The sequence below is a fragment of the Cytobacillus sp. FSL K6-0265 genome (genome assembly GCF_038003465.1).
Classification (GTDB): domain Bacteria; phylum Bacillota; class Bacilli; order Bacillales; family Cytobacillaceae; genus Cytobacillus; species Cytobacillus stercorigallinarum.
The window spans coordinates 2,591,291-2,648,961 of sequence record NZ_JBBOPE010000001.1; the positions used below are offsets into that span (position 1 = coordinate 2,591,291).

Here is a 57,671-nt window from a genome sequence, read left to right on the forward strand (position 1 = left end):
GCTAAGCCAATCCGTCCTTCGCTTAAAATAGTTAATGCAGCTACATATCCGAGGCCCACTTCTCCTATCACATTTTCTTCTGGCACTTCACATTGATCAAATAATAGTTGAGCAGTATATGAACCTTTTAAACCCATTTTTTTATCCTTTTTCCCCACTGTAAATCCAGGAAAATCTTTTTCTATTAAGAAAGCAGTAATTCCCTTTGCTCCTTTATCTCTATCAGTAACGGCAAACACCGTAAACACATCTGCTACAGGCGCATTCGTAATGAAATGTTTTGACCCATTAAGAATCCACTTATCGCCCCTTTTCTCTGCTTTTGTCGCAAGATTAGTAGCATCAGAACCTGCGCCAGGCTCTGAAAGGGCAAAACAAGCAATTTTTTCTCCTGATGCTAAAGCAGGTAAGTATTTTTCTTTCAAATAGGGCGAGCCAAGCCTTACTAATCCTGTACTACCAATACCTGTATGTGCACTGATTAAACTAACAAAACCATTATGCGTGCGACCTAATTGTTCTAATACAGCGGTTTTCCCAACCATGCCGAGGCCTATACCACCATACTCTTCTGGTATACTCATCCCAAATAATCCAAGTTCCTTCACTTGCTGAACTAAAGAATCTGGTATACGATCTTCATCTTCAATTTGTTGTGCTAAAGGCTCTACTTCCTTCTCGACAAATTGGTGTACCATTTGCACAATCTGATCGATTTCTTGGTTTTGAACTGTGAACATAAGATCACTCCTTTGATTGCTTTATATAAATATGGATGCAAAAACCATGCCATCACTTTTATTTCACGAAAGATTATGAACGAATAGCTTTAACATAAGTTATACAGTGATTTTTTCGGCATCATTTGTATCATCCACAAAGTAAACGCTTACTTTTTTGATTCAAAAAAGAATAGAGTTGATTCACTAATGAATCAACTCTATTCCATACTTTTTAAGCTTTCTTGAAATTGTCGGTTGGCTAGTATGCAAAGCGGATGCAAGCTCGTATGTCGTTGTACATTTTTTTAATGCTTTTATAATAGCTTTTTTTTCTGCTGCTTCTACTACATCCTTTAATGTCTCTGTTTTTTCATTCTCAAATGAAAAATCTATTTCTCGCCGATATTCTGGCGGGAGATCATTCATTGTAATAATAGACTCTTGTGAGACAATAACCAATCTCTCAATTAAGTTGGCTAATTCACGAATATTGCCTGGCCATTGATAATGATATAAAAATTTTTTCACCTCCGTATGTAAATCTTTTTTGAAATGATATTTTTCATTAGCCTGTTTTAAGAAATAATGGATTAGAGGATATATATCCTCCCGCCGGTCCTTTAAAGAGGGGATTTCAATAGTAATCACATTTAAGCGATAATATAGGTCTTCACGAAAATGACCGTTATTCACCATCTCTTTTAAATCTCTATTGGTCGCAGCAATGAGTCTTACATTTACATTCTTTGTCTTTGTTCCGCCTACCCGTTGGATTTCCTTTTCCTGAATGACTCTTAACAATTTGACTTGTGAAGCCAACGGTAATTCCCCAATCTCATCTAAAAACAAAACCCCTTCATCGGCTAGTTCAAACATCCCTGGTTTCCCATGTTTATCTGCCCCTGTGAAAGCACCTTTTTCATAACCAAATAATTCAGATTCTAATAATTCCTCTGGAATCGCACCACAGTTTAATTTAATAAATTTCCCCCTCATTCTTCTATTACTTGTTTCGTAAATGTATTTAGCAAGAACATCTTTTCCTACGCCTGTATCGCCAAGAAGAAGAACTGTGGCATCCACATTAACAATCCGTTCAGCGGTTTCAAATACATGCTTCATTTTTTCACTCTCTATGATAATCGCTTGCTGATGTAAGGTAATGTTTTGTTTTAACCTTTCAATTTCTTGACGGTAAGAGAGGTTTAATTTATTTGCTTCTTTTAAAGCATTTTGTAGTTCAATCAATTGTGATAAATCTCTAATATTTGTAACAACACTTTCTACTTCACCCGTATCGTCAAAGACCGGACTACCAGTAAGGAGCAACGATTCATTGCCAGCTCGATTAAACTGTACATGTGAAATCGTTTCTTTCTTTTCTATCACCCTTTTCGTTAAAGAACTCTCGAGAATCCCCCTTTCAATTAATGCATCTACCTTCTTATTCATATAATATTCTTTTGGGATACCCGTAATTCTCTCCATTGCGGAATTGGTTAAAATGGTATTCCCCTTTCGATCGGTTAAATAAATACCGTCGTAAGAGTTTTCTATAATTGCTTCCAGTAGCGTATTTGCCTTCATCAAGTCACTTACTTTATTCATTAATTGAGTCAATTCGGAAGACGAAATCCCTATATATAAGTAGTGATCCTGGCCTGATTGACTTCTGATAAACAAAAGAAAATCTTCATCCGTTAAAAAGGCGACCCTTATCTTTTCATTACCATACGCATGCCATCTCGAAAATAGATCGTTAATATACGAAGAAGGCTTCCCTTTAATCAAGATACGTAATGATTCGCTCATAGAAATAATTTCACCAGTTAGCGTTGTCTCTACTGTCAGTATAAGACTACGATTCTGTACAATCATCTACTATCTTCACCTCTTTACATGGTAAGAAAAATAGAGGAAATAATGTAACTATATTTCCCCCGTAATTGTTACTTCATTAACTATTCGTATTAATCGTTTTTTTTGTGTGTTGTTCAAAAAAAGAGAGAATTTCTTCAAACACCAGCTGCTCATTTTCTTTTTTAGTAAAGCCATGTCCCTCATCTTGTAATAAAATATATTTCACTTCGCGTCCTTTCTTCTTTAATGCTTGCACAATTTGATCAGATTCTTCTTTCACAACACGGGGATCATTGGCTCCTTGAATAACGAGCATCGGTTTAGTCATAAAATCCAAATAAGTAATAGGAGAATATTCAATGAGTTTCTCCTTATCTTTTATGGGGTTTCCTACCCATTGATCCATAATCGGTTTCCAATCTTCGGGAACGGATTCGATAAATGAAAATAAATTAGAAGGTCCGAAGATATCGACAACCGCTTTAAAATAATCTGGATGTCTGCCATGTAAAAGCAGCGCCATATATCCGCCGTAGCTTCCCCCCATTAACAGAATGTCACCTTTCTTTGCATAACCTTTTTCGATTAGCCATTCTATACCAGCTATATTATCTAACCTAGGACCCTCTCCCCAATCACCCTCAACCATTTTCATAAAGGACAAGCCATAACCCGTTGACCCTCTAAAATTAGGGGCAAAGATGCTGTATCCATGATTGATAAGGAACTGAAAATAGGAACGAAAAGATTTTCTCTCTGCTGCTTGCGGTCCACCATGTGGCCAAAATATAACTTGGCCATTATTTACCTTCTTATTTGCTTCAAACCATAATGCTTCAATTTCTAAACCATCAAATGAAGGATAATAAATCGTTGTTGGATCGACAAGCTCGGATTCTTCCACACCTGGTACACGATATTCAGTTAACTGCTTCCACTCTTCACCCTTTTTTAATTGATAAATATTATGCGGTTTAATGGCGCTTCTACCTAAAAGATATAAATTACCTGAATCATGAACAACTAATTTTTCAATGATATCACAAGGAATTTCTATCTTTTGTAAGTTATGATTATCTAAAGAATAAACATAAAGAAAGTCTTCCACTCCTTTTTCAGAAGTTAAATAGATGATGTGATTACGCTTATCATAATGAATGGATGAGAAACTTTCTTGGTCAAGCCCGACAACTTTACTGTATTGTTTTGTTATCAAATTAAATGTCGCCAAATAAGTGAAATTCTCATTAAAATTGGTGATCAAATAAATGGTATCTTCCGAGGTAAATAAAGCACCCGTTACTGTATGCGCCTCTGCATCTTTGGCAGTTAAACAAAGCTTTTCACTTTCAGTATGTACATAAGCGAGGGAATGCGTATTGGCAAATACAGTAGATGAAATATATCTCTCTTCATTTGGACTCCAACCATCTAGAAACGTCATACCTTCTGTCCCCTCTAGGAAAAGTTCTTCTTTGTCCGTGTCTATATGATATCTGTACACATTTAAATAAGAAGGGTTATGTTTAGAAGAACTATAATACAAGTATTGACCATCTTTTGATAATAGGGGATTAAAATTCCTCTTTTTTTCATTATTAATCAGTTGTTTCAATTTGCCACCATCCGGATGGACAGCATAATATTGCGCACATTCATCTCCATCTTGATCAAAACCCGCAAGTATAAATTGACCACTATCATCATAGAGGAGCCCCATGCACACTTGATCTTTGAATGTTAATTGAACGGGAAATTGCTTTGGCAAATTCATTGCCCATAAATTGTAGTAGCCATTTAAATTTGTACTAAACACAACTTGTGACTCATCTGGATTGATAACAAAATCATTGATACTTAACGTTTTTAGAAACTGCTTCATCTCGGGTTTCGGAAATTGAATCATAGAACCCCTCCTAATTAAAAGATTATTCTTATAATTCAGTATACCATATTCTTTTTTACCAATTAAAACCAAACAAAAGCGAACATAGTATGACATTTTTATTTCAATTCTAATAGAGTGCAATAACTACGCTGTTACTGCTCAAAATACAAATAGGACAAGAAGAGATAGATTTTCTCTTTTTTACAATTTTTTTCTTTCTTATGATTGAAAAATGTTTAATTGGTCATTCTGTTAATGCAATGAATTTTTGCATAAATCCTTCATAAAAAATGTAAGCCATAAAGAAAGAGGATACTAACAATGATTAGACTATTTGGAGGGCGAATTTTTAAAACAGGCATTTCTGTCTTTATTACTGCATTTCTATGTCAACTATTCACGTGGCCACCAACTTTTGCGGTTATTACCGCTCTTGTTACTATTGAGCCAACTGCAAAAGAATCCATTCGTAAGGCACCAGCCAGGTTTCAAGCCTCTTCTATAGCGGCTTCTTTTGCCGTTTTATTTACCTTTATTTTCTCAGATAGTTCGTTGGCCTACGCACTTACAGCCGTTTTCACTTTGATGATATGTACGAAGTTAAAGCTAGAAGATGGTCTGCTTGTTGCCGCTTTAACCGGAATGGCTATGATATCCATTGTGCAAGAAGCTTATATGGCCACATTATTAATGAGACTTGGGGGTACTACACTAGGTTTATTAATTTCTACTTGTGTAAATATCTTTATTTTACCACCTAATTATTTACTCAAAATAAGTAAAACATCTTCTCAGTTAATGCATCGTATGGATAGTATTCTTATATATGTGACGAACAATTTCAAACAAGAAAATAGGAGCAGAAACGAAATCAAACAAATCATTGAAAAGATTGAGGAAGAGGTTGCCCATTGTGAACAGCTGATTCAGTACCAAAAAGATGAATGGCGCTTTCACAAATTTTCAAGAAAGGATGTATCTTACTTAAGACATAAACAAAAGCATATAAATATATTAAAGCAAGCGTTTAACCATTTATGCCAGCTTGCAACTCTTTCTTTTAAAGAGCTCACACCATCACCATACTTAATGCGATTATTGGAAGATACTCAATTTCATCTAAAACAGCCATTGAAACAACATAATGAAAATGACTATATCAATTTAAGAACACAATCTAAATTGAATGACAACCACCTCAAAATTGAGGAAAATATGCTCGCCATACAACAGCTCATGGTGCAGTATCAAATAAATGAAGAAAAGTTAGAAAAAATGGATGAGAGTACAATGAAAGTAGAAAATACAAGGACTTAAAGATGTAGTTTGCAGCCTTCTTCAATCTGAACTGTTGTTAAACAGAAGGCTGCTCTAACTTGTTATTTTCCGCTTAGACAGTGCCTTTTACTGTGCTCTCATTCTTTTGGCTTCTTCTAAGAGCTGGGAGCCCGCGCGTTGTTCCACTCTTTGTAAGCTATCGAAAAAAATGTTTCTCCAATTATCCTCATTTACATTTCAACAAAAAACCACAGATCATTTAATCTGTGGCGCTACTTTTTGAAGTTATATTTATATTGTTTCAGCATTCATTGCATAGTGTATATCCTGACACCTTATAGCCTTTTCTTCTAAGAAATCGAATACTCATGTTTTTTTCTATTTGTGATGAAGCAATAACGTGTACTCTCTTTCCATCGATTTCATGATAAAAGCGATGGAGATAGGCAATGGGAATATGCAAACGATGATGTGCCTGATCTACTTTTTCATTATAATCCCTCACATCGACGATACGAACATCACTCTCATGATTGTCTTGTAACACTTGTGCCTTCACACCAAAAACGGGCAAATATCTACTATATATAAAAGTCAAAAGTAAAATGATTAAGAGTATACTAATAAACGTAAGCATTTTTCCTCCTAGGATGTTGTATTCACCCTCATATTCTATACCCCTGTTGGTATGAAGTCAACAAGAAGAACTCACCATTTATCCTTTTCTAATCTTCATTCACTGAAAAATTTATAATTCATCAAATCCATTATCGACTTGATTCACTTTTGTATATTGTCTTGATTTTTGCTCAAAGAAATCTGATTTGCCTTGATCTACTTCTTCATAGGCAACAATCCAACGGAGCGGGTTTTTACGGAATCCTTCAAATGGTCGTTCAAACCCTAATTGATTACTGCGGACATTTGCATAAAATTTGATGTATGCTTCAAGGTCAGTAATAAGAATACCATCCATTTTATCACCGATTACCTCCCGTGCCCACTCAATTTCGAGTTCTGCAGCTTTTTTAAAGGTATCTTTTACAAATTGATGCAATTCTGGTGTGTCTAATTCAGGCTGCTCGTTTAAGATTTCCTTAAAGATTTTCACAAATAAATCAACGTGAATTTGTTCATCACGATTAATATAGTTAATCATCGTTGATGTAGATACCATCTTTTGATTTCTCGCTAAATAATAGAAGAAAGCGAAACCAGAATAGAAGAATAAGCCTTCTAATACTACATCATAAACGATTGATTTTAACATATTTTCCGCTGTCGGTTCTTTAACAAAATCTTTATAACCATTTGTAATAAAATCATTGCGTTCTCTTAATGTTGGTTCTGTACGCCAATAATCGAATACTTCATCTTGTTTACTTTTTGAAACGATAGAAGAAAGAATATAAGAATAGGAGTGATTATGAATCACTTCTTGTTGTGCAAGAATAATCATTAACGCTGACAGACTTGAATCAGTTAAATAATCTGCTGTTTTCCCAGCATAGTCCGTTTGAATACTATCTAGTAACGCTAGTAAACCGATAATCTTTAAAAAGGCTTCTTGTGCGTCCTCAGATAACTCAGGGAATTGCTTAATATCTTGAGACATATTAATTTCAAATGGTGTCCAGAAATTAGACAACATCTTTTTATATTTAGGGTAAGCCCAGGAAAATCTCACATCATCCCAGTTTAATACGTTCGAACATTCTCCATTAATAATACCTGTTGAACGATTCGGTGCTTCATGATTCATAATGGGACGTTTATTTAAGGTATTCATTTATTCCATTCTCCTCTCTGTGAAATCAGCTAGAGCATGATTCACAATCTTCAATATCTGTGGAAGTCGAACGTAAATAATAAGTTGTTTTCAACCTGTTTTTCCATGCGGATACATGAAGATTTAATAATTCTTTTGCTTTTATCGTATTTTTAATATAAAGATTGAATGACACTGCTTGGTCAATATGCTTTTGCCGTTTCGCATTTTGAGCAATGCTCCATTTTTGATCGATATGGTAAGCTGATTTATAATACCACGTTGTTTGAGCGTTTAAGTCTGGTGCAGTTACGGGAATACGATAGTCTTTTTTCTCTTCAGAGTATTGCTTGTTGAAGATTGGATCAATACTCGGTGTGCTGCCTGCAATTAATGCAGTGGATGCATTAGGGGCAACCGCTTGTAAATAGCCGTTTCTCATCCCATTTTCTTTCACTTTTTCCATTAGGCCTTGCCAATCAAGTTCACTTTCGCCATTCAGGTAATCTCTTTTTTCAAAATAGGCACCTGTATGCCAATCTGAACCATTGAATGCTGGGTATGCTCCTTTTTCCTCAGCTAGATTCATCGAACTTTCAATCGTTAAGTAAGCAATTTTCTCGTAAAGTCGGTCTGCAAATTCTAATGATTCAGGGCTTTCCCATACGATCTTGTTAGTAGCTAATAAATGATGCCAGCCGAAAGTACCTAAACCAATCGCTCGATACTTTTTATTCGTTAACTGCCCTTGAATAACAGGGATTTTATTAATATCAATGACATTGTCAAGCATCCTTACTTGAATAGGAATCAATCGTTCTATCACTTCTTCATTCACTGCTTTTGCAAGGTTAATAGAAGAGAGGTTACATACAACGAAATCACCAGGTGTTTTCTCGATAACAATCTTTCCATCCTTTGTATACTCTTCTACTCTTGTTGTTACACTTTGATTTTGGACGATTTCAGTACAAAGGTTGGTGCAATAAATCATGCCGGCATGTGCGTTTGCATTCATACGGTTCACTTCATCACGATAGAACATAAATGGTGTCCCAGTTTCTAATTGACTGCGCATGATAGACTTCATAATATCAATAGCAGGAATTTCTTTCTTTGATAAGTCTTCATTATTGACGCACTCTAGATATTTCATTCTAAAGGTACCTGCGCCAACTTCTTCATCATAATAATCTTCCAATGAGAAGCCCATTTTTTGTCGAACCTCATGTGGATCAAATAAATACCAGTTACCACGCGCTTCTACTTTTTCCATGAATAAATCAGGTAGACAAACACCGGTAAATAAATCATGTGTACGTAATCTTTCATCACCATTATTTAACTTTGCATCAAGGAAAGAGAAGATATCCTTGTGCCAAACGTCTAAATAAACGCTAATTGCTCCTTGTCTTTGTCCAAGTTGATCCACGCTAACAGCCGTATTATTCAGCTGTTTCATCCATGGAAGCACACCAGACGAAGCGCCTTTGAATCCTTTTATCATACTGCCTCTACTACGAATCTTACCTAAATAAACGCCAATTCCACCACCGTTTTTTGATAGTGCAGCAATGTCTGTATTACTGTCATAAATCGAATCTAAACTATCATCAACTGTTTCGATAAAGCAGCTAGATAGTTGTCCCCAATTCTTACCTGCATTTGATAAAGTTGGTGTAGCTACAGTCATAAATAAGTTACTCATTGCCCAGTAAGCTTCTTTTACTAATTGCAAACGATTTTTTTCTTCTTGATGCATAAGAATCATTGCAATTACCATCCAGCGTTCTTGAGGCAACTCAAAAATTCTTTTTTGGCGATCTTTTGCTACGTAACGGTCAGTTAGCATTTTAATCCCGAGATAAGTAAAGAGCTGATCTCTTTCAGGGACAATTTCTTTGCCTAATTCATCAATCTCTTCTTTTGTATAACTAGATAATAAAATAGGACTATAAATATCAATATCACTCAACTGTTGAATTAAAGAATGAAAATCACCATAAGCTTGGCCACTGTACCCTCGGTTCTCAGCTGCTTGTTGATAAATCTTCTTTAAATATAAATGGGCAGCCACATAGGTCCAATCAGGTTCATTTACATTTATGTAAGAAAGACATTCTAGAATTAACTGATTATAGAAACTGTCTACCTCTAGGTGTTCTAATTGTTCAGCCCGTTTTTCTAACGCACTAATTGGTAAATTACTGAATTGTTGATATAATTGCTCAAAATTGACTGTCGGTTCAATCATTGTTTTCAAAGTTTTTCCTCCTTCAACCTATTTCTATCAAATTTAGGCATAAAAAAAACCGCTCCAGTTACACCTTGAGCGGATCAAACGACAGTATAAATACAAGTGTACAATTACACTCTTTTTATGATCTGTCGTTTCATCTTCTCAAGCCCCGAAGAAATGAAACTTTTGATTAAGAAGGCAGGTATCCTGGCTTGTGTATCAACCTACTAAGAGCCTTCCCATTCTCTCTAAAAGAACAGTGGTTTCCTCTTTTCGTCACACTTACAGTTGCGGGTACAGCTCCGGATTATCCGGATTCCCATTTTAAGTCCATTTGGACTCCTTCAACCAATTACTATATGTAGTTGTCATATCTATAATAAATAACTATATATTGTATCTGAGATTGTATGAGTAATCATATCACATCATTTCATAGAATACAATTTATTTCTTTTATATAAATTTCAAAATAAACTTTTCGTTCTTTCATCGGTAAATTTGAGACCATTATAAATAATAGCACTTCTTATTTATGTAAAAAAGGCTTGAAATCCATTAAAAATTGTTCAACCCTACTTTTTTACCTGCAAACTAGTAAGCTTAAACCAGAAAAGAAATCGTTTTTGGTAAAATAAATTAAACGGTCACAGAAGTGTCAAAATGTAATAATTGCGCTAAAATGGTTGCTCAATAATCAATTAAAAGAATACTCCATATTAACAAGAAAATGTTTTAACCTCTTGGTACAAATCTTTTAAAACTCTATAAAGAAAAACAAGCTAACTATTTTATTAGCTTGTTTTTCTCTTTAAATCTTTTGATAGAATGTCTTTATGCTAGTTATTTTACACGTTGCAATCGAAGTGCGTTTAATACAACAGAGACAGAACTAAATGCCATCGCCGCACCCGCCAACCATGGTGCTAAGAAACCTGCAGCTGCAATAGGAATACCGATTGTATTATAGCCAAAGGCCCAAAAAAGATTCTGTTTAATATTACGAATGGTTTTTTTACTCATCATGATCGCATCAGCAATACTATTTAGGTCACCACGCATGAGTGTGATGTCTCCTGCTTCCATGGCAATATCTGTACCTGTACCGATAGCCATGCCGATATCGGCAGTTGCTAATGCAGGGGCATCGTTAATGCCATCCCCTACCATCGCTACTTTTTTGCCTTGACTTTGCAGTTTTCTAACTTCTTCTGCTTTCGTTTCTGGTAAGACTTCTGCAATGACTTTTGAAATACCTACTTCTTTAGCAATGGCTTGTGCTGTTAACTGGTTATCACCAGTCATCATAATGACTTCTAACCCCATATCATGTAGCCTTTGAATCGCTTCGCTTGATGATTCTTTTATTGTGTCAGCTACAGCAATAAGCCCTTTTGCTCTACCGTTAATAGCTACAAGCATAGCTGTTTTTCCTTCGCCTTCTAATTCTTTCATTTGTTTCGAGAACCAAGAGAAGTCTACCCCATTCTCTTCCATTAATCTAACTGTACCAATTAGTACATCTTTTCCTATTACTTTTGCAGAGATGCCATAGCCTGGTAGCGCTTCGAAATATTCACTTTTTACTTTTTCAACATTTCTCTTCTCTAATCCTTCCACAATGGCTTCAGCAAGAGGGTGTTCGGATGACTTCTCACTCGCAGAAACGATAGAAAGAAAATGGGCTTCATTTGTTCCAGGTTCAACTATGATATCTGTTAATACAGGCTGACCATTTGTAACAGTACCTGTTTTATCGACAACAACAGTTGTAATTTCATGTGTCATCTCCAGGTGCTCTCCACCTTTAAATAGTACACCCATCTCTGCGGAACGACCAGACCCTGCCATAATTGAAGTAGGCGTCGCTAACCCTAATGCACAAGGACAAGCGATGACGAGCACAGCAATCATTTTTTCTAACGCACTAGCTACATCACCCGGTTGCAAGAAAAGAAACCATATAAAGAAGGTAACAAGGGCAATAGCCACCACTATAGGAACAAAGATACCTGAAATCTTATCGGCTAACCGCTGAATAGGTGCTTTTGATCCTTGTGCTTGCTCTACAACTCTAATAATTTGCGCAAGCGCTGAATCTTTTCCAACCTTTGTTGCCTTTACTGTTAAAAGTCCATTTTTGTTAACCGTTGCTCCTATTACTTCATCGCCAGCTTTCTTATCAACTGGCACACTTTCTCCTGTTAACATTGATTCATCAACTGCAGATTGCCCTTCAATGATTACTGCATCTACAGGAATCCTCTCACCAGGCTTAATGATAACCGTATCACCTGCTATTACTTGCTCAACAGGGACAACGGTTTCCTTACCTTCTTTTACTACAACCGCTTTTTTAGCCTTTAAATTCATTAATTTTTTTATTGCTTCTGATGATCTTCCTTTTGCGCGTGCTTCAAATAATTTCCCTAATAAAATAAGGGTAATAATAATCGCACTCGTTTCAAAATAAAGCTCAACATGATGACCATGCGTTGTACCTAGCGATTGTATGGTTAGAAACAAACTATAAAAGTAAGCTGCAGAAGTACCCAATGCAACAAGTACATCCATATTCGCACTGCCAGATTTCAATGATTTATAAGCACCCGTATAGAATTGCCAACCGATAATAAATTGTACAGGGGTCGCTAATATCAACTGTACCCAAGGATTCATTAAAAAATCTGGTAGAAAAATGAATGAGGTGAATTCAAAATGCCCAACCATCGTCCAAAGTAGTGGGATAGATAGGATGGCAGCAGCAATAAATTTCCTTTGCTGCTTTTTAATATTCTCCTCCCTTACATCATTTGCGCTCGCAGTTGTTTTTAACGAAGCGCTATAACCAATCTTATCTACCCTTGCAATAATTTCTTCAACTGAAACCTGCTCAGGGTTGTATTCTACCGTACCTGTTTCTAAGGCTAAGTTCACATTTGCCTGCGCAATTCCGGGCTGTTTATTTAACACTTTTTCTATTCGCGCAGAACAAGCAGCACATGTCATTCCTGTAATATCAAACTCAGCTTTCTCTAAAACAACTTCATAACCAAGATCTTTAATCTTCTGCTGAAATGCATGTTCTTCTATCTTTTCTGGGTTATAGGAAATGGTGGCTATTTCAGAAGTGAGATTCACATTCGCTTCATTTACACCATCCATTTTACTTAACCCTTTTTCTATTCGCGCAGAACAAGCAGCACACGTCATTCCTGTAATTGGTAAATTAATTATTTTTTGTGAATCGTCTTGCTTGGACATATGCCCTACCTCACCTTTCATTGAATACTATACCCTACTACCCTATATAAACACTTAAAATAAATCGTGCAAAGCTGCACGATTAAGATTTAACTTCATATCCTTGATCATCAATCGTTTCTTTAATTTGATCAAGCTTTACAGATGAAGCATCATAAGCAACTTTGACTTCTTTTTTATCTAAATCTACTTTGACCGTGTCTACTCCTTTTAATTCACCTACACTACTTTCTACTGCTTTCACACAGTGACCACAAGACATTCCTTCTACATGTAAAATTACGTTTTCCATTATATAAAATCCTCCTATTTTTTCATTAATTTTTGAATCGTAATAAGAAATTCATCTAATACTTCTTCGTCGCCTTCATTTATCCGATCAATTACACAGCCTTTTAAATGGCCTTCAAGTAAAATCTTAGCGACACTATTTAAGGCAGATTGTGTTGCCGATATTTGTGTAATCACATCATCACAATACGTATCTTTTTCAATTAGACCCTTAATACCTCTAATTTGTCCTTCGATACGATTCAATCGAGTGACTAAATTCTTTTTTACTTTATCTGAATGATGACTTCTTCTATCTCCATGCTCTAGGCAAATGGTTTCTTCATTCACATGATCTTTTTCATATTCCATTGAATCGCCTCCCTTATTTTCATTATATTATACCCCGGTACCCTATGTAAAGTGAAAAAATTTGCCGAATAATTTTATATTACTCAACTATAAATAAAAAGGTAGGTAGCAATATCTACCTACACTCTAACATATTGACGTATCATTACACTTCATTAAGATCTGAGACATCTACTTCTGTTCTTTCTTCTAACGGAATTCCTCTTAAATGAACTGTAACTGTCTTATCATCTTCATGTAACTTATCTATCCATACAGAAGTTCCATTGTATTGAACTTCTACATCACTTGATGATGAAAGTATTTGTTTTATTCTCTTTGTTTCCATATGATTCACCTCTCATAATTGATAAATATATTCTTTAACATTTTAGGCTTTTTATACATTTCCGTTAGGAACTCATTCGATAACGAAAAAACTTCTCGACAATATCTTACTAAGAGTGAATGATATGCAAGTTGAAGAAGTGCTAATAAATATGTAAGCGGTACCAATCGTACATTAAAGGAATTTTTCATTAAACCAACGAAACGAAAAGTGGAAAGACAAGAAGGACTTGATACGCATCAAGTCCTGGAGCAGTGCTCATATTGTCGAATATACGATCGGACAGACATCCATTATAGGCCTGCTAGCTAATTTTGGGGAAAATGAATGATTAATTATATGTGATAAAGGCATTTCTCCGCTTGTATTTTATAACTAGATGAACGACAAACAATAACGGACCCATTGCATATAAAAAGAAAAGAGAGGCGTATTCATCTCTTTTCTTTTAAAATGTTTTAAAAGCTCTTCCTCTACATATTTATTTTTTCTTTAAGAGGAACCGCTGGACCAAATAGTTCAAGGTGAATATGTGAATTTTCCACACCTAACATAAATAATTGTTCTTTAATATTTTCCATAAAATTGATAGGGCCACATAAGTAGTACTCTGCTTCTTCACTTATATATGGCTTTAAATCCTCACTAGCTAATCTGCCCTCATCATCACTATATTTAACTAGGTATCGACCATTCTCAATTTCTGCTATCGCCGTTTTCACTTCATCTCCAAAAGCATGTACGTTTTTATTCTTACAAATATGAAGGAAACTTACTTCTCGCTTTGTCCCTTCTAATGCATGAAGCATACCTAATAATGGAGTAGTTCCAACACCACCACTGATTAAAACCACTGGTGTCTCCGCTTGGGATTGCAGTACAAATTCACCTGCTGGTGCACTCATTTCCAAACTATCTCCTATTTGCACATGGTCATGTAACCAGTTAGAGACCTTACCATGTTCTTCTCTTTTGACAGAAATACGATACGTCTCTTCTGATGGTTTTCCTGATAAGCTATATTGACGGTTAAGATCGTACTTTTCGCCAGCTATATTTATACGAATCGATACATACTGGCCAGGTTGGTAAGTTGGTAACGTCATACCATCAATGGGCTCAACATAAAAAGAAGTGATAAGATCACTTTCAGGTACTTTATTTACTACTTTAAAAGATTTAAATCCAGCCCAACCTGATGCATTGTATAAGTCTTCTTCAGTTGAAATAAAGATAGAGGCAATCACATCATAAGCCTCTGCCCATGCCTGAATAATATCATCTGTTGCTGCATCACCTAAAACTTCTTTTATAGCTGCTAATAGATGTTCCCCAACGATGGGATAGTGCTCTTTCTTAACCCCTAAACTTCGATGCTTATGAGCAATTGTAGCAACTGCTGGCGCCAATTTTTCTAAATGTTCAATATGGATAGCTGCTTGAAATAATACATTAGCGAGGGCTTTAGGCTGCCTTCCCTTTTCTTGATTAGCATGATTAAAAATATTAAGAAGTTCAGGATGTTCGGCAAATAAACGTTTATAAAAATGCATTGTGATAGCGGTTCCATGAATTTCTAATACGGGTATCGTTGATTTGATGATTTTAATTGTCTCTTGTTTTAACATTAATATCTCCACCCTTTTCATTTTAAAGATATATTTTAAATACATCTTTAAAATATACCTTTTCTGAATTTAAAGCAATATTTTAAATACATCTTTTAAAAAGTTGTCACAATTGGTTCCACACCCAGCTATATGTATAATAGAACTATTAATAGAAGAAAAAGGTGTGATTCCTAATGCGTCTTACCAACTACACGGATTATTCATTACGAGTTCTCATATATTTAGCAACAATAAAAAAAGACCAGCTGACAAATATTAAGGAAATTGCAGACACATATCAAATTTCTAAGAATCATCTGATGAAAGTCATCTATCAATTAGGGAAAAATCAATATGTTGAGACAATTAGAGGGAGAAATGGTGGCATTCGTTTAGCCATGTCACCTAAAGAGATTAATATTGGTGAAGTAGTCAGAAAAACCGAAGAAGATTTTCATTTAGTTGAATGCTTTGATGAAAATAACAATCATTGTGTCATTTCCCCTGTTTGTGGCTTAAGGCATGTACTAAATAAAGCATTAAAAGCTTATTTAGAAGTACTAGATCAATATACATTAGCTGATTTAACGAAAAATCAATCGGCCTTAGCAGACTTTTTGTTTAAAAATTAAATGTAGACGTCAATTTCTATGCATTCTTCCGTAGTGAAAGACTAAAAAGCGGCCATAGCCTTCTATATGGGGTAGCGTTAGGAAAATGCGATTTACAATGTTAAGCTGTATTAGCAAAAAAATCGATTCCTAATGTTTAGGAACCGATTTTTTTAATTGGTGTTTTAAAGTTACGCAAGAGTTTAAGTAAATTTATTCACATCTTGGAGACTAAGAAAATTAAACAAATCAAAAAATAATAGATAAACCGCCAATCTCTTAGCGGTTTATTTTTATAACTCAATTTGTTATAAATTTTTTCTCATGGATATTCAATTGTAAATCTGCTACATTATTTATAAATTGTTGATCATGTGAGACAAAAAGAATGGTGCCTTCATAACCGGCAATAAATGTTTCCAATGCTTTAATGGCATAGATATCTAAGAAATTGGTTGGTTCATCTAATAATAAAATATTATATTCTCCTAAGAATAGCAAACAAAGTTGGAGCCGAATAGCTTCGCCACCACTTAATGACTTTAGATTTTTTTGTAAATCTGTACCAATAAACTGCATTAAGTGTAAAACACTACGTAAAAATGTCTCATCGTACCCTGAGCGATTTTTCACGAATTGCAGGATTGTTTCATCATTAGTGAATTGATAACTCATTTGTTTAAAATATCCTATTTTTGCCTTTGAAGAAATTATCAGGTTATTATCTTTATTCGCAATACGGTCTAGCAATGTACTTTTTCCACTACCATTGCTGCCTGTAATCGCAATTTTTTTACCAAGTGGAAGTTGGAAACTGACGTCTTCTAATAGTACTTTTCTCTCAATTTGAAGATTAAATCGGTCGGCCAAAATTGGGAACTTGTTATGCATCTCTGTAGCTTTAGATTGACGGAAAATAATAGCTCTATTTTCTCTTACAGCCTCTACTTCCTGAAGTTTTTCCATTCGATTCTCAATTGCTTTGGCAGCACGTTGCATCGCCTTTGCACTCGTACCTTTTGACTTCGTCATAAACGACTTGTTCGGTAAGGCATTCGCTTCCTTTTTAGACATCCGCCCTGCTTGAGCAACCTTTTGAGCTTTTTTCATTTTATCTTGTGCTGCTTTTTCGAGCCGACTCTTTTCTTTCACGAACTGTTCATAGGCTTGCTGCTGTTGTTCACGTTCCAACTGTTTTTGAGCAATGTACTCACTATAGTTTCCAGAATATACACAAACCTTACCTTCATGAATTTCCCAAATAGTCGTGACTAATTCGTCTAATATAGCACGGTCATGACTAATTAATACAAGTGCCCCATAATAATAACGAAGTTCCTCTAAGATAAAAGAAATGCCCTCTTGGTCCAAATGAGTTGTCGGCTCATCGATTAGTAATGCTTCGCAATAATTGGTCAACAACTGAGCAATTTTCATCCTTGTCTGCTCTCCGCCACTTAACCGAACTGAATCTTTTGGTATATCTAATTTTCCAAATAATACTGGATCAGCGCTAAGAGATGTTGGTCCTTCAAGCTGTTCAAAATAACCATATTCAACATGACGACACACTTTCCCTTTTGTTGGATAAACCTTACCTGCTAATAGTCTTAATAATGTGCTTTTTCCTGCACCGTTTTTTCCAACAATCCCAATACGGTCAAATTGGTGAATGGCTAATCGATCAATCTTTAAGATTTCCTTATCTAAATAAGTTATTTCAACATTTTCTAATTCAAAACAAATTTTTTCCATATTTGCTACCTCCCGAAATTTTATCATTCGTATCGATAGCATGGATCGATACGAGCCTTTAAACTAAGCTCGTATCAATAAAATAATAAGAACTGCATGTCTTTTTCCTCCTATCTCTTCTTCATAACCACAAATGGTCCTCCTGTTGTGTCATTTAGCCACCAAATGATACTAAATGGAACAGCAGTACTACTCAGTATGAAAAGAACTGCCCTGTATAAATCGCAAAAAATTTATGCTTCCAATTTTTATTTTCCATAGTAATCGATACCTCCAAAAAAATTTTAACGTATCGATTCTGATTCGATACGAGCCATTGAAAACAAAGCTCGTATCAATAGAGAAGTAACATGCACATTTAAAATTCTCCCCATTTAAATAAAATAAAAAATCACAGACAATCCGTCTGTGATTTAGAGTAAAAGGAAGTATCCTAGCCAAACTAATGGATTATGGAATTACATGTCAACTTCCCCATATAAAGGTGTGTCACCCAAAAAGAAAGAAAGGCAGAATAATCCGTTTCTTCATATTACATATGATATATATTTAAAATGAAGATTATTAAAAAAGGACAGACTTATCCCGTTTACTCTGTATATACAAACAGAGTCTTCGACCGTATTCAATTACTGGTTCAAAGTTAGGGACCATAGTCTAGGTATCATTTTTTAAAAATCTCCTTATATCTTTTATAGTATATATATTGTAAAGTGACTTTTAGAAAAAGTCAAAGAAAAAACACTTATTCAATTGGCACAGTTTATGCACTTTTCCACTTAATCTTCTGTGCATCAACGAAAGGTTATTCAAGTTCAATCACATTACATTCTATCCCGAGCTAATCCCATTACTCAGAAGGGAGTATATCTGCCCTCGTTGATCTTTATAAATTATATAGTTTTCGTTAACCTGAACATTTTTTAAAAATTCAGTCTCCTAATCCACTTAAGATTTCTTCTTACCTTACAATAAATAAACCTATATTGAAAAGTTTTTTAAATAAAATAAAAAAGAGTGGTTATCAAACAACCACTCGTCGTATCCTGTTCATTCAATTATCCGTTGACTTAACGATAGTCAAAAATAACAGAAGAATATTATTTGTTATAAAGGCTATTATTATTTACTACTTGTAATTCTTTTGTTGTTGCTACCATTTCACTTTCACAAATTGGGCACTTTGGTGTACTTTTAAAGTTGTCTCTCACCCAAGCATTGCATGTTTCTGAGGAACATTCCCAAATTTTAATCTCTTCAGTCTTCACTTCTTCCATGTTCTTTCTTCCAAATCCCATTGCCATTATCAGGCACCTCCTAAAGGTAGAACATATCATCCGAAAAAAATAAAAATCACTCGCTATGCCAAACCAGTATGGTCCTTTATAACAAGTGTGTGTAATATTTTTTACTTAACAAATATTAGTATAGCACATTTTTTTATCCTTGTCAAAACAAGGAAACTTTCACTTTAACATGTTGTCCTATAAAAAACAACCTTTATGTATGAATTATAGTGGAAAAAGTGTATAATAGAGACGCTGATTGCTTTAAAAGAAAGGATGAAGACATTTGCATATTTCGAGTTATACGGTTGAACAGATCAATGATCCGACCGGTATACTATCTGGAGAAAGATACGAATTCTTTTTAGATATTGATGTTGATGAAGATGATGAATTATACTCAGAACAAGGTATTCGCTTGCGCGTGTTATTTTATAAAGGTGAAGACGAAATGAAAATACTTAATTATCACTTCCAAGAGAATAATAATGAAGAGATTCTGGAATTTGGATTGGAAGAAGAAGAAGAAATATTAGTCACTAAATTCTGTAGTCAACATATCAATGCAAATGATGAATAAATATAAAATGCCTAGGGTTAGCTCCTAGGCATTTTATGATTATTCCTCTACTTGTTTACCTTCTTCAATGATATGATACATTAAATGGGCCAGGTGATGTATTGGACCATATGCTTCTTCATCCTCTTGCTCTTCTTCGTTAAATTCGAGATCATTCAAATGCAAGGCAACAAATTGGTAAAAATCCGGCAATGCAAAACTGTAACAAGCGGTTGGTTCTTCTTCTTCTCCTTCATAATGAAGAACCATATACGACTCTTGTCCATCCTTATTCAGACCATCAAAGTAAACAAAAAAGCCAATATTCGTATCTAACTCAAACAGGTGTCTTGTTCCACCTTCTGTCATTTGATTAAAATCTTCCTCTGATAGTTTGTTTACATTCATTTCATCCACTTGATCTTCTTTATGGAATTGTACTTTAAATGATTGCATACATCTCCCTCACTTTCTCTATATGATAATAGCATAAACACTTGTATTATCCTATTATTACCTCCATAACAAAAAAGAAACTTCCTCTTTTTATTTTCTCCAGTTATAATAGCTTAAAAAGGAGTGCGGCGATAATGAATATACAAGAGATCTATCAGCTGCAAAAAATTTGTGAACAACATGATGATATCGTTCTTAAATTAAACTTGGATATGATAGAGAATACGCAAACCGAAACACCTTTGTACAAGCACTCTATTGATGGTCAGCTTATCGGTTTTGTTGCGCTTTATCCCTTCGGATCAAAGCTTGAAATTTGTGGTATGGTCCATCCTAGCTATCGTCGGAAAGGGATATTTTCTTCATTATTTACTGAAGCTTTGCCCATCATTGACCAATATGAAGAAGTGCTGATTAATATACCTGGTCAATCAATTACGGGTAAGACCGTTATGTCTACATGGAACAAATCATATGCTTTTACTGAATACCAAATGGTCTACAAGGTTAGTCAACCGACAAAACAACAGCAACGAAATATTCATCTCAGAACCGCAGAATTAGCAGATTCTCCTTTCTGCAACCAACTCGACCAATTATGCTTTAACCTTTCAGAAGAGAATGCAAAAGCAATCAACGATGATTTTAACTTACATAAACAAGATGATCAATTACTAGTCATTTGCAATGGTAATAAAAGAGTCGGTAAAATACGTCTAAATATAAGGAATCAACAATTATGGATATATGGGTTCGCCATTCATCCTAATGAACAAGGTAAAGGGTTGGGGAGCGAAGTATTGCGTCTAGTCGTTCAACAATACCAAGCGCAATATTCCATTCACCTAGAGGTTGAAGTTAAGAATAACCGTGCGCTCATGCTTTATAAAAAGTGTGGATTTACGGTTTGCGGCAGTCAGGATTATTATCACTTCAAGTAATATCCTAAAAAGCCAAACCCATTTGTTATCATCCAAACCAAATCGTACATATAGTCCTCTTCAAATACATCGGTGGACTACTTTTAACTATGTAAAAAGAAAAAGATCACTCCTCATTGGAAGTGATCTTTTTTCTTTTATTGAACATTTGTATTATAGCTTTGTCACATTTACAGCTTGAGGTCCGCGTTGCCCCTCTTCTATATCAAAAGACACTTCTTGTCCTTCATCTAATGTTTTAAAGCCTTCCGTTTGAATTGCAGAGAAATGAACGAATACGTCATCTCCACCTTCTTGTTCAATGAAGCCAAATCCTTTTTCTGCGTTAAACCATTTTACTTTACCTGTTGCCATTTTTTCTTTTCCTCCTAAACATTTGAAACTCACAGGAAACATCTCCTGCATTTCCTAATATACCACAATTTGCTTTATTTTAATCAATCGCGGCCTTTATTATTTTTTACACGACGTCTTTCGCGACCTTTATAGTCACGGCCGCCGCCTTTACGATCTCTTCCACCAGATCTCGGACGATCACCAAAGCGACTACGATTACGTCCATCTCTGTTTTTAGGTTTTTTCGAACGAAGTGGTTCAACCGCTGTAATTTTTACAGGTGTGACATCTGGATCTTTTGTTAATAATTTTAATGCTGCTGCCAATACTGTCACTGAATCTGTATCTTCTAACAACGATTCAGCAATACGCTTATACTCATCGTACTCATTCTTATCAATTGTATTCATTAAACGATTAATCGTCACACGTTGGTTACCTGCAACAACATCTTTAAACGTTGGTACTGGTTCTTTCTTCATTTTTGTCTTCGTTACACTTTCAATAATTTTCAAGTGATCGATTTCTCGTGGAGAAACAAATGTAATAGCTAAACCTTTATTTCCAGCTCTTCCTGTACGTCCGATTCGGTGCACATAGCTTTCAGGATCTTGAGGAATATCAAAGTTGTATACATGTGAAACGCCTGAAATATCGAGCCCACGTGCGGCAACATCTGTTGCTACCATAATATCAATTGTTTGGTCTTTGAAACGACGAATAACTTGATCACGTTTTGCTTGGGGAATATCACCATGAATACCTTCTGCAGAATATCCACGTTTAATTAATCCTTCAACTACTTCATCTACACGTTTTTTCGTTCTACCAAATACAATCGCAAGTTCAGGAGATTGAATATCTAATAAGCTACATAATACATCGAATTTTTGTTTTTCATGCACTTCGATATAAGATTGTTCAATATTCTTTACTGTTAATTCTTTTGCTTTTACACGAACAATTTGTGGATCATTCATAAACTTCTCAGCTAATGTTTGAATACGTCTAGGCATTGTTGCTGAGAAAAGAAGCGTTTGGCGTTCATGCTCAATTTCACCAAGAATTCTTTCAATATCTTCAATGAATCCCATATTTAGCATTTCATCCGCTTCATCAAGAACAACTGATTTAATATTATTAAGACGAATCGTTCTTCTTTCAATATGATCAATTAAACGGCCAGGTGTTGCAGCGATAATTTGCGGACGATTTTTAAGTGCGCGAATTTGTCTACCAATATCTTGACCACCGTATATCGGTAAAGTTCTGATTCCTTTCACTTGTCCAATACGATTTAATTCTTCTGCCACTTGCACAGCTAGTTCTCTTGTTGGCGCAAGTACCAAACCTTGAATGCCATCTTCTTTCGTTACTTTCTCTAACATTGGGACACCAAATGCCGTTGTTTTACCTGTACCTGTTTGGGCTTGACCAATCATATCCGCACCAGCTAATGCAATAGGTAGTGATTGTGCTTGAATAGGGGTTGGCTCTTCAAAACCCATATTAGAAAGAGCTTTTTCTAGCTCTGTACTTAAACCAAAATCCGAAAATTTTACCAAGATAAATCCTCCTTGTATTTCAATCATACATCAAAATAATCTATAGTATGAGTGTATCCAGTTTCTATTAATTTTTTTCAATTTATAAGCAATAAAAGCAAAATCATTTTAACGGTGTAAGAACAGTTCAATAGTCGTTCACATAAAAAGATGATGCATGAAAGGCCATGCATCACCGCATTATTATGCTTTTACAACGTTTGCAGCTTGAGGGCCACGGTCGCCATCAACGATTTCAAAAGTAACTTCTTGACCTTCTTCAAGAGTTTTGAAACCTTCAGTTTGAATCGCACTGAAATGTACGAATACGTCTTGTCCTTCTTGAGACTCGATGAAACCAAAACCTTTTTCTGCGTTAAACCATTTTACTTTACCGTTATTCATGATAATACCTCCAAAAAATAATCACTAAAAAGTCATAATTATATAAGCTTATAGAGAAAAGTGGAATGCCTCGTACTTTAATTTTCTTATGAAGTTAAAAAGGCCGTAACTAAAAGAAATGAAGAGTACAATCGCCTACATTTCTTGCAGTTACGACCACTTATCCAAATAATATATAACGAACTTTACAGCGTATATTTTATACTACATTGTTTTATCGCTAAATGTCAATAGTTATTTCTCACTGAACCGTTTTCTCTGCTGAAGCTACTGTGTGTTTTAATAACATAGATATCGTTACAGGGCCTACTCCACCAGGGACAGGTGTAATAGCAGATGCTTTTTCATAACAGCTATCATAATGAGCATCGCCAATATTTCCTGGGTTGTATCCAGCATCTAAAACAACAGCCCCTTCTTTTAGCCAGCTTCCTTGGATAAAATTAGGTTTCCCTACAGCTGCAACAACAATATCAGCTTTGCTTAAATGTTCACTTAAATCTTTTGTTTTAGAATGACAAGTCGTTACAGTTGCATTGCGATTGAGCAGTAATGCAGAAACAGGCTTACCTAAAATCGGACTTCTTCCAACCACAACTGCATTTTTTCCTTCAACAGGAATATCATAATAATCAATGATTTCCATAATAGCAGCAGGTGTGCAAGATGGATAAACACCGAAACCAAGTGCAGTTTGACCATAGCCAAGACTGGTGACACCATCCACATCCTTTTCGATGTCGATCGCTTCAAATGCTTTTCTTTCATCTATATGTGCAGGTACTGGATGTTGTAATAAAATGCCATGTACATTTTTATCATTATTTAAATCCTGAATCGTTTCAATGAGTGTTTCAGTAGAAATACTTGCATCTAGATGAATTCTCTTTGAAAGAATACCAAGTTTTTCACAGGCATTGCCTTTCATGCGTACATACGTAGCAGAAGATGGATCGTCTCCCACTAAAATAGTAGCTAAGCAAGGCGTTACTCCTTGAGCCGATAATTTTAATACTCTTTCTTTTAACTGTTCTTTTACGTCATTCGAAACTTTTTGTCCGTCTAGTATCGTTTTTTCTTCCATGTCCAATCCCTCCGAAATACAAAAGAGATAAGTAGAACTTACCTCTGCCCAGACGACCGGCTAAACATAGACGCAGCTCCCCAGCGGTTATTTCCGCAATGTCGTCAGTTACTGCGATTTCTTCAGCTTCCTCTTTATTATAACAGAAAACACATATATTTCAACAAAAATGGAGCTTATTGTTCGCCTTTATCATATTACGCCATAGGCTATTTTCTTGCTTCTATATTTGATTATTCGTTGATTATGGCATAATTTTTGTTGAGAATCAAAGTTAATGCTGAGACCGACATACATAATGATGGGATATATTTTAAAGAATACTTAAATGACTTTATCTTTACTATATCGGATAAATCAAAAAGCGAACCGCTTCAATGACGGTTCGCTGGTTATATTTGAGATTATTTAATTTCAATAAGTTCTTTACCTAAAACAACGAAAGCCCTACCTCTCTTCCATCCTTGCAACCCCGAAGTTGCGCCAGTGAGAATCAGGTTAAATCTTCATTTGTTCTTGAGAAAAGTAACTCTTTTTTGAATTGTATATTGGGGTTTAATTATTGAAGTAACCATATAAAGTTCATTTATGGGTAAATAGAAGATGATTTAAGAAGAATTTCAACTTCTTCATGAAGTTGTCCACAAAATAGTTCTTAATTATAAACCTTGCTTAGCGAACTTTACTCTAAAGAGTAACTTTCACATCAAGAAAAGTCGTATGACTACCGACTATCTTTCTATCTCAAATACCAAATTCTATTATAGTACTTCGGTAGATAAATGTCAAATTCATTGGTTATACGACAGGATAAGAGAAAGACTCACAAATATATCCCGTCGTCACCCAACATTTTTTTCACCCTTTGTTTGTCGCCCATTCAATCACTTCATTCAGTTCGTTTGTATATGATAGTGTTTGTTCAACTGTCCAGTCAAGTTCTTCAGCCATCATTTCAATTACAGCATTCTTATATGTGAACACAAGCATAATGTTAAACAACAATGCGCCTGTTCGGCGAAAAAAAAAGTCTACAGGCGAGACCGCCATTTCATAATCAAGTGCATATTTTAACTCCAACCATAAGACTCGTGGCATAAGGTGCTCGTCTTTATGATATTGCTTAACTAATGAGAATAAAACCGGTGCATTTGATCCATAACGGCTTAAAAGATAAAGGGACTCTTCTCCTTTTAATCCAACTTCTATCCCTTCCTGTTTCTTTGCTTCGATAAAAGTAGGGAAATTTTTTGCTCCACCTACTCTCCCGCCTGACAACGGTAGATGCTTTGTCATACTTTTTGAGAACAATAGCTGATATTCTTTTTTTAGCATAGACGAAACTCTGTCTACAATTGTTTCGGCCATTTTTCGGTAACCCGTTAATTTACCACCAGCAATCGATATTAAACCATGCGCTGACACCCATATTTCATCTCTTCTCGAAATTTCTGAAGGCGACTTCCCTTCTTCATGAATGAGCGGACGTACTCCTGCCCAACTGGATTCAATATCTGCTTCTGTCACCTTCACATTTGGAAAAACCCCTTTAATTGCGTTCAGCAAATAGAGCCTATCTTCATCTGTGATCGAAGGGTGCGCAGGATCATCTTTATAAAATGTATCTGTTGTTCCAACATACGTTTTCCCTTCTCGAGGAATAGCAAAAATCATTCGACCATCTTCACTGTCAAAGTAAATAGCTTGCGCTAATGGGAAAATGGAATGATCGATAACAATGTGAACACCTTTTGTTAATTTTAAAGATTTATTTTCCATTTGTGCATCTTTATCTAAAAGTCTCTCTACCCAAGGACCGGTAGCATTCACACATTTTTTTCCGAAAACTTGATAGGATTCATTACTGAGCTGATCTTGTACCTCAACCCCATTAATCATTCCATCCCTATAAATAAAATCGGTTACTTTAGCATAATTAATCACATCAGCCCCACGATGAGCCGCTTCTTTTATCACTTCTATCGTTAACCGTGCATCATCTGTACGGTACTCCACATAATAACCACCACCGAGTAAACCTTCTTCTTTCAGTAAGGGTTCTTTAGATAACACCTGCTCTTTATTTAACATTGTTCTTCTTTCATCTCTTTTTACTCCCGCAAGGAAATCATAAACCCTCAATCCAATTGATGTTGTGAATTTACCGAAAGTCCCTTCTTGATAAAAAGGTAAGACCATCCATTCTGGTTTTGTGATATGAGGGCCGTTTTCATATACAATCGCCCTTTCCTTTCCTACTTCAGAAACAACATGACATTCAAATTGTTTTAAATAACGTAGACCACCATGCACAAGTTTAGTCGAACGACTTGAGGTTCCTGCTGCAAAGTCCTGCATTTCAATTAATGCGACTTTCATCCCTCTTGTCACAGCATCAAGGGCGATTCCAGCTCCTGTAATACCTCCACCGATAACAACGAGATCATACTCATTGTTAGTTAAATCATGAATGGTAGTAGAACGATTCTTCGCAGAAAATGTCATTTTCGTACCCTCCTATTTACTTATGGTGTCGCAACTTATTTAAATGCCATTATTGCGCTTATTGCACTTTTAAGGTGTACCTACCCACCTTATGCTGCGTAACCTTCCCTATTTTCCTCCACCCATCCAGGATGGGGGAATTTGGACACGATGTACAAGGTCTCCTTCATAATTGAATAAAATTGCTCGAGAGCTCTTAGGTAAACTTCCAATAGTTCACTCCCCTATTATTTATTTGAAAAATGCTCATACAAATGAAAGACCATAATGGTGAGCATTAACCAAATCGCCCCGACTAAAAAACCAGCCGCTACATCACTAGGATAATGGACACCTAAATATATCCTACTTAAACCGATGGCAAAAATCAGTAACCCCATGATAATCGCTACAGCCCACTTCATACTTGTCCTTTTAGTTAAATGAATAATGACAAAAGCGAGTGATCCGTAAAAGATAAACGATCCCATTGAATGTCCACTTGGAAAGGCATATCCCGTTTCTTCAATTAATGGTAGGATAGCTGGTCTTTCTCTTTTAAAATAGTGTTTAAGACTCCAATTTAAAAGTGCCCCCACCCCCGATGCCAAACTAATATAAATAGCTAACGCATACTTCTTTTTTAAGACGAGGAGGACCATAACAATCAAAACTGCCGCGGCAATCCACCGTACAGAGCCAAGAAAAGTGAAACGATCAATCATGGTCGTTAATGTCGGAGTTATATTTTGTTGGACAATATGGATGACCTCCATATCAAACCAAGCAAGATCGTTGGTTGTGTAATCGAACACGATAAACAAAAACAGACTTAAAAATAGAATAAATAGTATGATGTTTGTTGTTATGTATACAGTTGGTTTTTTCATTGCCCATTCCTTTATGTTTTTTAGAAAGTTGGAGAAGTCTAGACTTCTCCAATTGAACGATCAAATCTATGCTTCCTTCTTTGTTTTTGCAGAAGTCGTTGATTTTTTCTTTTTTGACTTCGTTGTTGTTTTTTCTTTTTTTGGTTGTGATGGTTTTGTTTGATCGATGGATGCTTGTAATGCCGCCATTAGATCCGTAACATTGGATTTCTTTGGTTGCTGTTGATTTGTTGTTACTACCTCTTCCCCATTTTTCTTTGTTTCAATCAAGTCTAGAAGTGCTTGGCGATAGTCATCAGTATATTTCTCAGGTTCAAACGTTGTTGTTAATTGGTCTATTAATAATAATGCCGTATCTAATTCTTTTTTGGCTATTTTTTCTTCCGCAGGAATATTAGGCACATCTGCAAAATTTCTCACCTCATCAGGGAAATGGATGGTTTCCATTACTAAAGTGTTGTGAAAAACTCTTAAAAGAGCTAGCTGTTCTTTTGCACGAATGATGATTTTCGCTATTCCTACCTTTTCAGACTCCTTTAAAGCTTCCCTTAATAAGGCATAAGCTTTCGATCCACTATCTCCAGGTGAAATATAATAAGAGCGGGAAAAATATATCGGATCTACTTCATTTATTTTAACAAAATCTAAAATCTCCACCGCTTTATCTTCATTTTCTTTTTTCAACGCTTGTAATTCTTCTTCATCAAGGACGATAAACTTCCCTTTCGTGTACTCATATGCTTTTACTATATCACTTTGATCAACAGGTTCATCACATACAGGACATACTTTCTCATACTTAATAGGTGAATGACACTTACTATGCAAATTACGCAATTTAATATCTTTATCTTCAGTTGCCGCATGCAATTTGATCGGGATATTCACTAAACCGAAACTTATGCTTCCCTTCCACATTGTGTGCATCAGTAAACCTCCTCCATTCTTATTAGTTGTATTTTTTCTCTGTGAATTATTCATATACACGTACATTGTTGGTAAGATTAGCTACATCTCTTTTTATATGTCTTCATGAAGCATTATCTTTACAAAAAACAATGAAAAAATCAACAAACACCACAGATTCAGCTGTGATGTTTGTTGATTTTTTTAATAAACTGGATAAGGTGGGTATGGTGGATATACAGGATAAGGTGGATAAGGCGGATAAACCAGAGGTGCTAATAATGCGCCACCCAATAAGCCTGTCGCCACACCGCCTAAAAATGGACCACCAAAACCAAAACCGGGTCTCCCAAAACCGGGACCGCCAAAACCTGGGCCTCCCCCGAAACCAGGACGACCCCCATAAGGCCTTCTATAAAAATGAGTCTGTGTAGCTGCCGGGTAAAAGTGTTGAGTCAATAGATAACCTCCTCTATAGTCGTTCTCTCTATATACTCCTTATAACCTATGTAAAACACCTAAATTTGCTGTAGGCAAAAACCTATCCTTAAACTTTTTAAAAAACAAACGATTGAATGACTGGTTGCCTCATCGTATGATCTTTTGTCCATTCTAAAAAAGTAACCTTCACTTTTAAAACCGGGGATAACCATTCATGTTTTTTTAATAATCCACTATAATTATGGAATGGACTTTTCTCCTGAATAATTTGGTTTGTCACTTCTGTCACTTCACGCCAATCTTTTAAAGTAAGCTTGCTCGAACCTGCACTGCCGATATAAATGAGCTCACCCTCTTCATTATATACACCTAAATCAAGTGAACGAATAAGTGATCCATTATAAGTTGCCCCTCCAACAACAGCAATAAGGTCCTGTTCTTTTTTCTTTTTTAACCAGCGTTCATCTTTTCCACCTAATATATAATTACTATTTAAATCTTTACATACAATGCCCTCTAGCCCTTGCTCTATGACTGCTTCATATAATGAATGGCAGTCTCTAAAACTTTGGACAATTTGAATCTCATTTGTTGGCTGGATCATTTCCCTTAACATATCCTGGCGTCTATGTAATGGGGTTTCAATCAGCCATTTACCGTTATAATATAAGAGGTCAAATATCATATAAGTAATTGGAATTTCTGTTTGTAATTGATTGATCGTTATTGTATTTTTCCGGCGATCTCTTCTCATTACATCATAAAAAGAGGGTACACCATCTTGAAAAGCGATTACTTCTCCATCTAAAATGAAGGAATTCCCCTTAATCAATGATGGCAATCGTTGTATTTCCGGATATTGGAGGGTGCGCTCATTTCCCTTTCTATTAAAGAGCGTCAATTTCTCTTTTTCATAATAGGACAATATCCTTGTACCATCCCACTTTACCTGCGCAATCCACTGATCGCCTTTTGGAATCTCATTTGTCATTTTTGGTTCAAAAGGAATAATTGGCTTCATTGGATTGCTCCTCGCTTGTATGTCTTTTTTTAATCTAACCATACTATGACCATGTGTAATACGTTTTATGAATGGAAACAGAATGAATGAAAAAGGATGTTGAAGGTCAATATGAGGAAAAAAGGTCGTTTCTTTATTACCGGCTGGAATATTACAACTAATCAGTTTGAATATAGTATCGTACAACAAAATGAAGTAAAGGTAATGGGTGAATTTTCTGAAGGTCTAAACGAACAGGAATTGGCTATTTTAGTAAAATTGATTCAAAAAAATGGAAGTAAAGTAAATCAAACAAAATACACCATCTCCCCAAGCATTTGTATTCAACTTTGCTTTCGAGACATAATTGAGGATACTTTTATACTGCCTCAATTTATGCAATTCTTACCGAATGAGCAATGGGATACATGTACATGGGAGAGATTATTGATAGAAAATGCTAACATCGATCCTTCTATTGAAGTGACCCACCCGGAAAAACCGTTATGGGACAACCCAAAGATTAATAAAGAGCAACTCATTGCTTATCTTGTTTCCGTCTCTCCACGGTTGTTACCGTTTGTGAAGAATAGATTGTTAACAACCATTCGCTATCCACATGGCTATATAGGGAAAGAATTTTTCTATCAGAAGAATAAACCTGATTATGCACCGTCATTTGTTACTTCTTTTACAAAAGACGAAATCGACTATATCTTATGTAATGATTTATCTACACTTGTTTGGCTAGGTAATCAATTAGCACTAGAGTATCATACCCCTTTTGAAACAATTGACAGTGAACATCCGCTTGAAATTGTGTTCGACCTTGACCCACCTGATGAAACACATTTTTTACTAGCTGTTACTGCTGCACAGAAACTAAACAAGATTTTTGAGGAATTAAATATTATTGGCTTTCCAAAATTAACGGGTGGAAAGGGGATACAAGTACATATCCCAATTATGCATCATCATTTTTCTTATGAGGATACGAGACTGTTCACTTCATTCATAGCTTCCTATTTAGTTGAAAAAAACCCAGATTTATATACGACAGAAAGGATGAAAAAGAATCGCGGGAAAAAGTTATATATCGATTATATTCAACATGCAGAAGGAAAAACGATGATTGCGCCCTACTCTCCAAGAGGCAGAGAAGGAGCAATTGTAGCAGCCCCACTCTATTGGGACGAAGTGGACAAACAACTGCAAAGGAAGAACTTTACATTGGACAACATTAGTAAGTCTCGTTTAACTGATCCATGTCCAATGGCAAGCTTTTTCGAAACCAAAAATGACACAATCGCAAACATTATTCATTCATTAAAAGGATAAGGCTATACACAAGTGAAACCTTAGTAAATGTGGTTTACTCGTCATTTTAGAAGCTACAATAGCAATGCAAATATCATATGAACGACCTGCAATTGAGATGCAAAAACAAAAAAACCGAAACAACACTATTTACGCTTAGTGCCGTTTCGGTTCAAAACTTATTTCTTTCTTAATAATCATACAAGGGCTCTTAAGCATTTAATTGCTTGGTTAAAAAAGCAGAAGCCTCTTGTTGTAACTTCGCATATTGCATCATTTCTTCAATATATTCTTCTGAGCTATCGATGGTAAATGTCCCCGGGTGATTTATATCTACTTCAATTGTACATTGATAGACAAAGCTGGCGTTACCAATCAGATCGATTGTAAAGGTATCATTTTGCTTATGAACAACACAACGGACCTTACCACCGTTGTTATAAACCTCAATCGGTTGCTCATAGGTATTGATACTTTGCATACAAGTAACTAAACATGAAGCGGACATCGCTGTTCCGCATGCATTTGTAAAGCCCACTCCTCTTTCATACGTACGAACAAAGATGCCACTTTCTGGAAGAGGTTTGACGAAACTCACATTTACCCCATCAGGAAAGTAATCATTTTCTCCGTTGACATACAAACTTAATTCCTCTTGAATATCTGATTGCAACTCCTCTTTTTCGACAATAGCCACAAGATGGGGATTAGGAACAGAAAGAGCAGTAAAAGCGATATCTTCTGAAAGCTCTTCAATCTTTTCATTAATTAATTGATGCTGATCAATGTGAAGTGGCAAAGTAGCAACATCAAAAGACACCGGAGAAATTTCTACCTTGTAAGTAGGGATATCTTTATAAATATCGTCTTCTTTACTAACTTGAAGGGTAACTTTCATCGTATCAATTGTCGCCTCTTTGATTTTCAATTTCTCACATACATATCTCGCGACACAACGAAGACCGTTACCACACATGGAAGCTTCAGAACCATCTGCATTAAAAACTCGCATTTTCGCATCAGCATCTTCACTTGCTAATATAAATAAAATCCCATCCGCACCAAGTTCGCTGGTACGATTACAAAGACTAATCGTTAAGTTCGCTCGTTCTTTATCACTCCAGCCAAACGACTGCTCCATCTCATCAATGATAAAAAAATCATTTCCCGAACCGTGACATTTAATTAATTCTAATTTCATCATAAACCCTCTTTCTCTTTTAGGCTCTTCATTTAACTTCTATTCATGCTATAACCATTATTCATGTGAATATAACCGTTAATATTATTATAACGAGAAAAAGAAAGAGGGAGCAAAGAAAATTAATTATTAACGAAAATGTTTATTGAAATTACTCATTTCAATCGCATTAACAGCTGCCTCCCAGCCTTTGTTACCTGCTTTTGTACCCGCTCTCTCAATCGCTTGTTCAATAGAATCAGTTGTTAACACACCAAAGATTACTGGTATGCCTGTTTGCAATGAAGTCGCTGCTACTCCTTTGGCTACCTCTGCATTCACATAATCAAAATGTGGCGTGGCCCCTCTAATGACTGTTCCAAGGGCAACGACCGCATCGTATTTGCCACTTTCTGCGAGTTTTTTTGCCGCTAGGGGAATTTCAAACGCACCAGGTACCCAAGCGATCGTAATATCCTCCTCAGCTACATCGTGACGCTTGAAGCTATCCAATGCGCCATCTAATAATTTTTTTGTAATAAACTCATTAAACCGCGATACAACAACGGCTACTTTCATTCCCGTACCAATTAAATGTCCTTCTAGTATTGTATTCATTCTACTTCACTCCTATATTAGTTTGTTAATAATTGTGATTGCTTATAAGAGATTAATTGTTCAATCGTAATCATCTTCAAATCATATTTTTCTGCTACTTTCTCTAACTCTGCTACTCTAGCCATTTCACCATTTTCTTTCATAATTTCACATATAATCCCGACTGGACTTGCACAAGCCAACTTCGCTAAATCAACTGCCGCTTCCGTATGTCCTGAGCGCTCAAGGACGCCACCATCCTTCGCTACAAGGGGGAAAATATGACCTGGACGATTGAAGTCTTTTGCTTGTGTTTCTTCGTCTAACATCTTTTCTACGGTTAAAAACCGTTCAAATGCGCTTATACCAGTCGTTGTCTCTTTATAATCAATACTGACTGTAAAGGCGGTTTGATGACTGTCTGTATTATTAGTAACCATCGGATGCAAGTCTAGCTTTTTGGCGATTGACTGCTCAATCGGCACGCAAATAAGCCCTCTTCCCACTGTTGCCATAAAGTTGATCGTTTCAGCTGATGCATACTCGGCAACAGCGATAAAATCACCCTCATTCTCACGATTCTCATCATCACAAACGATAATCACTTTTCCCTTTTTCAAGTCAGCTATCGCTTCTTCAATTGAGTGACTCATATGTTCCCTCCTAACTTAAGAATCCATTATTCTCTAATAACTGTTGGAAATTTCTTTCACGTTTTGATGTGTCTGTAAAGGCAACTACGTACTTTGCAAATAAATCATATTCAATATTAACGGGATCATTTACCGATTTTTCACTAATCACCGTTTCTTCAGCTGTATGAGGAATTAGCGCAATCGTAAAATATCCATCCCCAACCTCCATCACTGTTAATGAAGTGCCATCAACAGCAACAGATCCTTTCGGTAGAATTAAATGCTGATATTGCTCGGATAAGGCAACCGAAAGATAAATCGCATTTTCTACTCTTTGTTTTTTTAGAATTTTTCTCGTTTCATCCACATGACCGCTTACATAATGGCCGCCAAATCGTCCACCTGCTAACATCGCCCTTTCTAAATTCACCTTGCTCCCTACTTTTAATGAGGAAAGCGATGTCGCATGAAAAGTTTCTGGCATCACATCTGCTGTAAAACTTCTTTGTTGGAATTCGGTCACTGTTAAACAAACGCCGTTCACAGCGATACTATCACCGATATGGATATCATCCATAATCTTTGTAGCATTTAACACTATTTGAATAGTAGATCCGCGCTGAATCGTTCGTTGTACAGTACCGATTTCTTCGATAATACCTGTAAACAGAATGATCAACCTCTCTGTATAAGATTTGTTCGTTTTAATAAAAGTTGGAATTTTCCGCTCGGGGCAAAGACGCGGTATCGGGAGAGTTTGTTGAATATTACAAAAAAAGTTCGACTCACACTTATAGTTATCCCATTTCATCACCACCATTCTTAAAAAAGACTCATGAATAAATAAACCCGTATACGAATACGTATACGGGAAAAGTAATCATGGCCAAATAAACGTCAAAATCAACTGTTTTTGAACGTTTTTACACACACGCATCCTTCTCCCATCCAGACTATACTGTCGGCTTTGGAATTACACCAAATCCACCGTTCTCATTCCTGAGCCCGGGTCACGGACTAAGAGGTCACCCTCATCACCGCCGGTTGGGAATTTCACCCTGCCCCGAAGGATATTCTATGAAATTACAAGACTACTATTATGTATAATAGTCTCTACATCTAGCATATCTTTAAATCTTTATGAAAGCAATACTGAATCTCAAAATCATTCTTTCTTCACTCAGTACAAAGGTCATCAGTCTATATATTTAAGTGTTCCACTTTCTGCAAGAAGGTTTACAAACAGTTCATCATTGATTTGCACACTATTGGCTTCAATGAAAAAATTGTCTTTATTATTTACTTGAAAATAGAAATTGGTTTTTGCATGTAATTTCTCGATTTCTTTCAGATCTGATTCTAAGCTTTCAATTTTTATATGACCAAAACCATTGTTGTGATAACTAATTTCGCTTAATAAATTCGCCTCAGTAAAACGACGGTCATTTAAACGTATCGTCCCTACAATAGCCTCTTGATAAACAAAGAACGACATCACTTCCTTTATAAAAATGTAGGTTTTCTTAATCTGTTGTTTATGACAACTGAGTAATTTTAAAGAAATGGTTTCATTCAAATAATCAATCTGTAAATCATCTAAATCCCAGTATTCTGCTTTTTCGGCAAATAAGGTATTTATTCTATTTAAATCGCTAGACATCTAATCACCACTTTACTTTTTTCTTTTCACCTGTGTAAAGCACAATTTACCGCCATATTTTAGTCATAGCATTTTCTTTCTGCTCTTTTATTTAATTCCCTTTCACTTCGAGTATTTCAATAAACCTTTCAAAATTGTCATTGAATCTTTGTTGTTCATAATAATCATCATTCACTGAACTATTGCTCTCAATCGCTCCAGCAATAGTACACGATCCCAGTATAAAGCAAATTCCAATAATCCATGCAGCATTAAGTAAATCTTTCCTGTTTATATTCATCATTTTTCTCCTATCCTTTAATCATTGGACAACGGATACATATAACAGTTTTTTTGTAAATAGTACGAAATTTATTTTTTGAAGACGATAACATTATTTGCTAATTTTCACAGAAGATTAATCATCTTCGTAGAAAGTATCATACATTTCAGGAAATAGTTCTTTTAATCTCCTTATCGTATGCGCATTTGCAACAATATCCAGTACATCAGAACTAATATAAAATAAACAATCGCGATGCACAAAACAAATATAAAGCGAAGTATGACCATCAACCATTTTAAGGGTATAGCGAAAAAACGCGGATGATTTCACATGATTTACCGTTGTATAGACAAAATAACAACCCATTTCTTCTTGCCAAACTACTTTATTAGACCAATTATTTATCTTGAAAAATCGACGTAAATTTAACTTTTCTCTCCTTACCCTATTGCTATCAATATCTTGATAACCAGAAATAAACGTCATATCTAACTTTTGCTCTATAGGAAATAGGTGATGAAATAAGCTTTTCGCTAAACCGGGATATTGTCTGAATGTCTCCAAACCAAACCGAATTCGATTGTCCTTCACTACTTGAAAATAAGGCGTTGCGGCGTTCGTCATATCAACTCCGAAATTATTTGCAGGGATCATTCTACCACTCGATTCTTCACAAAATATAATGATTACCATAATTATACACTCATTTCTAAATAAGCGACTATATATTTTTTTACACGTTTTTCCATCACCTGCGTTCACTTAGAAAATAAAAAAAGCACGTGTTCATTCCACCTTAAAGCAGAATCGACACGCGCTTCATTCAAACACTATCTTTTTCTTTATTTAATTAACTCTAACTCAACAGGAATAAATTCTTCCACTGTTTCACCATCGAGTACTTTTTTGGCTGTTTCTACAGCTTGCTCGCCCATTCTATCTGGTTTTTGAGCGACTGTTGCTGCCATGTCGCCACCTTCTACTGCCGCGACGGCATCATCTGTTGCGTCAAATCCAACAACAATGACATCTTTCAATCCAGCAGCCGTTAGTGCTTGATAAGCACCAAGCGCCATTTCATCATTATGAGCAAATACAGCTTGAACATCATTATTGCTTTGGATGATGTTTTCCATTACTGATAAGCCTTCTGCACGATCAAAATTCGCAGATTGTTTTGTTGCCACTTCCACATTGTCAGATGCTTCAATTGCTTCGTTAAAACCTGCACCTCTTTCACGTGCTGCCGATGAACCAGGGATCCCTTCAAGTTCTACTACTTTTCCTTCGCCACCAAGTTGTTCAATGATAAATTCTCCTGCCATTTTACCGCCTTCTGCATTATCAGAAGCTACGTGAGCGACAACTTCGCCACCTTCAGCACTTCTGTCCACAGTAATAACCGGGATATTTGCATTATTAGCTGATGTAATGGCAGAAGCAACCGCTGCTGAATCGGCTGGGTTCACAATTAATAAATCTACCCCTTGTTGAATTAAATCTTCAATATCACTCACTTGTGTTGCTGGGTCGTCTTGCGCATCTACTGTTTTAATCGCATAACCAAGCTCTTTTGCCTTTGCTTCTGCACTATCACGTAGTGTCACAAAGAAAGGATTATTTAATGTAGAAATTGATAGACCAATTGTTTTTTCACCTGATGCTTTTTCATCACTACCAGTTGCTTCATTATCATCAGCCCCATTATTTAATGAACATGCACCTAATAAAGCGACTACTAAAACCAAAGTTAGAAGCTTCCATATTTTTTTCATGTGAGTATTCCTCCTTCATAGGTTTGCAAATCATATATGTTAAGCAGCTTTCTTTCTATCAATTAGTACAGCTAATAGAATGACGCCGCCCTTCACCACTTGTTGGTAGAAAGATGATACGTTTAATAAATTCAAACCATTATTTAGTACACCAATAATCAAAGCACCAATTAATGTACCAAAGATCCATCCGCGTCCGCCTGAAAGACTTGTCCCACCAAGTACAACAGCCGCAATGGCATCTAATTCGTAACTTGTACCAGCTGTTGGCTGTGCAGAGTCAAGACGAGAAGTTAACGTAATTCCGGCTACAGCAGCAAACAGCCCTGAAATCGCATAAACACCCATTTTCAAGCGATCCACTTTTAAACCAGAGAGCTTAGCGGCTTCTTCATTCCCACCAATCGCATAAACACCGCGACCAAACGTTGTTTTCTTTAATAAGAAGTATAAAAATAAATATGCTAACAGCATCGTAACAACAGGAAATGGTACACCGAGAAAATAACCTTTACCAATCATTTGAAAGCTAAAAGCATCAGATAATCCAGTAATTGGTCGACCTTCTGTATAAACAAGTGTCAACCCTCTGAAAATTGTCATTGTCGCTAATGTTGCAATAAAAGGAGCGACTTTACCTTTTGCAATAATTACACCGTTGACAAGTCCCATTAAAGCACCTGCTAATAAACCGAGAAGAACGGCTAATATTGGATCCATACCACTTGCTAACATACCTGCAGTCAGTGCCGAAGATAGCGCTAAAATCGAACCGACTGATAAGTCGATACCACCTGTCAAGATAACAAATGTCATTCCAAACGCAATTAAAGCATTAATTGAAACTTGTCTTAGTACGTTAAGTATATTGTCAGCTGTTGTAAAGCTTGGACTCATAACCGATAAAATAATAATAATGAGTAATAAACCTAAAACCGGTCCTAGCTTTTGAATGGAGCCGATGCCTTTACTAATTTTGTTCATGCTTTGTTCCCTCCTGTTGCTGCTTCCATAATTTTTTCTTGAGTCGCATCCGTTTTTTCTAGAATGGCAGCTACTTTCCCTTCATGAATCACCATAATACGATCAGACATGCCTAGTATCTCTGGCAACTCAGATGAGACCATAATAATGGAATGGCCCTTCATCGTTTCTTCATTCATAATCGTATATATCTCTTTTTTTGCTCCTACATCGACACCACGTGTAGGTTCGTCCAAAATTAACAGTGTTGGATCGATTCCTAGCCATTTTCCAAAGACCACTTTTTGTTGGTTCCCACCACTTAAATTCTTAACTTCTTGTTCTGGACCAGCTGTTTTAATTTTTAATTTCTCTATCATTTCTTTAGAGAAAGCTTTTTCCTTTTTAGTAGACATAATGGCACTTTGCGAAAGCGCTTTTAAATTAGGAACGGCTAAATTCTCCCTTACACTTAATCCAAGTATCAGACCTTCATCTTTTCGGTCTTCTGTAATAAAGCCGATACCGGCAGCAATTGCTTGCTTTGGTGCACGAATGTGGAGTTCTTGACCATTCAAGTATATTTTCCCAGACGATTTCTTTCTTGACCCAAAAATCGCTTCCATGATTTCCGTTCTCCCAGCTCCCATTAAACCGGCAACTCCAAGTATCTCACCTTTTCTAACATCAAATGAAATGTTAGAAAAATGACCTTTCACACTTAAGTTCTCCACCTTGAAAAAAACATCACCAATTGTTGCTGTCCGAGCTGGGTAACGCTCACCAATTTCTCGACCAACCATCATTTTCACGATTTCATCGAATGAGGTGTCTGTGGTATATTTCGTTCCTATTGATTGCCCATCTCGTAAAACTGTAATGCGGTCACACATTTTAAAAATCTCTTCCATGCGATGAGATATATAAATGATTGCCACATTCTCTTTTCGTAATTGATCGATAACAGTAAATAATGTATCAATCTCTCTATCTGTTAACGCGGCTGTTGGCTCATCCATGATAAGAACCTCAGAATTGGCAGCGATTGCTCGTGCAATTTCGATCATTTGTTGTTGTCCAACAGAAAGTTCTCCAGCAGGCAGTTTTACATCCATTTCAATCCCTAAACGCTTTAAATACTTTTCTGCTTTTACATTCATCTCTCTCGTCTTTAATAAACCGAAAGTATTTAATTCTTTACCTAAGAACATATTTTCAGCCACTGTTAAATAAGGAATAATATTTAACTCTTGATGAATGACAGCAATGCCATTTTTTTCTGCATCTTTTGGTGAAGAAAATACAGTCTTATTCCCTTTATAATAAATATCACCTTGATTGCTTTCATGGATACCTGTAAGGATTTTAATTAAGGTTGATTTCCCTGCCCCATTCTCACCCATAAGTGCATGGATCTCCCCAGCTCTTAAGTCAAAATCAACGCCTTTGAGCACTTCCACTGAATAGAAGGATTTATGAATATTCTTCATTTCTATTATTGATGATTGCTTCATTAAAAAATCACTCCTGACGTTAAAATGATGTTAGCGTAAGGGGATGCTTCTCCAGTTCGTATTATCGCCTTTGCTTTTTTTGTTTCTTTCTTAAAGGCTTCATGCGACACATAGTCACAATGAGTGAACTTGTCTTTTATTGTTAAGAATAGCGGTTGATTATCTGTCTTCATTTCATCTGCTAATGTGACTCGCTCAATCATTAGTTCTTTTTCCAATTCATTTAAAACGTCTAGAAAAGAAGGTGTTCCTATCTTTAGAGCAAGGTCGATTTTTTTCACGCCATCTGGAATAGGTAGCCCACAATCAGCAATCACAATCGTATCTGTATGGCCCATATCACTGATGACTTTCGCTATTTCACTATTCAGCATTCCTTGTTTCTTCATGATGATTCACTTCCATTTTTTCAATTTCGGCTTTTATCGGCATCCCTACTTGGGCACCCAGTTTCGTTACAGATAAACCTGCAGCCTTTATAGCGAAAGTAATGGCCTGGTCTAATGTTAAACCTTCATCAAGGGCAACAGCTAAAGCACCATTAAATGTATCACCCGCTCCAGTCGTATCAACTGCTTTTACCTTTACAGCAGGAATGGTCATGAGTTCTCCTTGTTTAAAGAACGCAGCCCCTTCACTTCCTTTTGTAATGACAAGTTTTTCTTTCAGTAATTCAATTGCTTCCGCATCATTTTTATACGCTTCGAATAATTGTTTCGCTTCATATTCATTCGGTGTTAAATAGGTCACAAGCTCAAACCAATGCGAAGGAATATGATGGAAAGGAGCAGGATTTAAAATGACGCCAACATTGCCTTCCGCCGCAATTTCTAGCACTTTTTCTACTGCAGATAATGGAATTTCTAATTGCAGAAGCACCCATTCACTCGCTAAAATATCATCGCGATAAGTTTCAATGACTTCACTAGTCATTAAATGATTGGCACCAGGTACAACAATTATTTTATTATCATGGTTGTACACTGTAATGCTTGCTGTTCCAGTTCGGACACCTTTTTCTACTTGGATACTTTCCGTATTGATTTGCAGCTCATTAAAATAATCCATATATTCCTGACCAAAAGGGTCATCGCCTACTTTACCAATCATTTTCACATTCGCTCCAAGCTTAGCTGCAGCCACTGCTTGGTTCGCCCCTTTACCACCTGGCACAGTAAAAAATGATTCTCCCATCACGGTTTCTCCCATTGATGGATTTATATTTGTTACCGTGACTAGATCCATATTGATGCTTCCAATTACTGTAATCATCTAATCACTCTCCTTCTGTCTTTTTAATGCTTTGTCGTTTCTCTCATTTTTAATTCTGTCGGGAAAACAATATGGTCCTGACCTTCTTCATTACCGTTGATTCTATTCAAAAGCATTGTTGCTGCTTTTTTGCCCATCTCATATATTGGTTGAGCGATAGTTGTAATTTCTGGTGAAACAGTTTCTGTCCACTCAATACCATCAAAACCGATAATCTGGAGTTCGTTCGGTACTTTTATTCCAAGCTTCGTGCATGCCTTTAGTGCACCCACTGCCATCACATCATTACCAGTAAATATGGCATCAATATCCTTATGTTCGTGAAGAAGACGAAATGTTGCTTCTTGGGCTGTTTTCATTTGATAATGCCCTTCACTTATATACATAGGTCTATCAAGAGCCATCATGACATCTTGATACGCTTTCTTCCTGAGTTGGGAATTGATAATATTTTCAGGACCACTAATATGGGCGATTTTCTCACAGCCGTTTTCAACTAAATGCATAACCGCTCTTTTCGCTTCCCGATAATTATCAATGGTCACAGAAGGAATACTTTCATGAAACACACGGTCCAGTGCAACTACGGGTATTTGTAAATTGGCGAGATGATTTTCATTCATATGATTAGACACAATGATCACACCATCAATATAATTTTCCGCCATTTTATTTAGATACATTAGTTCTTTCTCTAAATTGTCGTCACTATTACATAAAAAGGTTGTGTACCCTTGTGCTACCGTCACATCTTCCACTGCACGAACAAGTTGAGGAAAGAATGGGTTAGTAATATCCGGGACAATGTAGCCAATCATTTTTGACTGTTTTTTAAATAAACTCCGCGCAACATTATTAGGGCGGTAGTTTAATGCTTTGATTGCTTCTTCTACTTTTGTTTGCGTTTCCTTTTGGACATAGCCTTTTTTATTAATCACTCTCGATACAGTTGCAACAGATACATTTGCGTACTTTGCTACTTCTTTAATTGTGGCTATATGAATCATCACCTTACATAAAATTCCTTGTTATATACTGTTATTATACTTATTTCCAAAGATAGTATGTAACCCGTTACATAGAAAACATTCATTATTTGTAACGTTATTCCCACATGATAAGGAAATGTATGTAACGGGTTACATATTTCAGAAAAAAACAAATATCAATTAATTACTATTCATTTGATATGTAACGCGTTACACCCAAATCTGTAACCGTTTACACATTTTCAGTTTATCATCTATTAAGATTTTGTCAACTTTATTTTCATCTACCCTTTTTATAAAGAGGGTTTCTGTTCTATCACAATTTGTTTATACGGTCCTTGAATGGTAACTTTCATGAGTTGCGCAGCCATATATTTAGCGGTATACGGACAATCATTTTTTAACCACCATATAATTACCCCTAAAAACGCAGAGGCGTAAAAGCGAATAGCCATCTCTCTCGGTATGGTTAATAAGTTATCATCTGGTTGCATTACGGTCATGCCATCTGCAATAAATTCGCTCAACACAGTTGTTAGTTTATCTCGAAAATGAGGCATTGTACTTTCAGATAGCAACACTCTATATATATAATCATATGCGCCAATTTGGGTAAATAATTGAATAAAGCTTTCATTTGGTGTTTCAGCAGCATACGTCCCTTTACTTGCAATGAAAGAAGTCTTCATGGCTTCTTTTAATTCAACGATCATGTCATCCGTACTTTGTTCAAGCAAATCATATTTATCTGTAAAATGGAGATAAAAAGTCGCTCGATTTAGCATCGCTTTTTTTGTAATTGCCTGCACCGTCACTTTTTCAAAACCTTGTTCTTCTATTAAAGCAATTAAGGCGTCAGTCAACATTCGCTTCGTTCTTACTACACGTGGATCTACTTTTTCTTTTTTCGACATTCTTCTACTCCTTGTATTAATTGTCCTTAGTTTTAAACAAAAATGAATAAACTGTTGAGTATGCGACAATCTCAATTTTTTTGTTCATTGCTGTATTTTTTCATCTGTTGTTATAATCAGATTATCAACGGATTGTTGATAAAGCAACTAGTTGTATTAAAAATCGTACGATATGCTCTAAAATTTTTACCAAATGGGGGTATTCTATCATGAGAAGATTAGAAGGAAAAGTAGCCATTATTACTGGTGCAGCTAACGGGATGGGTGCAGCAGAAGCAAAGTTATTCGCGAAAGAAGGCGCTAAAGTTGTAGCGACTGACTTACAAATGGAAACCTTAAATAAAGTAGTTGCAGAAATTAAAGAAGCAGGTGGTGAGGCGATCGCCCTTGCTCATAATGTGACATCTGAGGAGCAATGGCAAGCAGTTGTAAATAAAACCATTGAACAATTTGGTAAACTCGATATCTTGATTAACAATGCGGGTGTCGCTTCTCCTAAAACACTAGAACAAATGTCAATGGAGGAATGGAATAAAATTTTAGATATCGACTTAAATGGTTGTGTAATCGGCATGAAATATGTCATCCCTGAATTAAAGAAAAATGGCAGCGGTTCCATTGTCAATATTTCTTCCATCGGTGGCATAGTTGGCATGGCAGGAACAAGTCCATATACAGCAGCTAAGGGAGCATTACGAGTCTTATCCAAATCTGCAGCAGTTGAATATGGAAAGGAAAATATTCGGGTCAATTCTGTACACCCAGGAATCATTTCAACACCAATGACCGCTCCTTCCATGGAATCTGCCTTACCGTTCTATCAAACTTATACGCAGTTGCCTTATTTCGGCAACCCTGAAGATGTCGCTTACGGTGTCCTTTTCTTAGCATCAGACGAAGCAAGATTTGTCACTGGTACAGAGTTAGTGATTGACGGCGGTTGGACTGCCCTATAATAAAACTTATACAAAAACGAGCCGTGACTTATTTCATCGGCTCGTTTCGTTTTAATACACATTCGTTTTATTTTTTTTTGAACTAAGGCCAGCATCTACAAATATTAACAACGCTGTAATGATATGCATAATCATTCCGACAACCGGAATCCAACCAATAATAGAAGTAATGATACCTGTGATACTACCGTACTTGTTTACTCCATCTCTTGCAGATAGTACAAGTGTGATTACATGAAGGAAAAACATAACAATGAGTGGCACCCAACCATTTGAGAGAATAAAAATCCCTCCGAGAAAAGGAATGCCAAGAAACGCTTCACATGCACCTGTTATCCATTTTAGAATTGTTGATGTACTCAATTTTCCACACCCTTAATGCTTAATCTAATAACATATTATCATACATTTATACCCACACATTCGTTTTAGAAAACATCCTCTATGGTAAACGTAAAATTTCCTTTTCCAAGAAGTCTTCATTTAGCGCACCTAATACTTTATTTCGAATAATCCCATCCGAATCAATGAAATAACTCGTTGGATAGGCAATCACCTCATAGTCATCTAAGACAATGCCTTCAGGGTCCATTGGGATGATGAACGATAGTTCTTTCTCTTTCACGAAATCAGCGGCATTTGTTTCGTTTCTTTCCGTTTTCGTCATATTTACAGCTATGACTTCAAATCCGTCTTCTTTATATTCTTTATAAACTTTTTCCATATAAGGCATTTCTTCTTCACAAGGTCCGCACCAGCTTGCCCAAAAATTAAGTAATACTTTCTTTCCTTCATAGTCACTTAGTTGAAATGACTCACCATTCAGTGTTTCCAACTGAATTTCAGGTGCCTTCTCACCAATTTCCAAGCCAACAGCTACATTTTCTGGGTTTTCTATTTCCTCATATTGGTCAATTTGTACTTGTGACAATAAACCTTTGTCCTTTAGAATAGTCCGATCTACGATCAATAAAATAATAAGTAATGAAGCCGCAATGATTAAAAACTTTCTCATAGAACACCTCAACTTAGAACACTTTTCAAAACTGTCTTAATCATACTATAGTTGAGACAACTTTAGCGAATCTTTTACTTTAATGTTGAATGTTTTTAACATATAGGATTAATAAACTATAAAAAATTAATTGTTCATCTGCAGTCAGAGGTTGATTCATCGTTAAAAAGGGGGTGTTGTTTACTTTGAACGATTCCGTCCATTCTCTCGGAATCCATCCTTTCTGTAATTTCCCTAACTCCCTCCCATTCTCAGATTGAACCAATAAATTCATAAAAGTCCTTTCATATCTTAGCGTATAAGCTCGGCTATCTTTTTGACAAATAAAGCGCTTATTATTGTCATAGTGTAGAAGAATCGTTTTACCGTTATATTCTATCTGGATATTAGGTTTACGCACTGTAATTGTAGCAAGCACCTTATGATCAACAAATAATGCATAGCGATTTCTGTATATCCAGCGGTCGACAAATGTAGGCAAAAACCAGCGCCATTTATGAAAAGCTAAATCACGTATCTCTCCAACCGTTCTACCATCTCTATTAAATAATAACAGTCTTAAATTCGGCGCTGGTAAAAACCCTATAAGAAATTCCCTTTGTGAGAATAGATTGATTTGCTTACTATTTGTTAATGTATGTGAACGTACCTTTGCTTGATTATTTGCTAACACATAGCTTTGATAAGACATCCCACTATATAAAACAAAGGGCAAACACCACCAAAGAAGCCCGCTGATCTCCTGAAAGAAACTATGATAAATGACTAATATCCATAGTGGTATACATGCAAGTAAACTACCATTAAGAGAGGCTTGTGCTGATTGTTGATAATATTGCTGAATATTCATGAACTTCCTACCCCGATTCTCTCATAAAAATGAATTACTACCAATCTATTATAGAAAGAAGGAAATCATGAGTAATATTCATTTTTACCGCTAATCAAAAGAAAAAAAGACAATTCTCCTCTTTCATGAGAGAAGGAAATTATCTTTTTTCACCAACTTTTCAATTCTTGATAAACTAGCTTCTGCATCCTTATAACCTTGCTCATAAAAGGCAGATAATTTCTTTAAGTCTCGTTCCATTCTTCCCACATCCACCGTCTCAGGTCTAATGATTACCACTTGTCCCTCTTTTTCTTGCTTCTCTAAATAGTCAACGGTTTCGTTATACATTTTGTAACGATTCATCATTGCTCTTTGAAGCCCTGGATATTGTGGATATTTTCTTCGTAACAAAAAACTCATTCTTGACGGTTTTTTTCGGTAACCTTTTGGACGTGTTAAAACAACAACAGCTTTATCATATCCATCTGCTTGTGCTTTTCTTATGGGTATAGAATCAGAAATACCGCCATCGAGTAGCATTCGGTTATTAAAAGAAATTTCTGGGGCAATAAAAGGTAATGAACTTGATGCCTTTAATAGGAGCAACAAGTTTTCTCCATAGTCTTTCTTCCCATAATAGACAGCTTCTCCACTCAAACAATCGGTTGTACCAATTATAAACTCACTTTCTCCGTTAAAGAACGTTTCATAATCATAGGGAACGAGCTTATTTGGAATTTCACCAAAAATAAAGTCCATCCCAAATAATTGTTTAGATTTTCGATAATTTCGCAAGGATAAATATCTAGGATCAGATACATACTCCACACTTACCTTCTTGTTACGGCCCTTTTGTTTCGATAAATAGGAGGCAGCATTGGCTGCTCCTGCAGAAACACCAATTACATATGGAAAAATCATACCTTTATCCAAAAATAATTCCATAACACCAGCGGAGTAAGCCCCTCTCATTCCTCCACCTTCTAATACAAGGGCTGTTTGATGTAAGTTCATGCTCTCAACGTATCCTTTCTAATTAAAGTCCTTGTTCTATTATAACAAGCTTGTCTTGTCTATTCTACGAAAGAGAGGTATGCCATGAATGATAAAATGTTGAAAAAACGAAAATAACATAGAGTACTCTGTCCTAGTGAATATAAAAAAGTTTGCTAAGAAGCTACCCCACTACTTTTATTAAACACGGTCAGCTGTTCACGATTAATAATGTTATTTAAAAAATAATAAAGTTGTTTAAAAATGAAGAGCATACATCGTGATCTTGTCCGTTCTTCTTGAACTACCGGGCAGGTTAGTTGAACAAGGAATTTAAACTATGACTGAAGAAATAGTATATAGTAAGTAAAGTTTTTTATATTCCAAACGTATATTTTAAGGTTAATATTTTTTATTGCGGAGGGGTTTTATTGCAAACACTTTTTAAATATAACTGGATGATACGAAAAGATTGGTATAACTGGTGTGAAGATTTAAGTGAGGAAGAGCTTTTGCAAAATCGAACTGGTGGTATGGGCAGTATATTACATACACTTTTCCATATTGTTGATGTCGAGTGGAGCTGGATACGTCTATTACAGGGAAAAGCGGACTTTCAGGAGAGTTTTGATTATTATAACAGCTTGGACAAGATTCGAAAATTGGACGCAGAATTTCATATGGAAGTAGAGAACTTTGTGAACAATTGGGATGCAAGTATGGAAAATCAATTATTTTACGATACCCTGCCAGATGGAAGAATTGTAACAGATACTTGGGGTGAAGTTATGCGCCATGCCATTGCTCACGAAATTCACCATATAGGACAATTATCAATTTGGGCAAGAGAATTGGGAAGGAAACCGGTTTCTGCAAACCTTATCGGGAGAGGACTTTCCTCTCATTCAACAAAATAATTTATTAAAGGGTTTGCAGAGGTAGCATCTGTTTTCTTGTTATACTAGGAGGCAGTATAGCACAATAACCAATAATATGAATTAATAATCAGAAAGTAAAAATTACTTAGTGAAAGTGAAAAAATTGAGGAATAAAGTTTACTTAGTTTTATTGTTTTCTTTAACACTTGTTGGCTTGCTCTTTATAACGAAAAGCACATTTAAATCTAATGTTGGATATACAACCTTTAAACCAACAGGAGTTAAACACGAATTTACTAGGGTTGATTTAGAACAGAAACAAGTGGTTGGTACGGTCTCATATAAAAATAAAACATATATGACTGTCGTTGTGGATGTAACCTCGAATACCCTTTCAAGTCGAGGGAAGTGTTGATGAATTAGGAGATTTATCAATGAACCAAGATTCTTACATAAATCTGTTCAAGCAGCAAGCTAAATATTTCATTGAAAAAAATATTGATAATCCTAAAAAGTATTATGAAGAATTAGAACATCAATCGTTTTAAACAAACGGGTGATTAAGTATAAGTAGGAGGGTTGCTGAGGCAGCTTTTTTCTTTGTCGTTATTAACATAATACGCAGGTTACTTGAAGAATAATATGGGTTATTATGGTAATGTAGATGTAAATGAGGTTGTCTAAATGAAGATAATTATACAAGCATTTATTGGTTCAATTATAATTCATATAATCTATATAGTCGGTATGATGTTAGACGGTTATATCAAAACAAGAAACTACAAACCAGATATATCAAGTGCGTGGGATAAAGTAGAGACACTTCAAAGTGAGTAGATTTTGGTAAAGCTAATTCTCCTTTTCTTTACTTGTTTACTTTTATAGGAGTAACAGAATTATTATATTTTCTTATAAAAAATTGTTGAACTAACGGGTGCAAGAGTTAAAGATGATTATCGCTGGAGCGTTCTTTTTTTCTTGTTTAACAAACAGGGCAGGCTAGTCGAACAGTGTTGTTTAAATTGTGTTTAACAATCGGCCATATTGAGAGTGACAAGAAAACAGAATGAGTGACTCAAGAATAAATGTTATTTACACTTTGCTGAGGAGGTACTTATGAAAACTCACTATTATTTAGGTTGGTTTAACAATTTTTTTTCAGAGAATCTGGGCAGGGCGTTACAGGAGGATATAACTGATAGAAAATCGCTTGCTATGATTAGCTCGAATCCATCTGTTTTTGAAGATGATGGTGCTACTGAACGGTCGTGGCTTGACCAGGCTGGCATTATGTTTAATGAATATCATTTAATTAATTATCGCTTACAGAAGGAAGATGCCCAAACGATAATTCAAAATGCTTCCGTCATTTTCTTGTTGGGTGGCAATATCCTTAATCAAAATGGTTTTTTGATGGAGTATGAATTATCGGATTCGATTAAAAAAAGCAACGCCGTTGTAATGGGAGCAAGCGCTGGGGCAATCAACATGTCCGCTAAATGGTTATGCTCGAAAAACTTTGGAGATAAAGTTGAAATGAGCTCTGTTTACGACGGAATCGGTCTTGATAATTTTTCCGTCCTGTCTCATTTTGATCTTGAAAATAACATGGCACTGGTTCAAAGCGAACTATCTCCCCTATCGGAAGAAATAAATATTTATGCGTCAAACAAAGATTGCGCTGTACGTGTAAAAGAAAACAAAATCGACATTTTTGGCAATGTATATTTAATTTCCGACTCAAAGATTCAGAAATTGGATGAGACGCTCTAGTTCTAGCGAAACGCTATGGCTTAATTGAATTAATTTTTTTATGCACCGTCTCTATTTTAAATATAGTGAAGGAGAACTGGCACGAGTGTTGAATTGCGTCTATTTTTCTCCTTCACCCTTCCACAAAATATTTAGTTAAAGTAATTAAATTCTTATTGAACTAACGGATGCAAGAGTTAAAGATGAGGATTGCTGGAGCGTTCTTTTTTTCTTGTTTAACAAACGGGACAGGTTAATTGAATACGAATGAATCAGAAGATCGTCATTAAAGTCGATCTTCTTTCTTGTCACTGTTTCAGATAAAAGAATAACTAACCGCTGGAATCAATTTATAGTAATAAATTTTATTAATTGGAAAATAATAGTACAAAGAATGAGGGATAAAAGGAAATACAGGGGAAACTTCGCTCGAGTCGATACCCGCTTATAGAGTCATGAGGTTTGGGAAGTCTTGCTTCAGCTTTCGTGCCGGACATGGCACTGCTAAAACCAGTTTGTCCAAATTATATATTTTCTTATCTTATGAATTCAGGCTGATCAAGATAAGTCTTCTTTTCTAATTCTGTTTAAAGGGTGTGTAAGATTATGGAATTTTTCACTTCACAGGAATCTTTAACTATTGTCCAATGGATGCTCCGGGCCATTGTTGGATTTGTGTTTTTCGTCATACTTGTCAAATTAATGGGTCAGCGTTCCCTTTCCCAAGTAGGACTTCTCGATTTTGTTATCGTGCTGATTATTGGAAATATTATTGCCCATCCGCTGTCCGATGAAGGATTAGGTCTGGAAGGGTCGATGATTACAATGAGTGTTATTTTAATCTTGTATATAATCGGAATCTACCTAAGTTTGCATTTTAGACATTTTAGAAAGTGGTTTATCACCGATCCGATTCCATTAATAGAAAATGGAATGATTAATAACCGTAATATGAAACGTGCCCGAATTTCACTTGATGAACTGCAGACCGAATTGCGAATGAAGAATATTGAAGAAATCCAAAAAGTCGCACTTGCCTTATGGGAGCATGGTGGCAAGGTTTCCATCTTTCTGAAGACGGAACATATGCCTTTAACAGCCGTCACATTTAGCCAACCTGTCAAACCTTTTTATTTTCCAAATGCCGTTATAAAAGAGGGAACGATTGATTGTAAACAATTGCATCAATTAGGCAGGGATGAAGAATGGATTCATAAAAACTTCAAGATACCTATCCAAATATAACCATCAAAGATATTCTGCTTGGTACCGTAGATGACAAGGAAGACCTATGTATATTCCTATATAATTCCTGAGCTTCCTCATGATCTTATTTTCCTATGAGCAGGTGCAACCGACAGGATGTTTTCCAATTTAAATAGCTGGAATTTTTTGTTTGCATAGCAAGAAGCAAGAATCGCGGACAATCCTTTTTTTCTTTGAAGAAGTTAACTAAAAGAAAATGTTGAGGCTAAGCTATTTTATTAGATGTTTTTATATTTATATAAGCGATCTTTCGACATGAATAAATATATAGGAGATGGCTTTTCTCTTTTTGATACACTATTATGAAGAAAAAAAATAAATTGGTAGCACGAAAGCTTTTTCAATAATTTATAATATCGGTTGTGGATGGCAAATGTTTCAAACCCTAATTTCCCACAACTTTATTTAAGCATTGTAATGCCGACTAATCCCTTTATTTCATTAACATTATCATGCAATTGTATACATTTAGCTATTAATAGAAGTGATTCCTTAACTTTTTTATAGATCATTGGAGCTTTTCTGTTTCACTATCAAATTCTTGTATCTGCCTTAGTAATTCTACATTATGTAGGTGGATTCTTAGAAGTACATCATTTTATTTATTACTGTTCCGTCCGTTAACGTTATTTTTTCCTTTGTACCTTGTTATACGAACACGCATAATGGAATGATATTTCAAAATTAAACGTGTTTATTATCTCTATACATCAGCTACCCTATCGTTGACACCCAAACCTACTTAAATCAAAGAATCACCGAATAAGCATTCCTCTATGAATGAAGCAATCATTTACTTTGTTCCTTATTAGTATATATATTATTCTATAAGCCAATAATTCGGCTTACAATGGAAAGGCCAAAAAGAAAACACGAACATTGATTTGTTCGCGTTTTCTTTTTGGCCTTTTATATTTACTCGTTTATTAGAGGATACGGATGATAAACGGGATGCGATACTCTTCCCCTTCAAACGCCTTAACAGCTGCAATAATGGTAAATACGATAAACGCAATGCCAAATATCGCTGCTAATAAATAACCAATGAGCACTAACATCAAGATCGTACTAATGATTCCATAAACAAAGTAAGTAATGAGGAAGTTAAAATACTGTCTACCATGATAGTCTACAAGCTTTGAGCTATCTTTTTTTATAAGCCAAATAACAAGTGGTCCTATAAATACAGTAAAGAAACTAATAATATAAATGCCCGCAGCAAGTATTCTGTCTGTTTGTGAATCTTTCATTGTTGTTTTCCCCTTTCTCTTATTCCTTCTTGTACTATATACCTATTTTACGATGATTATTATAAAAAGTTTCAAAGTTTTTATTTTCAAATTTCTGTTCTTCTATTGGACAACTTGAATACATTTATAAAAGCGAGAGAAAACAAGTTGATACGTGAGTTCCCCTGATTTTTACTACTAGGAAAAAAATAAACAAATAGGTGATTTATATGATGTCAAAAATCGAAGCATTTATTCTTGGAATCATTCAAGGTATAACAGAATTTCTACCTATTTCAAGCACCGGACATTTATATCTTGGAAGACATTTATTTGGTCTTGATGAAGCAGGATTATTTTTAGATACCATGCTTCATATCGGTACCCTTTTAGCTGTCCTTGTTGTTTATAAAAATGAGTTATTAGAAATCATTAAAAATCCATTTGGAAAGTTATCGATGCTGCTTGTCATTGGTACAATCCCTGCTGTCTTTGTTGGTTTATTATTTAATGATTTATTTGATTCGATCTCAAAAACCGGTGTCACCATTGGCTGGGAATTCATTCTTACCGGAATCATTCTGTGGTTCTCTGATAGTATTAAAAATGGTGCGAAAAAGATGAAAGATATTAGCTATGGCGATGCATTATTTATTGGGAGTTTTCAAGCAATTGCCATATTCCCTGCTATCTCACGATCCGGTTTAACCATCGCTGCGGGGCTCATCCGTAAACTCGATCGAGAAACAGCTGCCTACTTTTCATTTTTATTATCTATACCGACCATTGCAGGAGGCATTGTGCTGCAATTTGGAGAAATGTATGCGGGTCATATCGAAGCCATTAGCTTTGGCAGTATGTTAATTGCCACACTTGCATCAGCCATTTTCGGTTATATTGCCGTTGTTTGGATGATTAATTTTCTAAAGAGAAAATCACTCAAGATATTTGCCGTTTATGTTTGGATTTTAGGATTAACAATCCTATTTATGCAAATGGCAGGCATTTTTTAATATTGCTTCTCATGAGTAGGGTATTGATTTCTAATTTATCACTTTAACAGTATATTTGATGAAATATTATTAAGCAGAAAAAGGACTGGATGCTGATGTCGACGATACTTTTTAAAAATGCCATTGTCTATCCCATTACTTCAAAGCCTTTCCACGGAGATGTATTAATAAAAAATCGTATAATTAAAAAGGTCGGTAAAGATATTCAAGATTTGCATGCGCAAGTAGTTGATTGTTCTCATGGTTTTCTGCTACCTGGTTTTATTGATGTTCATACACATATCGGATTATATGACGAGGGGACTGGCTGGGCAGGTAATGATGCGAACGAAACAACCCAGCCATTAACACCTCATATTCGTGCAATCGATGGCGTCCACCCTTTCGATCCTGCCTTTCGTGATGCACTCAAAGCTGGGATTACTACTGTTCACGTAATGCCAGGCAGTGCGAATATTATCGGTGGCACCACATCTATCTTGAAAACGTATGGTAATAGCGTTGAAGAAATGCTTGTAAAAGAAACTGCGGGATTAAAAATTGCTCTAGGAGAAAACCCTAAAAAAGTTCATAGTCATAGCAATGATCATTCAATTACTAGAATGGGTATTATGGGAATGTTAAGAGAAGCGTTTTATAATGTTCATGCCAATCCAAATGAAGTAAACCTGCGCACATCCCCTATAATTAAAGCACTTACACAAGAAATACCTGTGCGAATTCATGCCCATAGAGCAGACGATATTTTAACTGCACTACGATTTGCTAAAGAGTTTAATTTAGATATACGAATTGAACATTGTACAGAGGGCCATTTAATTACTCCTTATTTAGGAAAGAACCTCCAAGTGAGCGTTGGACCGACCTTAACAAGACGATCAAAAGTAGAGTTAAAAAACAAGACGTGGGACACTTATAGAATCCTCGATAAAGCTGGTGTCTCCGTTTCAATTACCACCGATCACCCTTATACACCTATTCAATACTTAAACATTTGCGCAAGTATTGCTGTTCGAGAAGGTTTATCCGAACAAAAAGCATTGGAGGGAATAACCATCGCTGCGGCTAAAAACTTAAAAATTGATCATAACGTTGGTAGCATTGAAGAAGGGAAAGAAGCTGATCTTGTACTCTGGAGCCACCACCCTTTTCATTTTCTAGCAAAACCAAAATGGACAATGGTCTCAGGCAAATGGGCATACACAAATGCAGTTGACAAATAAAATGATAATAAGGAAGATAGAAGCTCTGCCTCCCACCCCTTTCTAAATAATGATATGGTATCTTCTCCATTTATCTTCTATCCATCACACTTTTTTATGGTCCTACCTTGCTTTACCTCCATGTATCTGTATCTTTTTCACCTCCCATCCACTGGTTGTTTTATGCAATGTCACCATTAGAATCAGGCATGCAAAAAATGGTGAAATTTGGCGAAAAATAATCTTTAAAATAAGGCAAAAAATCTATTCCCTTTTTGTATTTTTTTTAGTATTATACTTTCATAAAATAATATTTTTAGTCGATAATATCTTTTGTTTTTGGATATTGGGAAGGCAAATGGTGCGCCACCAGTTTACTGGTTCTAGTGGGTTCGATTCCCACCCCGAAATTTTTTAGCTACATTACAAAAAATTTCGAGGGTGGGCCTTTTCTGTCTTTTTGGCATGGAGTAGGTTTACTCTCACGTGGAGGGATAACCAATGCTGAAAAAACGTGACCTAAATGATTGTCAAGTTTTATTCGAATTGATGACGCACCCCGATGTCTTCCCTTTTGTGCGTCATAAAGCTCAATCTTATGAAGAACTGTTGTTTATTACGAAACAAACGCTTGAAGCTGAGGAACAAGAAAAACTCATCTCTCGCACCATTACAGATGAATGGAATAATCCAATAGGTACCATTAGCTTATATGACATTGAAAATCAAGCTGGCTTTCTCGGCACATGGATTGGTAAACCCTATCATGGTAAAGGTTATAATCAATTAGCCAAAGATGCTTTCTTTAATGAACTTTTTTATGATTTAAATATTGAAACCATTTTTATGCGCATAAAAAAAGAAAACATTCGTTCATTAAAAGCTGCCCAGAAACTACCTTATGCCATTTATGCCAATGAATCACGTAAAAGTTTGTATGAAAAAATAAATGAAACTGGCGAGATTTACGATTTATTTGAAATTCCTAAAGATCTTTATTCTCTTCATATGCTTAGAGAAGGACTGACAGTGGAAGATACAACTCATCTAAAAGAAGCTTAAAAAAACAAGGGAGCTTACTATAGCTACCCTTGTTTTTTATTCGCTAAAACCTGTTGATAAATTTTTCTCACTTCATATGTTTTGTAAAGTTCTAATTTCCGCAATTCAATCGGGTGTCTATTGATTCCATATTCTTTGAGTTTTGCAATATACCAGCCTTTTGAACCTTGATATGCCATCCTCATCTCTCCTACCGTTCTTTCTAACAATATATGTGATAAGAATAGGAGACATGCTCATTAATGAAGATTTTTTCCTAATACATCCTTTGCTCCAGTAACTGGAATTACACTACCAGTGATAAAACTAGATGCCGGTTCAGTAAGAAATGCGATTACCCTCGCTACATCCTCCCCTGTACCAGGGCGTCCTACAGGGGTGCGATCATCATTTACTGTACAGGCATTGTTTATATCACTCTCTTTCCACTTGCCAATAATATCCCCCGGACAAACCATATTTACTGTTATGCCGTTTTCTGCTTCTTCCATTGCAATCGTTTTTGTTAATGAGACTGCACCAGATTTTGCTGCCGCAAAAGCCGAACGATACATCCATCCTGGGGCAGTTTCGGCGCGATCAAACCCTATTGTTATGATTCTCCCCCACCTTTTCTTTCTCATGAGTGGAATAACCGCTTTTCCCAATATAAATAAAGCTTGCAGATTTCCATTCATTAAATAAGACCATTCATCTAATGAATATTCAACCATTTTCTTTTTTTCGTGAATATACGGGCCCGCGTTATGTATCAAGATATCAATTGAATCTGTTTTCGCTAACGATTGTTGGATGAGATGATTACATTCATCATCATTCGTTATATCTGCTCTAATTGCGATATTTTTTGTCCCATATTTCTTAGTAAGTGCTTCACAAAGTTCATTTGCTTTTTGTTCGCTATGTCTATAATTAATAATTACGTTTATTTTTTGTTCTGCTATTTTCCATGCAATACTTCTACCGATACCAGTTGACCCACCAGTAATTAACGCTGTCTTCGTATTCACAAAACAACCCCTTTTAGTTAGAATTTTTTAAATTATTATTTAATTTCAATACTAATCAGTATAAAGTAATGTTGCAAGTGTTTTGTATTGATGTTTCTTTAACGAAAATGGAATTGTTGCATAAATTAAATAATAGGCGTTTATCATCATCGGAAAGATCATCTCTTTTTTTGGAAGGGTGAAAAGTATATGTTCCCTTGGAATCAATTCCCATTTAATAAAGAAATGAAGGCCAAATTCGAAAAACTAAACCAAAAAGAAGTCAATGAGTATGTACAAGGGATGCTCGGAAAGGTCTTTCCGAATGACCTTCAATATTCAACAAAGCAAGAACAAGAAGAAACTCAACATACAACAGAAAATAAACAATCACAAAGTAAGTTAAGATTTCGTGTCTTGGAGACACATAAGTATGTGTTTGTAAGAATAGAAATCCAAAAACGAGAATGGTTAAAACAATTAAAAATGTATCATACAACCAATCAACTCATTCTCGAACATATCCCAAAAGACAGTGACCAAACACTTATTACATTACCGACTCTTGTTCATAAAAAGGGCGCTAAAGCAGACTTCCAAGATGACATTTTAGAAATCCAACTTTATAAGTTAATTGACCGGCAATTATCTGAAATTCATGTCGATGACTATTAGTTTGGAGGAGAAATATGTGTTACTACCTAAATACCCTAACAACAATGCTTTCAATCATTAAAAATGGATTACCGATTATAAAAAAACGAAAAAAGAAAATTTTAACTGCAGTTGCTGGTATGGCTGGATTAGTTTCTGCCTCACGCCTTAAACAGGCAGGGCATACGGTCAGGAATAGCCGTGTAGGAGGAAGAATATACACGCTTAGATCTTCCTTTTACGGATGGGGATGAGGATGATCTGGATATGGGTGCGATGAGAATCCGTCATACACATAAACTTTTTGTATAACAATATTTAGCTAAATTTCAATTGCCATTATCCCAGCCTTTACACTATTACATGAGGCAGTAGAACCCTTTATCACACTATATAATCACAGTACAGAAGAAGACAAAAAAAGAATAGTCTCAGAATACGGTAAATATTCC

General features: G+C 35.7%; 57 protein-coding genes, 2 pseudogenes and 3 riboswitches (1 of these 62 cut by a window edge). Of the genes and pseudogenes, 14 read left to right on the forward strand and 45 right to left on the reverse strand.

The genetic code is table 11. The features are described 5' to 3' along the window. The 3 genes from MHH73_RS13065 to MHH73_RS13075 form a co-directional block, all read right to left on the reverse strand. A protein-coding gene (locus tag MHH73_RS13065) for an acyl-CoA dehydrogenase family protein (protein WP_191811276.1) crosses the window boundary here: on the reverse strand, positions 1 to 740 show its 5' portion. The gene continues 409 nt to the left of window position 1, outside the view; only the first 740 of its 1,149 coding nucleotides appear in the window; the start codon lies at positions 738 to 740; its stop codon lies beyond the left edge, outside the window. A gap of 186 nt (positions 741 to 926) precedes the next feature. Continuing rightward, positions 927 to 2,600 (reverse strand): sigma-54 interaction domain-containing protein, encoded by a 1,674-nt coding sequence (locus MHH73_RS13070; RefSeq protein ID WP_341067339.1) that lies wholly within the window; start codon positions 2,598 to 2,600, stop codon positions 927 to 929. A gap of 79 nt (positions 2,601 to 2,679) precedes the next feature. Beyond that, the gene (locus MHH73_RS13075; RefSeq protein WP_341067342.1) at positions 2,680 to 4,488 is read right to left on the reverse strand and encodes a S9 family peptidase; all 1,809 of its coding nucleotides are present in this window, start codon (positions 4,486 to 4,488) and stop codon (positions 2,680 to 2,682) included. Positions 4,489 to 4,791: 303 nt separating this feature from the next. Here MHH73_RS13075 and MHH73_RS13080 point away from each other — a divergent pair, with 303 nt between their 5' ends. Further along, positions 4,792 to 5,787 (forward strand): aromatic acid exporter family protein, encoded by a 996-nt coding sequence (locus MHH73_RS13080; protein WP_191811269.1) that lies wholly within the window; start codon positions 4,792 to 4,794, stop codon positions 5,785 to 5,787. 262 nt (positions 5,788 to 6,049) lie between these two features. On the opposite strand, the gene MHH73_RS13085 is transcribed toward MHH73_RS13080, so the two are convergent. From MHH73_RS13085 to hmpA, 8 genes are all read right to left on the reverse strand, one after another. After that, on the reverse strand, positions 6,050 to 6,385 hold the full coding sequence (locus MHH73_RS13085) for a hypothetical protein (protein WP_191811267.1): 336 nt from the start codon (positions 6,383 to 6,385) through the stop codon (positions 6,050 to 6,052). Between the two features lie 111 nt (positions 6,386 to 6,496). Then, entirely contained in the window at positions 6,497 to 7,537 is a 1,041-nt protein-coding gene (locus MHH73_RS13090; protein ID WP_191811265.1) for a ribonucleotide-diphosphate reductase subunit beta, read from the reverse strand. Positions 7,538 to 7,562: 25 nt separating this feature from the next. Further along, the gene (locus MHH73_RS13095) at positions 7,563 to 9,770 is read right to left on the reverse strand and encodes a ribonucleoside-diphosphate reductase subunit alpha (protein WP_341069762.1); all 2,208 of its coding nucleotides are present in this window, start codon (positions 9,768 to 9,770) and stop codon (positions 7,563 to 7,565) included. Positions 9,771 to 9,935: 165 nt separating this feature from the next. After that, positions 9,936 to 10,114: riboswitch (cobalamin riboswitch) on the reverse strand. A 484-nt stretch (positions 10,115 to 10,598) separates the two neighbouring features. Then, on the reverse strand, positions 10,599 to 13,019 hold the full coding sequence (locus MHH73_RS13100; protein WP_191811403.1) for a heavy metal translocating P-type ATPase: 2,421 nt from the start codon (positions 13,017 to 13,019) through the stop codon (positions 10,599 to 10,601). 82 nt (positions 13,020 to 13,101) lie between these two features. Beyond that, positions 13,102 to 13,311: a copper chaperone CopZ gene (gene copZ / locus MHH73_RS13105; protein ID WP_191811263.1), complete on the reverse strand. Its 210-nt coding sequence runs from the start codon at positions 13,309 to 13,311 to the stop codon at positions 13,102 to 13,104. A gap of 14 nt (positions 13,312 to 13,325) precedes the next feature. Continuing rightward, positions 13,326 to 13,661, reverse strand: a complete 336-nt coding sequence (locus tag MHH73_RS13110; RefSeq protein WP_225230408.1) for a metal-sensitive transcriptional regulator — start codon at positions 13,659 to 13,661, stop codon at positions 13,326 to 13,328. Between the two features lie 145 nt (positions 13,662 to 13,806). Then, complete coding sequence (locus tag MHH73_RS13115; RefSeq protein ID WP_191811261.1) at positions 13,807 to 13,989, reverse strand: H-type small acid-soluble spore protein; 183 nt, start codon at positions 13,987 to 13,989, stop codon at positions 13,807 to 13,809. A 473-nt stretch (positions 13,990 to 14,462) separates the two neighbouring features. Next, positions 14,463 to 15,617, reverse strand: coding sequence for an NO-inducible flavohemoprotein (hmpA, locus tag MHH73_RS13120; RefSeq protein WP_341067350.1), 1,155 nt, complete (start codon positions 15,615 to 15,617; stop codon positions 14,463 to 14,465). Positions 15,618 to 15,793: 176 nt separating this feature from the next. On the opposite strand from hmpA, the gene MHH73_RS13125 reads away from it, so the two are divergent. Further along, entirely contained in the window at positions 15,794 to 16,231 is a 438-nt protein-coding gene (locus tag MHH73_RS13125; RefSeq protein WP_191811257.1) for an Rrf2 family transcriptional regulator, read from the forward strand. Between the two features lie 279 nt (positions 16,232 to 16,510). Here the strand turns inward: MHH73_RS13125 and MHH73_RS13130 are convergent, their stop codons facing one another. Both MHH73_RS13130 and MHH73_RS13135 read right to left on the reverse strand, forming a co-directional pair. Beyond that, positions 16,511 to 17,965, reverse strand: coding sequence for an Msr family ABC-F type ribosomal protection protein (locus MHH73_RS13130; protein WP_341067352.1), 1,455 nt, complete (start codon positions 17,963 to 17,965; stop codon positions 16,511 to 16,513). A gap of 1,100 nt (positions 17,966 to 19,065) precedes the next feature. After that, entirely contained in the window at positions 19,066 to 19,269 is a 204-nt protein-coding gene (locus tag MHH73_RS13135) for a cold-inducible protein YdjO-related protein (protein WP_095372957.1), read from the reverse strand. Between the two features lie 268 nt (positions 19,270 to 19,537). Here MHH73_RS13135 and MHH73_RS13140 point away from each other — a divergent pair, with 268 nt between their 5' ends. Beyond that, positions 19,538 to 19,831 (forward strand): DUF6509 family protein, encoded by a 294-nt coding sequence (locus tag MHH73_RS13140; RefSeq protein ID WP_191811253.1) that lies wholly within the window; start codon positions 19,538 to 19,540, stop codon positions 19,829 to 19,831. A gap of 39 nt (positions 19,832 to 19,870) precedes the next feature. Here the strand turns inward: MHH73_RS13140 and MHH73_RS13145 are convergent, their stop codons facing one another. Further along, the gene (locus tag MHH73_RS13145; protein ID WP_191811251.1) at positions 19,871 to 20,266 is read right to left on the reverse strand and encodes a cytosolic protein; all 396 of its coding nucleotides are present in this window, start codon (positions 20,264 to 20,266) and stop codon (positions 19,871 to 19,873) included. 134 nt (positions 20,267 to 20,400) lie between these two features. On the opposite strand from MHH73_RS13145, the gene MHH73_RS13150 reads away from it, so the two are divergent. Further along, positions 20,401 to 21,207, forward strand: coding sequence for a GNAT family N-acetyltransferase (locus MHH73_RS13150; protein ID WP_191811249.1), 807 nt, complete (start codon positions 20,401 to 20,403; stop codon positions 21,205 to 21,207). Between the two features lie 153 nt (positions 21,208 to 21,360). Here the strand turns inward: MHH73_RS13150 and MHH73_RS13155 are convergent, their stop codons facing one another. The 9 genes from MHH73_RS13155 to MHH73_RS13195 all read right to left on the reverse strand — a co-directional run bounded on the left by MHH73_RS13155 (position 21,361) and on the right by MHH73_RS13195 (position 30,318). Continuing rightward, complete coding sequence (locus MHH73_RS13155; RefSeq protein WP_341069765.1) at positions 21,361 to 21,561, reverse strand: cold-shock protein; 201 nt, start codon at positions 21,559 to 21,561, stop codon at positions 21,361 to 21,363. An 83-nt stretch (positions 21,562 to 21,644) separates the two neighbouring features. Beyond that, a complete protein-coding gene (locus tag MHH73_RS13160; RefSeq protein WP_318245443.1) occupies positions 21,645 to 23,108 on the reverse strand; it encodes a DEAD/DEAH box helicase in 1,464 nt (487 codons plus the stop codon). 183 nt (positions 23,109 to 23,291) lie between these two features. Continuing rightward, a complete protein-coding gene (locus MHH73_RS13165) occupies positions 23,292 to 23,492 on the reverse strand; it encodes a cold-shock protein (RefSeq protein ID WP_191811245.1) in 201 nt (66 codons plus the stop codon). 241 nt (positions 23,493 to 23,733) lie between these two features. Then, complete coding sequence (locus MHH73_RS13170) at positions 23,734 to 24,576, reverse strand: bifunctional 5,10-methylenetetrahydrofolate dehydrogenase/5,10-methenyltetrahydrofolate cyclohydrolase (protein ID WP_191811243.1); 843 nt, start codon at positions 24,574 to 24,576, stop codon at positions 23,734 to 23,736. 39 nt (positions 24,577 to 24,615) lie between these two features. After that, positions 24,616 to 24,698, reverse strand: a riboswitch (ZMP/ZTP riboswitch). A gap of 736 nt (positions 24,699 to 25,434) precedes the next feature. Next, positions 25,435 to 27,081, reverse strand: coding sequence for a glycerol-3-phosphate dehydrogenase/oxidase (locus MHH73_RS13175; RefSeq protein ID WP_341067358.1), 1,647 nt, complete (start codon positions 27,079 to 27,081; stop codon positions 25,435 to 25,437). A 227-nt stretch (positions 27,082 to 27,308) separates the two neighbouring features. Continuing rightward, on the reverse strand, positions 27,309 to 27,950 hold the full coding sequence (locus MHH73_RS13180; protein WP_191811241.1) for a phosphatase PAP2 family protein: 642 nt from the start codon (positions 27,948 to 27,950) through the stop codon (positions 27,309 to 27,311). 66 nt (positions 27,951 to 28,016) lie between these two features. After that, positions 28,017 to 28,877: a non-homologous end joining protein Ku gene (gene ku / locus MHH73_RS13185; RefSeq protein ID WP_341067359.1), complete on the reverse strand. Its 861-nt coding sequence runs from the start codon at positions 28,875 to 28,877 to the stop codon at positions 28,017 to 28,019. A gap of 183 nt (positions 28,878 to 29,060) precedes the next feature. Then, the gene (locus MHH73_RS13190; RefSeq protein ID WP_341067360.1) at positions 29,061 to 29,315 is read right to left on the reverse strand and encodes a spore coat protein; all 255 of its coding nucleotides are present in this window, start codon (positions 29,313 to 29,315) and stop codon (positions 29,061 to 29,063) included. A gap of 97 nt (positions 29,316 to 29,412) precedes the next feature. After that, on the reverse strand, positions 29,413 to 30,318 hold the full coding sequence (locus tag MHH73_RS13195; protein WP_341067362.1) for an ATP-dependent DNA ligase: 906 nt from the start codon (positions 30,316 to 30,318) through the stop codon (positions 29,413 to 29,415). A 111-nt stretch (positions 30,319 to 30,429) separates the two neighbouring features. Here MHH73_RS13195 and ligD point away from each other — a divergent pair, with 111 nt between their 5' ends. Further along, positions 30,430 to 31,635, forward strand: a complete 1,206-nt coding sequence (gene ligD, locus MHH73_RS13200) for a DNA ligase D (RefSeq protein ID WP_341067364.1) — start codon at positions 30,430 to 30,432, stop codon at positions 31,633 to 31,635. Positions 31,636 to 31,825: 190 nt separating this feature from the next. Here ligD and dapF read toward each other — a convergent pair whose 3' ends face one another. The 14 genes and pseudogenes from dapF to MHH73_RS13270 all read right to left on the reverse strand — a co-directional run bounded on the left by dapF (position 31,826) and on the right by MHH73_RS13270 (position 43,378). Next, positions 31,826 to 32,815 (reverse strand): diaminopimelate epimerase, encoded by a 990-nt coding sequence (dapF, locus tag MHH73_RS13205; protein WP_341067366.1) that lies wholly within the window; start codon positions 32,813 to 32,815, stop codon positions 31,826 to 31,828. Positions 32,816 to 32,944: 129 nt separating this feature from the next. Next, on the reverse strand, positions 32,945 to 33,412 hold the full coding sequence (gene ribH / locus MHH73_RS13210) for a 6,7-dimethyl-8-ribityllumazine synthase (RefSeq protein WP_191811231.1): 468 nt from the start codon (positions 33,410 to 33,412) through the stop codon (positions 32,945 to 32,947). 41 nt (positions 33,413 to 33,453) lie between these two features. Next, positions 33,454 to 34,044 (reverse strand): annotated as a pseudogene (gene ribB, locus MHH73_RS13215) (3,4-dihydroxy-2-butanone-4-phosphate synthase); the annotation flags it as partial. Between the two features lie 10 nt (positions 34,045 to 34,054). Beyond that, positions 34,055 to 34,696, reverse strand: coding sequence for a riboflavin synthase (gene ribE, locus MHH73_RS13220; protein WP_445662545.1), 642 nt, complete (start codon positions 34,694 to 34,696; stop codon positions 34,055 to 34,057). Positions 34,697 to 34,958: 262 nt separating this feature from the next. After that, positions 34,959 to 35,101: riboswitch (FMN riboswitch) on the reverse strand. A 120-nt stretch (positions 35,102 to 35,221) separates the two neighbouring features. Next, positions 35,222 to 35,686: a YxiG family protein gene (locus MHH73_RS13225; protein WP_341067371.1), complete on the reverse strand. Its 465-nt coding sequence runs from the start codon at positions 35,684 to 35,686 to the stop codon at positions 35,222 to 35,224. Positions 35,687 to 35,777: 91 nt separating this feature from the next. After that, on the reverse strand, positions 35,778 to 35,966 hold the full coding sequence (locus MHH73_RS13230; RefSeq protein ID WP_341067373.1) for a hypothetical protein: 189 nt from the start codon (positions 35,964 to 35,966) through the stop codon (positions 35,778 to 35,780). 117 nt (positions 35,967 to 36,083) lie between these two features. Then, a complete protein-coding gene (locus MHH73_RS13235; RefSeq protein ID WP_341067374.1) occupies positions 36,084 to 36,644 on the reverse strand; it encodes a hypothetical protein in 561 nt (186 codons plus the stop codon). A gap of 149 nt (positions 36,645 to 36,793) precedes the next feature. After that, complete coding sequence (gene rbsB, locus MHH73_RS13240) at positions 36,794 to 37,726, reverse strand: ribose ABC transporter substrate-binding protein RbsB (RefSeq protein WP_341067376.1); 933 nt, start codon at positions 37,724 to 37,726, stop codon at positions 36,794 to 36,796. Positions 37,727 to 37,765: 39 nt separating this feature from the next. Continuing rightward, a complete protein-coding gene (locus tag MHH73_RS13245; RefSeq protein WP_191811218.1) occupies positions 37,766 to 38,710 on the reverse strand; it encodes an ABC transporter permease subunit in 945 nt (314 codons plus the stop codon). After that, positions 38,707 to 40,203, reverse strand: coding sequence for a sugar ABC transporter ATP-binding protein (locus tag MHH73_RS13250; RefSeq protein ID WP_191811216.1), 1,497 nt, complete (start codon positions 40,201 to 40,203; stop codon positions 38,707 to 38,709). Before MHH73_RS13250 ends, MHH73_RS13245 begins: the two co-directional genes overlap by 4 nt. Continuing rightward, positions 40,203 to 40,592 (reverse strand): D-ribose pyranase, encoded by a 390-nt coding sequence (gene rbsD / locus MHH73_RS13255; protein WP_341067380.1) that lies wholly within the window; start codon positions 40,590 to 40,592, stop codon positions 40,203 to 40,205. The genes MHH73_RS13250 and rbsD overlap by 1 nt, the downstream gene beginning before the upstream one ends. Further along, on the reverse strand, positions 40,567 to 41,475 hold the full coding sequence (gene rbsK / locus MHH73_RS13260) for a ribokinase (RefSeq protein ID WP_191811212.1): 909 nt from the start codon (positions 41,473 to 41,475) through the stop codon (positions 40,567 to 40,569). The genes rbsD and rbsK overlap by 26 nt, the downstream gene beginning before the upstream one ends. A 23-nt stretch (positions 41,476 to 41,498) precedes the next feature. Then, positions 41,499 to 42,482, reverse strand: coding sequence for a LacI family DNA-binding transcriptional regulator (locus tag MHH73_RS13265; protein ID WP_225230405.1), 984 nt, complete (start codon positions 42,480 to 42,482; stop codon positions 41,499 to 41,501). Between the two features lie 275 nt (positions 42,483 to 42,757). Beyond that, complete coding sequence (locus MHH73_RS13270) at positions 42,758 to 43,378, reverse strand: TetR/AcrR family transcriptional regulator (RefSeq protein WP_191811209.1); 621 nt, start codon at positions 43,376 to 43,378, stop codon at positions 42,758 to 42,760. Between the two features lie 209 nt (positions 43,379 to 43,587). On the opposite strand from MHH73_RS13270, the gene MHH73_RS13275 reads away from it, so the two are divergent. Further along, on the forward strand, positions 43,588 to 44,334 hold the full coding sequence (locus MHH73_RS13275) for an SDR family NAD(P)-dependent oxidoreductase (RefSeq protein ID WP_191811208.1): 747 nt from the start codon (positions 43,588 to 43,590) through the stop codon (positions 44,332 to 44,334). A gap of 51 nt (positions 44,335 to 44,385) precedes the next feature. Here the strand turns inward: MHH73_RS13275 and MHH73_RS13280 are convergent, their stop codons facing one another. From MHH73_RS13280 to MHH73_RS13295, 4 genes are all read right to left on the reverse strand, one after another. Beyond that, a complete protein-coding gene (locus tag MHH73_RS13280; RefSeq protein WP_341067384.1) occupies positions 44,386 to 44,697 on the reverse strand; it encodes a hypothetical protein in 312 nt (103 codons plus the stop codon). Between the two features lie 79 nt (positions 44,698 to 44,776). Beyond that, a complete protein-coding gene (locus MHH73_RS13285) occupies positions 44,777 to 45,349 on the reverse strand; it encodes a TlpA disulfide reductase family protein (RefSeq protein ID WP_341067386.1) in 573 nt (190 codons plus the stop codon). Positions 45,350 to 45,428: 79 nt separating this feature from the next. After that, a complete protein-coding gene (locus tag MHH73_RS13290; protein ID WP_341067388.1) occupies positions 45,429 to 46,199 on the reverse strand; it encodes a hypothetical protein in 771 nt (256 codons plus the stop codon). Between the two features lie 123 nt (positions 46,200 to 46,322). Further along, positions 46,323 to 47,195, reverse strand: coding sequence for a patatin-like phospholipase family protein (locus tag MHH73_RS13295; RefSeq protein WP_191811199.1), 873 nt, complete (start codon positions 47,193 to 47,195; stop codon positions 46,323 to 46,325). Positions 47,196 to 47,605: 410 nt separating this feature from the next. Between MHH73_RS13295 and MHH73_RS13300 the strand changes: the two genes are divergently transcribed. From MHH73_RS13300 to MHH73_RS13310, 3 genes are all read left to right on the forward strand, one after another. Further along, the gene (locus tag MHH73_RS13300; RefSeq protein WP_191811194.1) at positions 47,606 to 48,091 is read left to right on the forward strand and encodes a DinB family protein; all 486 of its coding nucleotides are present in this window, start codon (positions 47,606 to 47,608) and stop codon (positions 48,089 to 48,091) included. Between the two features lie 1,077 nt (positions 48,092 to 49,168). Beyond that, positions 49,169 to 49,825 carry a Type 1 glutamine amidotransferase-like domain-containing protein gene (locus tag MHH73_RS13305; protein WP_191811192.1) on the forward strand — a complete coding sequence of 219 codons (657 nt, stop codon included), beginning with the start codon at positions 49,169 to 49,171 and terminating at the stop codon, positions 49,823 to 49,825. 585 nt (positions 49,826 to 50,410) lie between these two features. Beyond that, complete coding sequence (locus MHH73_RS13310; protein WP_225230403.1) at positions 50,411 to 51,049, forward strand: DUF421 domain-containing protein; 639 nt, start codon at positions 50,411 to 50,413, stop codon at positions 51,047 to 51,049. A gap of 239 nt (positions 51,050 to 51,288) precedes the next feature. Here MHH73_RS13310 and MHH73_RS22480 read toward each other — a convergent pair. Continuing rightward, positions 51,289 to 51,582 (reverse strand): annotated as a pseudogene (locus MHH73_RS22480) (YkoP family protein). 414 nt (positions 51,583 to 51,996) lie between these two features. Continuing rightward, the gene (locus tag MHH73_RS13315; RefSeq protein WP_191811190.1) at positions 51,997 to 52,320 is read right to left on the reverse strand and encodes a DUF4870 domain-containing protein; all 324 of its coding nucleotides are present in this window, start codon (positions 52,318 to 52,320) and stop codon (positions 51,997 to 51,999) included. A gap of 212 nt (positions 52,321 to 52,532) precedes the next feature. Here MHH73_RS13315 and MHH73_RS13320 point away from each other — a divergent pair, with 212 nt between their 5' ends. The 3 genes from MHH73_RS13320 to MHH73_RS13330 all read left to right on the forward strand — a co-directional run bounded on the left by MHH73_RS13320 (position 52,533) and on the right by MHH73_RS13330 (position 55,576). Continuing rightward, entirely contained in the window at positions 52,533 to 53,312 is a 780-nt protein-coding gene (locus MHH73_RS13320) for an undecaprenyl-diphosphate phosphatase (RefSeq protein ID WP_191811188.1), read from the forward strand. A gap of 95 nt (positions 53,313 to 53,407) precedes the next feature. Next, entirely contained in the window at positions 53,408 to 54,535 is a 1,128-nt protein-coding gene (locus MHH73_RS13325; protein WP_191811186.1) for an amidohydrolase, read from the forward strand. Positions 54,536 to 55,015: 480 nt separating this feature from the next. Continuing rightward, positions 55,016 to 55,576, forward strand: coding sequence for a GNAT family N-acetyltransferase (locus MHH73_RS13330; RefSeq protein WP_191811184.1), 561 nt, complete (start codon positions 55,016 to 55,018; stop codon positions 55,574 to 55,576). Positions 55,577 to 55,599: 23 nt separating this feature from the next. On the opposite strand, the gene MHH73_RS13335 is transcribed toward MHH73_RS13330, so the two are convergent. Together MHH73_RS13335 and MHH73_RS13340 are read right to left on the reverse strand one after the other, a co-directional pair. Next, positions 55,600 to 55,755 (reverse strand): DUF2639 domain-containing protein, encoded by a 156-nt coding sequence (locus MHH73_RS13335; RefSeq protein ID WP_191811182.1) that lies wholly within the window; start codon positions 55,753 to 55,755, stop codon positions 55,600 to 55,602. A 60-nt stretch (positions 55,756 to 55,815) separates the two neighbouring features. Further along, positions 55,816 to 56,586, reverse strand: coding sequence for an SDR family oxidoreductase (locus MHH73_RS13340; RefSeq protein WP_341067395.1), 771 nt, complete (start codon positions 56,584 to 56,586; stop codon positions 55,816 to 55,818). Positions 56,587 to 56,775: 189 nt separating this feature from the next. Between MHH73_RS13340 and MHH73_RS13345 the strand changes: the two genes are divergently transcribed. Together MHH73_RS13345 and MHH73_RS13350 are read left to right on the forward strand one after the other, a co-directional pair. After that, the gene (locus MHH73_RS13345; RefSeq protein ID WP_191811178.1) at positions 56,776 to 57,240 is read left to right on the forward strand and encodes an Hsp20/alpha crystallin family protein; all 465 of its coding nucleotides are present in this window, start codon (positions 56,776 to 56,778) and stop codon (positions 57,238 to 57,240) included. Between the two features lie 14 nt (positions 57,241 to 57,254). After that, the gene (locus MHH73_RS13350; RefSeq protein ID WP_341067399.1) at positions 57,255 to 57,473 is read left to right on the forward strand and encodes an FAD-dependent oxidoreductase; all 219 of its coding nucleotides are present in this window, start codon (positions 57,255 to 57,257) and stop codon (positions 57,471 to 57,473) included. The last annotated feature ends 198 nt before the right edge of the window (positions 57,474 to 57,671 follow it).

Excerpts from the sequence above, each read along its gene's own strand:
- MHH73_RS13170 (WP_191811243.1), bottom strand. The coding sequence starts at position 24,576 with ATGGAAGAAAAAACGATACTAGACGGACAAAAAGTTTCGAATGACGTA.
- MHH73_RS13320 (WP_191811188.1), top strand. The coding sequence starts at position 52,533 with ATGTCAAAAATCGAAGCATTTATTCTTGGAATCATTCAAGGTATAACA.
- hmpA (WP_341067350.1), bottom strand. The coding sequence starts at position 15,617 with ATGTTAAAACAAGAGACAATTAAAATCATCAAATCAACGATACCCGTA.
- MHH73_RS13310 (WP_225230403.1), top strand. The coding sequence starts at position 50,411 with ATGGAATTTTTCACTTCACAGGAATCTTTAACTATTGTCCAATGGATG.
- MHH73_RS13090 (WP_191811265.1), bottom strand. The coding sequence starts at position 7,537 with ATGAATACCTTAAATAAACGTCCCATTATGAATCATGAAGCACCGAAT.
- MHH73_RS13245 (WP_191811218.1), bottom strand. The coding sequence starts at position 38,710 with ATGAACAAAATTAGTAAAGGCATCGGCTCCATTCAAAAGCTAGGACCG.
- MHH73_RS13335 (WP_191811182.1), bottom strand. The coding sequence starts at position 55,755 with ATGGCATATCAAGGTTCAAAAGGCTGGTATATTGCAAAACTCAAAGAA.
- MHH73_RS13110 (WP_225230408.1), bottom strand. The coding sequence starts at position 13,661 with ATGGAATATGAAAAAGATCATGTGAATGAAGAAACCATTTGCCTAGAG.
- MHH73_RS13070 (WP_341067339.1), bottom strand. The coding sequence starts at position 2,600 with ATGATTGTACAGAATCGTAGTCTTATACTGACAGTAGAGACAACGCTA.
- MHH73_RS13080 (WP_191811269.1), top strand. The coding sequence starts at position 4,792 with ATGATTAGACTATTTGGAGGGCGAATTTTTAAAACAGGCATTTCTGTC.
- rbsD (WP_341067380.1), bottom strand. The coding sequence starts at position 40,592 with ATGAAGAAACAAGGAATGCTGAATAGTGAAATAGCGAAAGTCATCAGT.
- MHH73_RS13230 (WP_341067373.1), bottom strand. The coding sequence starts at position 35,966 with ATGAATATAAACAGGAAAGATTTACTTAATGCTGCATGGATTATTGGA.
- MHH73_RS13085 (WP_191811267.1), bottom strand. The coding sequence starts at position 6,385 with ATGCTTACGTTTATTAGTATACTCTTAATCATTTTACTTTTGACTTTT.
- MHH73_RS13115 (WP_191811261.1), bottom strand. The coding sequence starts at position 13,989 with ATGGAAACAAAGAGAATAAAACAAATACTTTCATCATCAAGTGATGTA.
- MHH73_RS13100 (WP_191811403.1), bottom strand. The coding sequence starts at position 13,019 with ATGTCCAAGCAAGACGATTCACAAAAAATAATTAATTTACCAATTACA.
- MHH73_RS13350 (WP_341067399.1), top strand. The coding sequence starts at position 57,255 with ATGTGTTACTACCTAAATACCCTAACAACAATGCTTTCAATCATTAAA.
- MHH73_RS13175 (WP_341067358.1), bottom strand. The coding sequence starts at position 27,081 with ATGACATTTTCTGCGAAGAATCGTTCTACTACCATTCATGATTTAACT.
- MHH73_RS13135 (WP_095372957.1), bottom strand. The coding sequence starts at position 19,269 with ATGGCAATGGGATTTGGAAGAAAGAACATGGAAGAAGTGAAGACTGAA.
- rbsK (WP_191811212.1), bottom strand. The coding sequence starts at position 41,475 with ATGATTACAGTAATTGGAAGCATCAATATGGATCTAGTCACGGTAACA.
- MHH73_RS13155 (WP_341069765.1), bottom strand. The coding sequence starts at position 21,561 with ATGGCAACAGGTAAAGTAAAATGGTTTAACGCAGAAAAAGGATTTGGC.
- MHH73_RS13305 (WP_191811192.1), top strand. The coding sequence starts at position 49,169 with ATGAAAACTCACTATTATTTAGGTTGGTTTAACAATTTTTTTTCAGAG.
- MHH73_RS13325 (WP_191811186.1), top strand. The coding sequence starts at position 53,408 with ATGTCGACGATACTTTTTAAAAATGCCATTGTCTATCCCATTACTTCA.
- MHH73_RS13275 (WP_191811208.1), top strand. The coding sequence starts at position 43,588 with ATGAGAAGATTAGAAGGAAAAGTAGCCATTATTACTGGTGCAGCTAAC.
- MHH73_RS13330 (WP_191811184.1), top strand. The coding sequence starts at position 55,016 with ATGCTGAAAAAACGTGACCTAAATGATTGTCAAGTTTTATTCGAATTG.
- MHH73_RS13250 (WP_191811216.1), bottom strand. The coding sequence starts at position 40,203 with ATGAAGCAATCATCAATAATAGAAATGAAGAATATTCATAAATCCTTC.
- MHH73_RS13165 (WP_191811245.1), bottom strand. The coding sequence starts at position 23,492 with ATGAATAACGGTAAAGTAAAATGGTTTAACGCAGAAAAAGGTTTTGGT.
- MHH73_RS13295 (WP_191811199.1), bottom strand. The coding sequence starts at position 47,195 with ATGAACTTACATCAAACAGCCCTTGTATTAGAAGGTGGAGGAATGAGA.
- MHH73_RS13130 (WP_341067352.1), bottom strand. The coding sequence starts at position 17,965 with ATGGAAAAAATTTGTTTTGAATTAGAAAATGTTGAAATAACTTATTTA.
- dapF (WP_341067366.1), bottom strand. The coding sequence starts at position 32,815 with ATGAAATTAGAATTAATTAAATGTCACGGTTCGGGAAATGATTTTTTT.
- ku (WP_341067359.1), bottom strand. The coding sequence starts at position 28,877 with ATGCACACAATGTGGAAGGGAAGCATAAGTTTCGGTTTAGTGAATATC.
- MHH73_RS13265 (WP_225230405.1), bottom strand. The coding sequence starts at position 42,482 with ATGATTCATATAGCCACAATTAAAGAAGTAGCAAAGTACGCAAATGTA.
- rbsB (WP_341067376.1), bottom strand. The coding sequence starts at position 37,726 with ATGAAAAAAATATGGAAGCTTCTAACTTTGGTTTTAGTAGTCGCTTTA.
- MHH73_RS13290 (WP_341067388.1), bottom strand. The coding sequence starts at position 46,199 with ATGAATATTCAGCAATATTATCAACAATCAGCACAAGCCTCTCTTAAT.
- copZ (WP_191811263.1), bottom strand. The coding sequence starts at position 13,311 with ATGGAAAACGTAATTTTACATGTAGAAGGAATGTCTTGTGGTCACTGT.
- MHH73_RS13145 (WP_191811251.1), bottom strand. The coding sequence starts at position 20,266 with ATGCAATCATTTAAAGTACAATTCCATAAAGAAGATCAAGTGGATGAA.
- MHH73_RS13225 (WP_341067371.1), bottom strand. The coding sequence starts at position 35,686 with ATGTCTAGCGATTTAAATAGAATAAATACCTTATTTGCCGAAAAAGCA.
- MHH73_RS13270 (WP_191811209.1), bottom strand. The coding sequence starts at position 43,378 with ATGTCGAAAAAAGAAAAAGTAGATCCACGTGTAGTAAGAACGAAGCGA.
- MHH73_RS13195 (WP_341067362.1), bottom strand. The coding sequence starts at position 30,318 with ATGAAGCCAATTATTCCTTTTGAACCAAAAATGACAAATGAGATTCCA.
- MHH73_RS13150 (WP_191811249.1), top strand. The coding sequence starts at position 20,401 with ATGAATATACAAGAGATCTATCAGCTGCAAAAAATTTGTGAACAACAT.
- MHH73_RS13125 (WP_191811257.1), top strand. The coding sequence starts at position 15,794 with ATGCGTCTTACCAACTACACGGATTATTCATTACGAGTTCTCATATAT.
- MHH73_RS13345 (WP_191811178.1), top strand. The coding sequence starts at position 56,776 with ATGTTCCCTTGGAATCAATTCCCATTTAATAAAGAAATGAAGGCCAAA.
- ribH (WP_191811231.1), bottom strand. The coding sequence starts at position 33,412 with ATGAATACAATACTAGAAGGACATTTAATTGGTACGGGAATGAAAGTA.
- MHH73_RS13180 (WP_191811241.1), bottom strand. The coding sequence starts at position 27,950 with ATGAAAAAACCAACTGTATACATAACAACAAACATCATACTATTTATT.
- ligD (WP_341067364.1), top strand. The coding sequence starts at position 30,430 with ATGAGGAAAAAAGGTCGTTTCTTTATTACCGGCTGGAATATTACAACT.
- MHH73_RS13315 (WP_191811190.1), bottom strand. The coding sequence starts at position 52,320 with ATGAAAGATTCACAAACAGACAGAATACTTGCTGCGGGCATTTATATT.
- MHH73_RS13095 (WP_341069762.1), bottom strand. The coding sequence starts at position 9,770 with ATGATTGAACCGACAGTCAATTTTGAGCAATTATATCAACAATTCAGT.
- MHH73_RS13075 (WP_341067342.1), bottom strand. The coding sequence starts at position 4,488 with ATGATTCAATTTCCGAAACCCGAGATGAAGCAGTTTCTAAAAACGTTA.
- MHH73_RS13285 (WP_341067386.1), bottom strand. The coding sequence starts at position 45,349 with ATGAGAAAGTTTTTAATCATTGCGGCTTCATTACTTATTATTTTATTG.
- MHH73_RS13235 (WP_341067374.1), bottom strand. The coding sequence starts at position 36,644 with ATGGTAATCATTATATTTTGTGAAGAATCGAGTGGTAGAATGATCCCT.